This is a genomic window from Rahnella sp. PD12R (genome assembly GCF_019200965.1).
Lineage (GTDB): Bacteria > Pseudomonadota > Gammaproteobacteria > Enterobacterales > Enterobacteriaceae > Rahnella > Rahnella laticis.
Map to the genome: position 1 here is coordinate 1 of NZ_JAHTMS010000008.1, position 57,671 is coordinate 57,671.

General features: G+C 55.3%; 39 protein-coding genes and 1 pseudogene (1 of these 40 running past the window's edge). 33 read left to right on the forward strand and 7 right to left on the reverse strand.

From position 1 onward, the window contains the following. Positions 1 to 8 precede the first annotated feature (8 nt). The 4 genes and pseudogenes from KWG64_RS25905 to KWG64_RS16500 form a co-directional block, all read left to right on the forward strand. Positions 9 to 2,546 (forward strand): annotated as a pseudogene (locus tag KWG64_RS25905) (beta strand repeat-containing protein); the annotation flags it as partial. Next, the gene (locus KWG64_RS16490; protein ID WP_370628709.1) at positions 2,544 to 10,223 is read left to right on the forward strand and encodes an Ig-like domain-containing protein; all 7,680 of its coding nucleotides are present in this window, start codon (positions 2,544 to 2,546) and stop codon (positions 10,221 to 10,223) included. The pseudogene KWG64_RS25905 and the gene KWG64_RS16490, both read left to right, overlap by 3 nt. 107 nt (positions 10,224 to 10,330) lie before the next feature. Beyond that, entirely contained in the window at positions 10,331 to 12,508 is a 2,178-nt protein-coding gene (locus KWG64_RS16495) for a type I secretion system permease/ATPase (RefSeq protein WP_218522620.1), read from the forward strand. Then, a complete protein-coding gene (locus KWG64_RS16500) occupies positions 12,508 to 13,683 on the forward strand; it encodes an HlyD family type I secretion periplasmic adaptor subunit (RefSeq protein WP_195815355.1) in 1,176 nt (391 codons plus the stop codon). Before KWG64_RS16495 ends, KWG64_RS16500 begins: the two co-directional genes overlap by 1 nt. A 766-nt stretch (positions 13,684 to 14,449) precedes the next feature. Here the strand turns inward: KWG64_RS16500 and KWG64_RS16505 are convergent. Further along, complete coding sequence (locus tag KWG64_RS16505) at positions 14,450 to 15,562, reverse strand: efflux RND transporter periplasmic adaptor subunit (RefSeq protein ID WP_218522493.1); 1,113 nt, start codon at positions 15,560 to 15,562, stop codon at positions 14,450 to 14,452. A 466-nt stretch (positions 15,563 to 16,028) separates the two neighbouring features. Here KWG64_RS16505 and evgA point away from each other — a divergent pair, with 466 nt between their 5' ends. The 10 genes from evgA (at position 16,029) to KWG64_RS16555 (ending at position 28,400) form a co-directional block, all read left to right on the forward strand. Next, positions 16,029 to 16,661, forward strand: a complete 633-nt coding sequence (gene evgA, locus KWG64_RS16510; RefSeq protein WP_195815008.1) for an acid-sensing system DNA-binding response regulator EvgA — start codon at positions 16,029 to 16,031, stop codon at positions 16,659 to 16,661. Positions 16,662 to 16,665: 4 nt separating this feature from the next. Further along, positions 16,666 to 20,265: a transporter substrate-binding domain-containing protein gene (locus KWG64_RS16515; RefSeq protein WP_218522494.1), complete on the forward strand. Its 3,600-nt coding sequence runs from the start codon at positions 16,666 to 16,668 to the stop codon at positions 20,263 to 20,265. Positions 20,266 to 20,529: 264 nt separating this feature from the next. Next, positions 20,530 to 21,039, forward strand: coding sequence for a fimbrial protein (locus KWG64_RS16520; protein WP_218522495.1), 510 nt, complete (start codon positions 20,530 to 20,532; stop codon positions 21,037 to 21,039). Positions 21,040 to 21,144: 105 nt separating this feature from the next. Then, the gene (locus KWG64_RS16525; protein ID WP_218522496.1) at positions 21,145 to 21,861 is read left to right on the forward strand and encodes a molecular chaperone; all 717 of its coding nucleotides are present in this window, start codon (positions 21,145 to 21,147) and stop codon (positions 21,859 to 21,861) included. Beyond that, on the forward strand, positions 21,845 to 22,390 hold the full coding sequence (locus KWG64_RS25710; protein ID WP_255562208.1) for a fimbrial protein: 546 nt from the start codon (positions 21,845 to 21,847) through the stop codon (positions 22,388 to 22,390). The genes KWG64_RS16525 and KWG64_RS25710 overlap by 17 nt, the downstream gene beginning before the upstream one ends. Positions 22,391 to 22,411: 21 nt before the next feature. Then, positions 22,412 to 22,972, forward strand: coding sequence for a fimbrial protein (locus KWG64_RS16535; RefSeq protein ID WP_218522497.1), 561 nt, complete (start codon positions 22,412 to 22,414; stop codon positions 22,970 to 22,972). A gap of 10 nt (positions 22,973 to 22,982) precedes the next feature. Beyond that, positions 22,983 to 23,726, forward strand: a complete 744-nt coding sequence (locus tag KWG64_RS16540; RefSeq protein ID WP_218522498.1) for a molecular chaperone — start codon at positions 22,983 to 22,985, stop codon at positions 23,724 to 23,726. Next, entirely contained in the window at positions 23,723 to 24,478 is a 756-nt protein-coding gene (locus KWG64_RS16545) for a molecular chaperone (RefSeq protein ID WP_218522499.1), read from the forward strand. The genes KWG64_RS16540 and KWG64_RS16545 overlap by 4 nt, the downstream gene beginning before the upstream one ends. Positions 24,479 to 24,580: 102 nt before the next feature. Beyond that, positions 24,581 to 27,136, forward strand: coding sequence for a fimbria/pilus outer membrane usher protein (locus KWG64_RS16550; RefSeq protein WP_218522500.1), 2,556 nt, complete (start codon positions 24,581 to 24,583; stop codon positions 27,134 to 27,136). A gap of 70 nt (positions 27,137 to 27,206) precedes the next feature. After that, complete coding sequence (locus KWG64_RS16555; protein WP_218522501.1) at positions 27,207 to 28,400, forward strand: hypothetical protein; 1,194 nt, start codon at positions 27,207 to 27,209, stop codon at positions 28,398 to 28,400. Between the two features lie 53 nt (positions 28,401 to 28,453). On the opposite strand, the gene KWG64_RS16560 is transcribed toward KWG64_RS16555, so the two are convergent. Continuing rightward, a complete protein-coding gene (locus KWG64_RS16560) occupies positions 28,454 to 29,953 on the reverse strand; it encodes an EAL domain-containing protein (RefSeq protein ID WP_218522502.1) in 1,500 nt (499 codons plus the stop codon). Between the two features lie 274 nt (positions 29,954 to 30,227). On the opposite strand from KWG64_RS16560, the gene KWG64_RS16565 reads away from it, so the two are divergent. Next, on the forward strand, positions 30,228 to 30,713 hold the full coding sequence (locus tag KWG64_RS16565) for a helix-turn-helix transcriptional regulator (protein WP_195815016.1): 486 nt from the start codon (positions 30,228 to 30,230) through the stop codon (positions 30,711 to 30,713). Positions 30,714 to 30,718: 5 nt separating this feature from the next. On the opposite strand, the gene KWG64_RS16570 is transcribed toward KWG64_RS16565, so the two are convergent. Then, a complete protein-coding gene (locus KWG64_RS16570) occupies positions 30,719 to 31,084 on the reverse strand; it encodes a methionine-R-sulfoxide reductase (RefSeq protein ID WP_218522503.1) in 366 nt (121 codons plus the stop codon). Positions 31,085 to 31,315: 231 nt separating this feature from the next. Here KWG64_RS16570 and KWG64_RS16575 point away from each other — a divergent pair, with 231 nt between their 5' ends. The 5 genes from KWG64_RS16575 (at position 31,316) to KWG64_RS16595 (ending at position 37,698) form a co-directional block, all read left to right on the forward strand. Beyond that, positions 31,316 to 32,257 carry a LysR family transcriptional regulator gene (locus KWG64_RS16575; protein WP_218522504.1) on the forward strand — a complete coding sequence of 314 codons (942 nt, stop codon included), beginning with the start codon at positions 31,316 to 31,318 and terminating at the stop codon, positions 32,255 to 32,257. Between the two features lie 354 nt (positions 32,258 to 32,611). Then, entirely contained in the window at positions 32,612 to 33,175 is a 564-nt protein-coding gene (locus KWG64_RS16580) for a fimbrial protein (protein WP_218522505.1), read from the forward strand. A gap of 101 nt (positions 33,176 to 33,276) precedes the next feature. Beyond that, positions 33,277 to 35,781, forward strand: a complete 2,505-nt coding sequence (locus tag KWG64_RS16585; RefSeq protein WP_255562209.1) for a fimbria/pilus outer membrane usher protein — start codon at positions 33,277 to 33,279, stop codon at positions 35,779 to 35,781. A 12-nt stretch (positions 35,782 to 35,793) separates the two neighbouring features. Further along, complete coding sequence (locus KWG64_RS16590; protein ID WP_218522506.1) at positions 35,794 to 36,516, forward strand: molecular chaperone; 723 nt, start codon at positions 35,794 to 35,796, stop codon at positions 36,514 to 36,516. A gap of 12 nt (positions 36,517 to 36,528) precedes the next feature. Next, positions 36,529 to 37,698, forward strand: a complete 1,170-nt coding sequence (locus tag KWG64_RS16595; RefSeq protein ID WP_255562210.1) for a fimbrial protein — start codon at positions 36,529 to 36,531, stop codon at positions 37,696 to 37,698. Positions 37,699 to 37,801: 103 nt separating this feature from the next. On the opposite strand, the gene KWG64_RS16600 is transcribed toward KWG64_RS16595, so the two are convergent. Further along, the gene (locus tag KWG64_RS16600; protein ID WP_218522507.1) at positions 37,802 to 38,533 is read right to left on the reverse strand and encodes an SDR family NAD(P)-dependent oxidoreductase; all 732 of its coding nucleotides are present in this window, start codon (positions 38,531 to 38,533) and stop codon (positions 37,802 to 37,804) included. Positions 38,534 to 38,632: 99 nt separating this feature from the next. Here KWG64_RS16600 and KWG64_RS16605 point away from each other — a divergent pair, with 99 nt between their 5' ends. Next, positions 38,633 to 39,019 (forward strand): helix-turn-helix domain-containing protein, encoded by a 387-nt coding sequence (locus KWG64_RS16605; protein WP_218522508.1) that lies wholly within the window; start codon positions 38,633 to 38,635, stop codon positions 39,017 to 39,019. Here the strand turns inward: KWG64_RS16605 and KWG64_RS16610 are convergent. Then, positions 39,016 to 39,921, reverse strand: coding sequence for a LysR family transcriptional regulator (locus KWG64_RS16610; RefSeq protein ID WP_218522509.1), 906 nt, complete (start codon positions 39,919 to 39,921; stop codon positions 39,016 to 39,018). The genes KWG64_RS16605 and KWG64_RS16610 overlap by 4 nt on opposite strands. Before the next feature lie 107 nt (positions 39,922 to 40,028). On the opposite strand from KWG64_RS16610, the gene KWG64_RS16615 reads away from it, so the two are divergent. The 3 genes from KWG64_RS16615 to KWG64_RS16625 all read left to right on the forward strand — a co-directional run bounded on the left by KWG64_RS16615 (position 40,029) and on the right by KWG64_RS16625 (position 43,084). Further along, complete coding sequence (locus KWG64_RS16615; RefSeq protein WP_218522510.1) at positions 40,029 to 41,360, forward strand: serine hydrolase; 1,332 nt, start codon at positions 40,029 to 40,031, stop codon at positions 41,358 to 41,360. A 376-nt stretch (positions 41,361 to 41,736) separates the two neighbouring features. Further along, positions 41,737 to 42,609, forward strand: a complete 873-nt coding sequence (locus KWG64_RS16620; RefSeq protein ID WP_218522511.1) for a hypothetical protein — start codon at positions 41,737 to 41,739, stop codon at positions 42,607 to 42,609. 22 nt (positions 42,610 to 42,631) lie between these two features. Then, positions 42,632 to 43,084 (forward strand): hypothetical protein, encoded by a 453-nt coding sequence (locus KWG64_RS16625; RefSeq protein ID WP_218522512.1) that lies wholly within the window; start codon positions 42,632 to 42,634, stop codon positions 43,082 to 43,084. A gap of 179 nt (positions 43,085 to 43,263) precedes the next feature. Here the strand turns inward: KWG64_RS16625 and ychF are convergent, their stop codons facing one another. Continuing rightward, complete coding sequence (gene ychF / locus KWG64_RS16630; RefSeq protein WP_101079643.1) at positions 43,264 to 44,355, reverse strand: redox-regulated ATPase YchF; 1,092 nt, start codon at positions 44,353 to 44,355, stop codon at positions 43,264 to 43,266. A gap of 230 nt (positions 44,356 to 44,585) precedes the next feature. Here ychF and KWG64_RS16635 point away from each other — a divergent pair, with 230 nt between their 5' ends. The 9 genes from KWG64_RS16635 (at position 44,586) to KWG64_RS16675 (ending at position 57,196) form a co-directional block, all read left to right on the forward strand. Further along, positions 44,586 to 46,067, forward strand: coding sequence for a SulP family inorganic anion transporter (locus KWG64_RS16635; protein WP_218522513.1), 1,482 nt, complete (start codon positions 44,586 to 44,588; stop codon positions 46,065 to 46,067). A 267-nt stretch (positions 46,068 to 46,334) separates the two neighbouring features. Continuing rightward, the gene (locus KWG64_RS16640) at positions 46,335 to 47,858 is read left to right on the forward strand and encodes a sodium:solute symporter family protein (RefSeq protein WP_218522514.1); all 1,524 of its coding nucleotides are present in this window, start codon (positions 46,335 to 46,337) and stop codon (positions 47,856 to 47,858) included. A 35-nt stretch (positions 47,859 to 47,893) separates the two neighbouring features. After that, the gene (locus tag KWG64_RS16645) at positions 47,894 to 48,670 is read left to right on the forward strand and encodes a glucosamine-6-phosphate deaminase (protein ID WP_218522515.1); all 777 of its coding nucleotides are present in this window, start codon (positions 47,894 to 47,896) and stop codon (positions 48,668 to 48,670) included. Beyond that, entirely contained in the window at positions 48,663 to 49,820 is a 1,158-nt protein-coding gene (locus KWG64_RS16650) for an N-acetylglucosamine-6-phosphate deacetylase (protein WP_218522516.1), read from the forward strand. Before KWG64_RS16645 ends, KWG64_RS16650 begins: the two co-directional genes overlap by 8 nt. Before the next feature lie 53 nt (positions 49,821 to 49,873). Beyond that, positions 49,874 to 51,025 (forward strand): ROK family protein, encoded by a 1,152-nt coding sequence (locus tag KWG64_RS16655; RefSeq protein ID WP_370628699.1) that lies wholly within the window; start codon positions 49,874 to 49,876, stop codon positions 51,023 to 51,025. A 206-nt stretch (positions 51,026 to 51,231) separates the two neighbouring features. After that, a complete protein-coding gene (locus KWG64_RS16660) occupies positions 51,232 to 53,190 on the forward strand; it encodes an SPFH domain-containing protein (protein ID WP_218522517.1) in 1,959 nt (652 codons plus the stop codon). Beyond that, positions 53,187 to 54,230 (forward strand): protease modulator HflC, encoded by a 1,044-nt coding sequence (gene hflC / locus KWG64_RS16665; RefSeq protein WP_218522518.1) that lies wholly within the window; start codon positions 53,187 to 53,189, stop codon positions 54,228 to 54,230. The genes KWG64_RS16660 and hflC overlap by 4 nt, the downstream gene beginning before the upstream one ends. Continuing rightward, positions 54,227 to 55,270 carry a protease modulator HflK gene (hflK, locus tag KWG64_RS16670; RefSeq protein WP_218522519.1) on the forward strand — a complete coding sequence of 348 codons (1,044 nt, stop codon included), beginning with the start codon at positions 54,227 to 54,229 and terminating at the stop codon, positions 55,268 to 55,270. Before hflC ends, hflK begins: the two co-directional genes overlap by 4 nt. A 12-nt stretch (positions 55,271 to 55,282) precedes the next feature. Next, positions 55,283 to 57,196 (forward strand): cation-translocating P-type ATPase, encoded by a 1,914-nt coding sequence (locus KWG64_RS16675; RefSeq protein ID WP_218522520.1) that lies wholly within the window; start codon positions 55,283 to 55,285, stop codon positions 57,194 to 57,196. A gap of 72 nt (positions 57,197 to 57,268) precedes the next feature. On the opposite strand, the gene pth is transcribed toward KWG64_RS16675, so the two are convergent. Next, positions 57,269 to 57,671 carry the 3' portion of an aminoacyl-tRNA hydrolase gene (pth, locus tag KWG64_RS16680; RefSeq protein WP_192938081.1) on the reverse strand. 188 nt of this gene lie beyond the right edge of the window, so only the last 403 of its 591 coding nucleotides appear in the window; the start codon falls outside the window, past its right edge; its stop codon occupies positions 57,269 to 57,271.

Here is a 57,671-nt window from a genome sequence, read left to right on the forward strand (position 1 = left end):
GCTCGGATATTGCGGCAGGCAGCAGCGTGACCGTCACCGTTAACGGGATTGACTATCACGCAACGGTCGGCGCGAACGGCGCATGGTCTGCGGCCGTTCCGGCGGCGGATGTGGCGAACTGGCCAGCGGGTCAGTTAGCGATCAGCGTGACCGGCTCTGATGCATCGGGCAACAGCGTGACGATTTCCAATAACGTGACTGTCGATTTAAGCAGCGTGGCGATCTCCGTCGATACCATCGCGGCCGACGACATCATTAATGCAGCTGAAAAAGCGGCAGATCTGACGCTGACCGGCACCACGCAGAACGTGGAAGCAGGCCAGACCGTGACTGTTAACTTTGCGGGGCATAATTACACCGCGCAGGTGCAGGCAGACGGCAGCTGGAGCGTGACGGTTCCGGCGGGCGACATGACTTCCCTGAAAGACGGCGACGTCACTGCAACGGCGACGGTCACTAACGTGGCAGGCAACAGCGCGAGCGCGGCGAATACGGCGGAAGTCGATGCGTCTGCGCCGGTCGTGACGATCAACAGCATCAGCGCGGGCGATGTGCTGAGCGCGGTTAATGCCGGTACGGATGTTGTGCTGAGCGGTACATCAACGGCGCAGGCGGGTCAGACGGTGACCATCGTGATGGGCACCGAAATCTTCACCGCGACCGTTGCGGCGGACGGTACCTGGACCACCAGCGTCGCGAACACCGTGTTCTCCGGTCTGAACGACGGTGCTTACACCATGACCGCCAGCGTTACCGATATTGCAGGTAACCTGGCGACGGCGACTGGCACCGCGCAGGTTGATCAGACCGCACCGGTCGTCACGGTCAACGTGGTGGCGGGCGACAACGTCATTAACAGCACGGAGCACGGGCAGGCGCAGGTCATCAGCGGCACCGTGACCGGCGTGGACATCGGCACCGTCGTGACCGTGACCATTAATGGCGTGAATTATTCCGCTATCAGCGATGCCAGCGGCAAGTGGAGCATCGGCGTTCCGGCTGACGTGGTCAGCGGGCTGGCGGACGGCAGCTACACCGTTGCCGCCTCTGTTACCGACCTGGCCGGAAATACCGGTTCGGCGAGCCAGAATGTCGTGGTCAATACCACTGCGCCCGTCTTTGTTATCAATGACATGGCGGGCGGCGATAATGTGCTGAATGCCACCGAAGCCCTGACCACGCTGACCGTTACAGGTACGGTGACCGGGCTTGCGGATGGCGCGCAGGTGATTGTGACGCTGAACGGCCTGAACTATACGGGAACCGTGAACGGCGGCGTGTGGAGTGCCGATATTCCGGCCAGCGCGCTGACGAATCTGGGGCAGGCGCTTTATCAGGTCAGCGTCAGCGGCACCGACGTGAATGGCAATACCGGTTCTGTTTCCAAAGGGCTGCAAACGGCTTCTGATAATCCTTCCGTCACTATCAATACGGTAGCGGGCGATGACGTGATTAATGCGACCGAAGTGACGCAGGATCAGGTGATCAGCGGTTCCGTGACCCATGCAGAAGCAGGCCAGACGGTCACCGTGACCGTCGGCGGGAAAACCTATACGGCGCAAGTGCAGAGCGATTTCACCTGGAGCATTACCGTTCCTGCGGCCGATCTTGCCGCGATGGGCGACGGCAGCCTGAACATTTCCGCCAGCGTCACTAACGTCAGCGGTAATGAAGGTTCCGGCGATCGCAATATCGCTATTGATGCCGCGCTTCCGGGCCTGCGCATCGGCACGATTGCGGGCGACGATATCGTCAACAGCATCGAAATCCAGCAAAACCAGATCATCAGCGGCACCAGCAACGGGCTGGCGGCGGGCAGCAGCGTCACCGTGACAGTGAACGGAATTGATTATCAGGCCACCGTCGGCGTTAACGGCAACTGGTCTGCGCCGGTTCCGGCTGCGGACGTTGCAAACTGGCCTGCCGGTGAGCTGGCCGTTTCCGTCACCGGCGTCAGCCAGGCCGGAAACAGCGTGACAATCAGCAACACCATCACGGTGGATCTGAGCAGTGTCAGCATTGCTATCGACACGGTGTCTGCGGACAACATGCTGAATGCGGCTGAGAAAGCGGCGGACCTGACCCTGAGCGGCACCACGCAAAACGTGGAAGCCGGGCAGAATGTGACGGTGATTTTCGCCGGTCACAGCTACACCGCGCAGGTTCAGACTGACGGCTCCTGGAGCCTGACCGTTCCGGCTGCGGACATGAAAAATCTGAAAGACGGCGACACGTCCGTGAGCGTCAGCGTGACCAACACGGCGGGTAACAGCGCCAGCGCTGCGCAGGATGTGACAGTCGATACCCTCGCGCCGACGATCACGATGAACACCATTGCCGGTGACAACGTGCTGAATCTGGCGGAAGCGAGCGCCGACGTCATTATCAGCGGTACCACCACGGCGGAACCGGGCCAGATTGTCACCGTAGCCGGGTATACCTCGGTTGTGGCGGCGGACGGCACCTGGAGCGTGACGATCCCGGCGGCTGACGCGGGCATTCTCACTGACGGCACGTTCACCATCACCGCATCCGTCAGCGACGTGGCGGGCAACCGCGTCACGGTTGAGCATGATTTGCTGGTGGATATCACGCCGCCAACGCTGGCCATCAACACCATTTCCGGCGATGACGTGATCAACGCGCAGGAACTTCAGCAGAACCTGATGATCTCCGGCAGCAGCACCGGCGTTCCGGCGGGTGGCGTGGTGACGATTGAGATCAACGGCAAAACCTACACGGCGGCCGTGGATGCTCAGGGCAACTGGAGCACCGGCATTCCGGCATCTGCGGTCAGCGCAATGACCGACGGTAGTTACACTGTCACGGCAACCGTGAAAGACGCGGCGGGTAATGACGGCTCTGCAACGCATGCGGTTACCGTCGATACCGTTTCTCCGGTTCTGACGATTAACACCGTCGCCGCGGATGACGTCATTAACGCCACCGAAAAAGGCGAAGCGCTGACCGTCAGCGGCACCAGCGATGGTGCGGACGGCACAGTTGTTACCCTGAACTTCAATGGCCAGAACTACACCGCAACCGTCACGAACGGCGCGTGGACGCTGAACGTTCCGGCGTCAGATGTGGCAAAACTGGGTGAAGCAGATTACACCCTGACCGCCAGCAGCACTGACGCGGCGGGTAACACCGGTAACACCACGCACGTGGTGCTGGTCGACAGTTCACTGCCAACCGTGAACATCGGCGCATTCGCCACGGATAACATCGTTAACGCGACGGAAATCAATGCGGATCAGCTGGTGAGCGGCACCGTGACTAACGCGGCGGCAGGCGATATCGTCACCATTACACTTGGCGGCAAGTCTTACACGGCAACGGTTCAGGGCGATCTGAGCTGGAGCGTCAGCGTGCCTTCGGCTGACCTGAAAGGCTTCGGCGACGGTGACCTGACAATCAGCGCCAGCGTGACCAATCAGCACGGCAACACCAGCAGCAGCGATCGTGAGATCAGCATCGACGCCGGTCTGCCGGGTCTGCGCATGGATACGGTTGCAGGCGACGACATCGTCAACAGCATCGAGATCCAGCAAAACCAGATCATCAGCGGCACCAGCACCGATATCGCGGCGGGCAGCAGCGTGACGGTGACCGTTAACGGCATCGATTATCACGCAACGGTCGGCGCGAACGGCGCATGGTCTGCGGCCGTACCGGCGGCGGACGTGGCTAACTGGCCAGCGGGTCAGTTAGCGATCACCGTGACCGGCTCCGATACGTCCGGCAACAGCGTGACGATCTCCAATAACGTGACCGTTGATCTGAGCAGCGTGGCGATTTCGGTCGATACCATCGCAGCTGACGACATCATTAATGCAGCGGAGAAAGCGGCAGACCTCACCCTGACCGGCACCACGCAGAACGTGGAAGCAGGCCAGACCGTGACCGTGAATTTCGCGGGCCACAACTACACCGCGCAGGTGCAGGCTGACGGCAGCTGGAGCGTCAAAGTTCCGGCGGGCGACATGACCGGTCTGAAAGACGGTGACGTGACGGCAACCGCCAGTGTCACTAACGTGGCGGGCAACAGCGCGAGCGCGGCGAATACGGCGGAAGTCGATGCGACAGCGCCAGCGCTGACCATTAACGTGATCGCCGGTGACAACGTGCTTAACAGCTCGGAAGCGGCTGCAAACGTTGTGCTGAGCGGGACCTCGACTGCTGAAGCGGGTCAGATTGTGACGATTACGCTTAACGGCCAGAACTACACCGCGACCGTGGCGGCGGACGGCACCTGGAGCACCTCCGTTCCGGCTTCCGTAGCTTCGGCTCTGGCGGACGGCACTTACGCGATCAGTGCGGTTGTCAGCGATATTGCCGGTAACAGCGCCAGCGCCAGCGGTTCGCTGCTGGTGGATGTCACCGCGCCGGTCGTTACGGTTAACACCGTGGCGGGCGACGATGTGCTGAACACCGCAGAACACGGGCAGGCGCAGGTGATTACCGGCGGCAGCACCGGCACCGTGCCGGGCAACGTAGTGACGCTGGTAATAGACGGCCACACCTACAGCACCGTCGTGGATGCCAGCGGCAACTGGAGCATCGGCGTTCCGGCCAGCGTGATCCAGGGTCTGGCGTCCGGCGATACCACGTTTGCGGTCAGCATTACCGACAGCGCGGGCAATACCGGCAGCCGCGATCACGTGATCACCGTGAACACCAACGCGGTCAGCCTGAGCATCGATACGATTGCGCAGGACGACATCATCAATGCGGCGGAAAAAGGCACCAGCCTGACGATTTCCGGCGGCAGCGATATGCTGGTTTCCGGTACCGAAGTGACCGTGATGCTGAACGGAAAAAGCTACTCCGCGAGTGTGGATGCCACCGGCCACTGGACGCTGAGCGTTCCGGCAGCCGATATGGCGGCCATCACCGACGGCAATTACAGCGTCACGGCCAGCGCCAGCGATGCGACCGGGAATCCGGCCAATGCCACGCATAACGTGGTGGTCGATACCACGCCGCCAGCGCTGCTGATTAACCCGGTTACGGCCAGCGGAATGTTAAACGCGGTCGAGCTAGGTCAGCCGCTGACACTCAGCGGGACGTCCACGGCGCAGGCCGGTCAGACGGTCACCGTGACGTTCAACAATGAAACGTATACCACCACCGTGAATGGCAACGGCACCTGGTCGCTGAATATCCCTGCGGCGGACGTTGCTGCGCTGCCGGACGGTTCTCTGCCGGTCAGCGCCAGCGTCAGCGACGTGGCGGGGAATCCGGCGTCAGCCAGCACTTCTGTTCTGGTGGATACCGTGGCGCCAACGCTGACCATTAACACCATTGCCGGTGATGACGTTATCAACACCACCGAGCAACTGGCGGGTCAGACCATCAGCGGCACCACGTCGGCGGAAGCGGGCCAGATTGTTACCGTGACGTTCAACAATCGCGAATACCACGCGACCGTGACGTCCACCGGTACCTGGAGCGTGAACGTTCCTGCGGCTGACTTTAACGGCGCGGCAGACGGCAGTTACACCGTCAGCGCCAGCGTCAGTGATGTGGCGGGCAACCCGGCAACGGGCGGTTCATCGGTCACGCTGAACGGCGCAGTGCCGGAAATCACCATCAACACCTTCGCGGCGGACGATGTGGTTAACGCCGCAGAGCACGGCACGTCGCTGGCCGTGACCGGAACCTCGACGGCTCCGGCCGGTTCAACGGTGACGGTGACCCTGAACGGTCAGAGCTATACCGCGCAGGTTCAGAATGATCAGAGCTGGACGCTGAACCTGAGCGCCAATGCGGTGAGCGCGCTGGTGGATGGCGATAACTATGCCATCACGGCGTCGGTGACCAACAGCATCGGCAATACCGGCACGGCGACGCACGAAATTGCAGTCGATACCTCGGCACCGTCAATGACCATCACCATTGATTCGGTGAGCGATGACACCGGCCGCAGCAACAGTGATTTCGTGACCAGCGACACCACGATTACGCTCAAAGGCTCGCTTTCTGCGGCTCTGGGCAACGATGAGTCTGCGCAAATCAGCCTGGATGGCGGGTTGACCTGGGTCACACTGACCGTGACCGGCACCACCTGGAACTATGCGCAGGGAAGCGCGCTGACAGACGGCAGCTACAGCTACACCGTGCGGGTGATTGACGCCGCCGGTAACGTCGGGTCTTCCGCGTCGCAGACGGTGGTGATTGACACCGTGGCACCGGACGCCAGCCAGTCCATCAGTATCGATGCGATTTCGCAGGATACCGGCCTGAGCAGCACCGACTTTATTACCAGCGACACCACGCTCAACCTGCGCGGCACGCTTGGCGCGGCGCTGGGTGCGGATGAATATGCGCAAATCAGTCTCGACGGTGGCAATACCTGGGCTGACGTAAGCATCAGCGGCCTGACCTGGACGTACATCGACGGCCGCACGCTGACCGACGGTGATTACAACTACCAGCTGCGCGTTATCGATCTGGCCGGAAACGTCGGGGCGACGGCAAGTAAGGTAGTTACCGTGGATACCACGGCACCGGACAGCAGCAAAACCATCACTATTGATGCGATCAGCACCGATACCGGCCTGAGCAGCAGTGACTTTGTGACCAGCGACACCTCGCTGACCGTCACCGGTACGCTGGGCAAAACGCTGGCCGCCGATGAAGTGGTGCAGGTGAGCGTTGACGGCGGTCTGACGTGGGCGAATGCGACCACGATCGGCACCGGCTGGACGTTTGCCGATGGCCGCACGCTGACTGACGGGGATTACACCTATAACGTCCGCGTGGTGGATACCGCCGGAAACGTCGGCAATGTGACCTCGAAAGTGGTCACCGTAGATACCGTTGCGCCGGACAGCAGCAAAACCGTGACCATCGACAGCGTCAGCACCGATACCGGCATTTCTGCCAGCGATTTTGTGACCAGTGATACCTCGCTGACGGTCACCGGATCTATCGGCGCGGCGCTGGGCGCAGGCGAAGTGGTGCAGATCAGCGTCGATAACGGCGCGACCTGGACCACCGTCTCGCTGTCCGGCAGCACCTGGACATACACCGACGGTCGCACGCTGACCGACGGCCAGACGCTGTATCAGGTTCGCGTGGTGGATCAGGCCGGAAACGTCGGTCAGACCGCGCAGCAGGTGGTAACCATTGACACCACGGCGCCGACGCAAATCATCACCATCGGTGCGATCAGCAACGATACCGGTGATTCCGCCAGCGACTTCATCACCAGTGATAACACGCTGACGATGTCGGGCACACTGAACGCCACGCTGGCAACTGACGAAAGGGCGCAAATCAGCCTCAACGGCGGTCTGACCTGGACTGACGTGGTGGTTAACGGGCAGTCGTGGAGCTATGACGCAACCGGCACCGTTCTTGCTGACGGCAATTACAACGTGCAGGTTCGGGTTATCGATCAGGCCGGTAACACCGGCACGGTCAGCAGCCAGACCGTAGTGATTGATACGCTGAATCCGGAAGCGGTGGCGAGCATCGTTCAGTATTCCGATGACGAAGGTGACCGTAAAGGATCGTTCGGTTCCGGCACTTACACCGATGAAACCGCACCGACGCTGAGCGGCACGCTGAGCAAGGCGCTGGCCGATGGCGAAGTGCTGAAGATCTACCGTAACGGTGTGTTTGTAGGCGTCGCGACGGTGGTCGGTCTGGCCTGGACCTTCGCGGATTCCGCGCTGGCGGACGGCACTTACGTGTACGTCGCGAAAGCGCAGGATCTGGCGGGGAATACCACGCCATCGGGCGATTTCACCCTGACGGTGGATACCTCGATTCCGACCACGATTGCCACCGTGACGGCCGAATCCACGCAGGATACGACGCCGATCATCAGCGGTACGTTGTCCGAAGCGCTGGGCGAAGGCATGTATGTTCAAGTAGTGGTAAATGGCGTGACGTACACGTCCGAAACGGGCGGCGCAGTGGTGGTCGATCCGCTGAACAATACCTGGTACCTGCAGGTTCCGGGTGCGCTGGGGCTGGCAAGTTATAACGTCACGGCGCAGGTGCGCAGCAGTGCGGGCAACGGGAACGATGCAGGTATCGACACCAGCGCCATCATTGTTTATGCCGAAACCGCCGTGGACACCAGCTGGGCGACTACCGCGGGTTCGACGTCCACCAACGCCATGGCGTTCAGCCTGAACAGCAGCGGTTTGTGGAACATTGTCACCGGGATCTCGGATTACACCAGTTCCGGCCTGAACAGCTATTCCGGCACCACGTTAACTAACACCCGCGGCAACATCGTGGTGAGTTACACGCTGGCGGATACCGACCGTAACGGCACGTCCGATATTTATGCGACGGAAACCAACTACGGCGGCAGCATTCAGGGTAAATGGACCGCGAACGCAGACGGCACGTACACCTACGGCCAGCAGGCGATCGGCACCACCATCTGGTACGGCGGCGTGATTGCCTATGACAAAACCGGCGACGGTTGGGTGGATCTGGCGTACGGCGATGCCGGGGGTGACTCACGCAGTTATCTGGTGAACAACAAGGGCGTTCTGACCGCTGACGGCACCAACGGCGCGGCGGGTCTGGCGGGTGTCACGTACCGTGAAATCTCCGGCGTGGATATCAACAACGACGGTACGGTCGATATCGTGCAGCACACCAACCGTAATGGCGTCTACGCACTGACGGTGGTGAACAACAACGGCACCGGTACGCTGACGGAAACGCAAAGCATCGCTAACGTGTTTGTCCCGAACTCCGCAGACTCCACGACCGCAGTGTCGATGACCTGGGCGGACTTCAACGGCGATGGCCTGATGGACTTGTACATCTCGACGGGGAGAACCTCCGCCGGCGCGTACAACTACGGCGGCATGATTTACTACAACAATGGCGCGGGCGGGTTAAGCACCACACCAACGGCGGTAGAAACGGCAACGACCAGTTCGGCATCGGGCGGGTATCTGTCAGCGGCCGTGGACTGGGACGGTGACGGTGATATGGACATCATCAAGTTCAGCACCTATTCCACCAGCCAGAAAGCCACGCTGTACATGAACGACGGCACCGGCAACGGCTGGACCAGCAGTCAGCTTGCCTCCGCACTGGTCAACGTGACGGGGATTGCGACGCTCGACTACGACTGGAACGGGACGCAGGATCTGCTGGTTTCGCAGGCCAACGGCAAAGTGGTGTACATCGCCAACAACAACACCATTGCTGACGGCACGGCCATTCACCTGCGCATTCTCGACGGCGAAGGGATGAACGTGTTCTACGGCAATACCGTGCAGCTATACAACTCTGCCGGCCAACTGGTGGCGTCGCAGATCATCAACGCCCAGTCGGGTATCGGGATTAACGATGCCTCGGCGCTGGTGAACTTCTACGGGCTGGATCCGAATGAAACGTATTCGGCGGTGCTGGTGCGCAACATCAACGGCGTGTCGTCCAATGAAACCTGGAATGACCTGACCGCGGGTGACGGCACCACCAGCTACTCGTTAACGGCGGATGCAGCGACCGGCGGCACCAGCGGCACGATCACCGGTACCGGCTACAACGATACGTTTATCGCGGAAAACGGCACCTACGTGTACGACGGCTCCGGCGGCTGGAACACCTCGTCAGACCATGCGACATGGAGTGCCACCGGCGGTGAGGACATCGTCGATTTCCGCAATGCCACCAGCGGGATCACCGTGGATCTGAGCAGCAGTAACGCCCAGAACACCGGGTTCAACACGTCAACCTTCAGGAATATCGAAGGGATTGCCGGGTCGAACTACGACGATACGATCACCGGCAGCGCGGGCGATAACGTGTTCGAAGGCCGTGGCGGCAACGACACTTTCAACCTGGGCAACGGCGGGCACGACACGCTGTTGTACAAGCTGATTAACAGTGCCGATGCCACCGGCGGTAACGGTTCTGACACCATCAACGGCTTTACGGTCGGGACATGGGAAGGCACGGCGAACTCAGACCGTCTGGATCTGAGCGAACTGTTGCAGTCGGGCGGTTACACCGGCACCGGTTCAGCAAGCTACGTCAACGGCGTGGCCACGCTGAACGCCTCGGCGGGCAATATCACCGATTACCTGTCGGTGACGACCGAAGGCAACAACACCGTCATCAAGATTGATATGGATGGCAGCGGTTCAGCACAGTCGATGACCACCATCGCGACGCTGACCAACGTGCATACCGATCTGGCGACGTTGCTGGCGAACCATCAGCTGATTGTTGGCTAATCAGTAGCGGAAAGCGGAGCAGGGGAAACCCTCTGCTCCGCGGACCCGGATGGCCTGTTTATGCTCCGGAATGAGCGTGAAGAAAGACGATTTAGGGAAGAATGATGATGAAAAAAGACAACATGTTAGAGAAAGGCTACACCGCGTGGCTCAGCGCCATGCTCGATATCGCGAAACACTACCGGCTGGATTACTCAGAAGAACACGTGAAAGCCACGGTCGCCTGGGAGATGGGCGCACCGGCAGACGTGATTCTTGATGAGATGGCAAAAAAACTGGGGCTGGGCCGCGTGACGCGTGATTTCCACCCGAACGATCTCGACCCGATGAGCGTGCCGTTCATCCTGACGCTCGACAACGGGCGGCTGGGCGTGGTGACACATCTGGACGCCAGCGGCCAGTGCGCCGTGCAATTTACCGAAGATCAGGGGCTCGAAACCACCCTGACATCAGAACAGCTGGCGGAACGCGCGAAAAGCATCACGCTTCTGCGTCCGCTGCACAGCATTCCCGATGCGCGCGTTGATAACTACATCAAGCCGTACAAGAAAAACTGGTTCTGGGATCTGGCGCTGAAAGACTGGCGTCGTTACAGCGACATCATGCTGGCCTCAATGATTGCCAACGTGCTGGCGCTGGCGGGCATGTTGTTTTCCATGCAGGTTTACGACCGCGTGGTGCCGTCGCAGTCCGTCCCGACCTTATGGGTACTTTTCGGCGGCGTGATGCTGGCGATTACCTTTGAATTCGTGATGCGCATGGTGCGCGTCCATATTTCTGACGTGGTAGGGAAACGCGCCGATTTGCGCATTTCCGACCGCGTCTTTGGCCGTGCGCTGCGCATTAAAAACAGCGCGCGCTCGAAATCCACCGGTTCCTTTATTTCGCAAATCCGCGAACTGGAATCCGTGCGTGAGCTGATCACTTCGACCACGCTCAGCGCGCTGTCGGATCTGCCATTCTTCCTGCTGTTCACCGTGATTCTGTGGATGATCGGCGGCCCGCTGGTGTTTGTGGTGTTACTGGCGCTGCCTTTGCTGCTGATCCCCGGCATCCTGATTCAGAGACCGCTGGCGAAACTGGCCAACGAAGGGATGCGCGAATCGGCGGTGCGTAATGCCTCACTGGTGGAAGCGGTTGAATCGCTCGAAGACATCAAACTGATGCGCGCCGAGCAGCGCTTCCAGAACCAGTGGAACCACTGCAACGAAGTGTCCGCCGAAATCAGCATGCGTCAGCGTTTTCTGACCAGCCTGCTGATGACCTGGACGCAGGAAGTGCAGTCGATTGTCTACGCCGTCGTGCTGCTGGTGGGTTGCTATCTGGTGATGAAGGGCGACATGACCACCGGTGCGCTGGTCGGTACGACCATTCTGGCATCCCGCACCATTGCGCCGCTGGCGCAGATTTCCGGCGTGCTGTCGCGCTGGCAGCAGGCGAAGGTTGCGCGTAAAGGGCTGGATGAACTGATGCAACGCCCGATTGATCAGGAAAATGGCCAGAAAATGGTTCACAAGGCGCAGATCGCCGGTGAATACGCGCTCAGTGACGCGGTGTTTTATTACGACGAAGAAGCCAAAGCGGTGAATCTGGCGATTTCACGCCTGAATATCAAACCGGGCGAAAAGATTGCCATCCTCGGCAAAAACGGCGCAGGTAAATCGACGCTCCTGCAAGTGCTGGCGGGCATGCAACAGGTTCAGCAAGGGCAGGTGGTGCTCGATAACGTCAACATCAAACAGATCGACCCGGCAGATTTACGCCGCGACGTGGCGCTGCACAACCAGCACGCGCGTCTGTTCTTCGGCTCGGTGCATGAAAATATCACCATGGGACGCCCGCAGGCGACGGACGAAGAGATCCATGAAGCGCTGGTGATCAGCGGCGCGCTGGCGTTTGTTCAGCAAAAAGAGGACGGCCTGAACTTCCTCATTCACGAAGGCGGCGTCGGGCTTTCCGGCGGGCAACGTCAGGCGCTGTTGCTGGCGCGTAACATCATCACGCAGCCGCAGGTTTTGCTGCTCGATGAGCCCACCGCGTGGCTGGACGAGATTTCCGAATGGAACCTGATTTCCCAGTTATCTACCTGGGGCAAAGACAAAACGCTGATTATTGCCACGCACCGTCTGGCGCTGCTGCAACTGGTGGATCGCATTATCGTCATGGATAACGGGCGCATTTCGCTCGACGGTAATAAGGATGAGATCCTGAACAAACACTTCAGGCCGAAAGGACAGACCGCTGCCGCCACCGCAAAACCGGCGACAAGCAAGGAGGCATCATAATGAAAAAGCCTAAACTCACGACCCGTCAGCGGGCTGAAAAATCCCTGCCGCGCTCGACCATTCTGGTCTGGTCGGTATCGCTGATGCTTTTGTGTTTCTTCCTGTGGGCGAATTTTTACACGCTCGATGAAGTCACGACCGGCACCGGCAAAGTGATCCCGTCGTCGCACGAACAGATTGTTCAGTCGCTGGAAGGCGGCATCGTGCACACCATCGATGTGCAGGAAGGGCAAGTGGTGGAACGCGGGCAACGGCTGGCGCAGCTGGATCGCACCAAAACCGAATCCGGCGTACAGGAAAGCGTGGCGCGTTTGCATGCCGCGCTGGCGACGGCGGCGCGACTGACGGCGCAGATCAACAATACGCCGCTGACGTTCCCGGCAGAGCTGGATGACGAACCGGAGCTGGTGAAATCAGAAACCGAGCTGTACAACTCCAGCCGTAACAGCCTGGAGAAACAACTTTCCGGCCTGAAGCAGGGCGTATCGCTTATCCGCCGCGAGCTTTCAATGACCACGCCACTGGTCAAACAGGGCGCGGCCAGCGACGTGGAAGTGCTGCGTCTGCAACGTCAGATTAACGAAATGGAAAGCAAAGCGACTGACCTGGAAACGCAATACAACGTGCGTGCCGGTGAGGAACTCGCCAAGGCCAATGCGGAGATCGAGGCGCAGCGCTCAGTGATTCTGGGGCGTAAAGACTCACTGAACCGCCTGGAATTCTTCTCGCCGGTGAAAGGCATCGTCAAAAATATCGACGTCAACACCGTCGGCGGCGTGATTCCGCCCAATGGCAAACTGATGACGCTGGTGCCGATTGACGACCAGATGCTGGTGGAAGCGCAAATCTCCCCGCGCGACGTGGCGTTTATCCACCCCGGTCAGAAAGCCAAGGTGAAAATCACCGCCTATGATTATTCCATCTACGGCAGTTTTGACGGCGAAGTCACGACGATTTCCCCGGACACTATCCAGGATGAAGTCCGCCGCGATGTGTACTATTACCGCGTCAACATCAAAACGCACGCCAACTATCTGGAAAACAAACACAAAGAGAAGTTCTATATCTTCCCCGGCATGATCGCCACGGTGGATATCAAAACCGGCAATAAAAGCATCCTCGATTATCTGCTGAAACCGCTGAACAAAATGAACGAAGCGATGCGGGAACGTTAATAACGGCATTGTGATAAAAGGAAAAACCCACGTGTGAGCGTGGGTTTTTTTGTGAGATTTTCTGCGATAAACTGCTCAAGGTCAGAAGGTACTATTGGCAATATCTCAATATTATTTATCATTGGCGAATCGTATAATTTACCTAAACAGGTCGCTTCAGCTACATCACCGCCGTCAATTTTGGTCTTATCGAACACTTTTACGCAGACGTAATTCCTGAAAGAATAGAACAATGGCAACAGTCATGACAATTGCAAAAAAAATAATATTCGAGAAATCATAATTAAAAACAGTTGTGAATCTATCGTTGTTATACAGCTCGTTGTGTCTGTAGGAATATGTCGTATAAATGGTATCGAATACTTCGCAGAATGACCCGATAGCGATAAAAAAACAGGCCAGGACATAGTTTGCTGTGATCTGGTTTCTTTTACGTCTCTTGGTGAATATTATTAATCCAATAACGGCTGGGATAATAAAGGCAATTAAGTCTCTGAAAGAGAAATCTAATAAAGTATCCATCACTAAAAGTCCTTTTGTATTCATAAAAGGCTGGCTACTGCCGAGCCATCACGGAATATCCAGCATGAATGCTGACTTTTTCCATAACCTGTTTCGGGACCTATTATTATTCATAACAGACTCTTTTTCCTTCTTTTTATGACCAGAGGTGATCCTTTTGTCTGTATCAAAGCAAGGTGCGGTTTGCGATGCACCTTTGCGGCATAAGCCGATGTTATTCCGACGCATTTCCACCACATCACCCTCAGTCCACCCCATACCGCCTGAACGCCCGCAGCACATTTATTCCTTTTCTGACCATCGCAAACAACGCATTCCTGGAATGCCCGTCGAGCAGTTTCACTTTTGAAGAGATGCCGATCCGCAGCGGATACTGGCTCATTTGCATCGGGTTAATGGAAATGCGCACCGGGATTTTTTGTACGTCGGCAATCCACTTTCCGGCGCTGTTGAGGGCGGAAATCGCAGTGTCGGCGTCGTCATCCCATCCTTCGACCTGTCCCTCGAAAACCACGTTATTGCCGTACATTTCCGTCACAATTGCCGCTTTCTGTCCAACGATAACGCCGGAAAGCTGTGCGACGGTGAAGTTGGCGTTTATCCACATCTGATCGGCGGGCACGATAGTCAGCAGTGTTTGTCCGGGGATGACGGTTAAGCCGGAATGCACGTTTCTTTGCGCAACATAACCGGTGACCGGGCTGCGGATCGTCGTGCGATCCAGCGCTACACCGGCTTTCTGTACGGCATCTCTGGCCTGCAAAATCAGTTTTTGCCGGGCCATATCCGTCTCACGCAGCACCCGTAAATTCCGGCGGTATTGCACGATTGCCGCATCCAGCGACGCTTTGCTGTTGTTGACGTTTCTGAGGGCTTGCCGGAGGTCATCTCTGGAAATCGCCGCAGGGCCTTTTGACTGTAACCGGCGGTTGTAGTCAATCAGCGCCTGCTGATAGGTCATCTGGGCATTCAGGATATGAGCGTTATTCTGGCCGTCGGCGGTGTAGCGTTCCCGGGTTTCTTTTTCCGTTTCCAGCAGCGTTTCTTCGGCCTTTTTATAGCGGAGTATTTCGCCGGAACTCTCCATGTGCAGGAGAATATCGCCTTTGCGCACGCGGTCGCTGTTGGTTTGTATAACGACCGCCACCCGTCCGTTTATCTCTGAGGAAAGGGTGACCGGATTTCCTGTAATGTAAGCGTCGCTGGTGCCGGGCATTTTACGTAATGAAAAGTCCTGCCCGAGGCTGCAAATAAAATACGGAACGATAATAACAATGACGAAAAGCATTCGTTTTTTTATTTTGGGGTTCGGACGTTCCCTGCCGATATTAGCGACCATGCCGTGAAGTTCTTCCATAAGAAAGTTCATCCATTCTTTCTAAACAGGAGGTGTTAAGAATATTCAGTCAGATTAATCACCGGTGCGGATGAAATACAGGAGACACATCGGAAACTTTTGCAGGGAATATCCTACACGTGAAGTCCATGCGGCCGGTTGAAAAATTATTTCTCTTTAAAAACAATCAGTAAAATATTTCGTTTGAGAATTTTTAAACCTTTCCTGAACGAATTGAGTTCAGACGAACACGCTTTTGCATTGCGTGATACTATTAGTCTTAATGCTCATGGAAATAAAAATGTGCAGACAGTAGAATTAATCCTTCTGATTTCCCTTCAATACGGTGCATTATAATTAGCGCCGAAACACGTTCATTTTTCCGCAGCACGTTATAATTACGCCATCTGTCATTGGGATGCGCGTTGTTCTGTGCGCGAAAGCGGGTGGGCCGGGAACCTGAAAATGTCTTTAATAAGGAGCTAAGATGAGTAAAACCAATAAGTTAAATGCTGTCATCGTTGACGATCATCCGCTGGCTCGTATGGCTATTAAAAACTTGCTGGAAAATGAAGGGATCACTGTCGTCGCGGAAGCCGGTGACGGCGCGCAGGCGTTGCAGCTTGTCGGCGAACACAGCCCGGATCTGGTGATTGTCGATGTGGATATTCCGGTGATGAGCGGTATTGAAGTGGTGGAAAAGCTTCGCAAGCAGGCGTTCAGCCGGATTATTATTGTGGTCTCCGCCAAGAACGATCTGTTTTATGGCAAACGCAGCGCCGACGCGGGCGCAAATGCTTTTATCAGCAAGAAAGAGGGCATGACCAATATTATTGCGGCGGTACACGCGGCGCAAAATGGTTACAGCTATTTCCCGTTATCATTGCAGACGTTTATGGGCAGTCTTTCGTCTGAACAGGAAATGTTGCAGTCGCTCTCGAGCCAGGAAATTAAAGTGATGCGCTATATTCTGAACGGTGATGACAATATGAAAATCGCTTCGGAAATGTGCATCAGTAATAAAACCGTGAGCACCTATAAAAGCCGCTTAATGGAAAAGCTCAACTGCAAATCGCTGATGGAACTTTTCTCCTTTGCGCAACGTAATGCAATCGGGTAATACGATGATAACGCGGGCCATTGTGGCGCTGTTTCTGCTTTTTATCGCGAGTGTTCCGGCGCAATCCGCCAGCCCGGAACCCGCGACGCTTCAGCTCGCCAGTGATAATCAGGTGTTTACGCCTGCGCTGCCTTTGGGGCATTACGATTTGCTGTGGCTGGCGGCAAAACGTTCCCTGACGATTGCGGTATACGGGCAGGAAACGCCGCCGCTGAGCATGAATTCGACCACCGGGCGTTACCGGGGAATGAACGCAGATTATCTTTTGATGATGGAAAACTCGCTACAAATCAAAGTGGTGATTAAGCATTACGACGATCTCAGTACAGCGTTAACCGCGCTCAAAGCCGGTGAGGCGGATCTGATTCTGACATCGCCCGCCGGTGAAGCGGATCTGGACCCGGCGTTTGCCGCCTCACTGCCGCTGATCCGCGCGTATCCGACGCTGGTGACGCGCCAGGCGGATGTCATGAAGCCTCTTTCCAACGACAAGGACGACGTGTCGGTTGCGATCAAGCAGGGTTATCCGTCCGAACAGTTTATTAAGATGATTTTCCCCAAGGCGCACATTACGTCTTATGCGGATAATTATCTGGCGCTGGCGTCGGTGGCCAATAACGAAAACGACTATTTTTTTGGTAATAATCTGACGTCCAGTTTTATTCTGGTTCGCGATTTTTATCAGTCGCTGGAAATGGTGAAGTTCTGGCGTGAACCGCAGACCGGGAATCATTTCATCGTACCCGCCGGTCAGAAACAACTGCTCGGCATTCTCGATACCTTTATCAGTTCCCTGACGGAACAAACCCATAAACAAATTGCCCAGTCGTGGGTCGATACCGGCAATATTTCATTTTTAAATAAAGCGATGAAACTGACGCCACGGGAAGAGCGCTGGATTGCCAAACATCCGGTGCTGCGCGTGCTGATTAACCCGTATTACGCACCGCTGAGCATGGTGGACGAGCATCAGGAAATTCGCGGTTTGCTCGGCGATATTCTGAATCTGATCCAGCTGCAAACCGGTCTGGTTTTCCAGCCGGTGATCGCCAATTCGAATACGGATATGGTCGATATCATGCGTAAAGGCGGCTGGGACGTGTTGCCGACGGCAACGTTCAGCGCCGAACGTGAAGAGGAAATGTTGTTCACGCATCCGTTTATCGCCACGCCGTTTGTGCTGGTGACGCGGGCGTCGTCGGAGCAAGACGACTTGCTTTCGCCCGGCTCAAAAGTGGCGATCCCGGCCTATCATCCGCTGACCGACAAACTCAAAATGAAATATCCGGGTGTGGAATGGGTGATTGCTGAAAACACCAGTACCGCGCTCAGTAAGCTGATGCTCGGTGATGTGGATGCGGTGGTGTCTACGCAGCTCGCGTCGCGGTTTATCATCGATCACTATTATCCGGGCACGATGAAATACACGCGCATTCCGGATGAGCCTTCGGCGCAAATCGCCTTTGCGATCCCGCGGGAATCCTCTGAACTGCAAAGTATTCTGAATAAGGCGCTGGACGATATTCCGCCGAAAGAGATCCTGAATCTGGCCGGAAAATGGACCAAAGCGCCGGACGTGAAAATCGGCACCTGGAATCTGTACAACCGGCCTTTTTATCTGGTGATCGGGCTGGCGGTTTTACTGGTGATCACCAGCCTGCTGTGGGGCGTGTATTTGCTGCGCGCCATCGGGCGGGGCAAAGCCGCGCAGGCGGCGCTGAATTATCAGCTAATTTTCAGCCAGACGTTGTCCAATTCCATTCCCGTGCCGGTTTACGTCATCACGCTCGAAGGCGAACTGGAAAGTTATAACAGCGCGTTCAGCGATTTCTTTATTCCTGAGCTGCGCGGCTCGATGAATTATTCCCTGTTTGACCGGCGCAGTCCGCTGGCGGACGTTTTCCATGCCATTCAGCCGGACATTTTGCTCGGCCTGAAACCCGGTCATGTGCTCACGCATTCGCTGACGCTCAATAATGGCGGTGAAAATCGTCAGATCCTGCACTGGCTGACGCTGTGTCTGATGCCGGAAAACCGGCCTGCGATTCTGATTTGCGGCTGGCAGGACATCACGGAATCCCGCCAGCTGATGAAAGCGTTGCAGGTTGAGAAAGACAAAGCCATCGGTGCGAATCAGGCCAAAAGCCAGTTTCTGGCCAGCATGAGCCATGAAATCCGCACGCCGGTGAGCTCAATCATGGGCTTCCTGGAGCTGCTGACCACGCGCAAACAAAGCGCGGATGAAACCAAAGAAGCCATTCAGCTGGCGTACAGCACGGCACAAACCCTGATTGCGCTGATTGGCGACGTGCTGGATATGGAAAAAATTGAGTCAGGCAATTTCACGCTGACGCCGGAATGGGTCGATCTGGAACCGGTGATTAACGCGACCGTCGCCAATTTTGAAGGGCTGGCGCGGCAGAAAAACTTGCGGCTGACGGTCGATTGCCGCCTTGAAGACGGCAAAACGCTCTGGCTCGATCCGCAGGCGGTGAAGCAGGTGCTGTCGAATCTGCTGAGTAACGCCATCAAATTTACCGCCGAAGGCGGGGTGGACGTGATTGCCCACACGCAGGCGATGGGCGAAGAGCGGGTTTATCTCACGCTCAGCGTGCGCGACACCGGCGCGGGCATCAGTCATGACGAACAGCAGCAACTGTTTAAGCCGTTCAGCCAGACGGATGCGGGGAAACGCCAGATTGGATCTGGCCTCGGGCTGGTGATTTGCCGTGAAATGGTGGAGCGCATGGCAGGGCAGATCAGCATTACCAGCCAGCCAGGCATGGGAACCACCATGATGGTGACGCTGGTCACGCAGGCCTCGGACAACGCGCCCGCAGTGCCGCTGATTGCCGAACAGGAAGCGACGCGCCCGGCTGCGCTGCGCATTGTGATTGCCGAAGATAACCCGACCAACCGTCTGTTGCTGCGCCGTCAGCTGGATATGCTCGGGTATCACGTCGATGAGGCCGAAGACGGCCTGCATGCGCTGAACCTCATCAAAAATCAGGATTACGATCTGCTTATTACCGATCTGAACATGCCCAATATGGACGGCATCACGCTGACCCGGCGGGTGCGCGAGCTGAATCAGCACATGGTGATCTGGGGGCTGACCGCCAATGCGCAGACGGAAGAAAAAGAGCGCTGTCTGGTGGCGGGCATGAATTTATGCCTGTTCAAACCCATCGACCTGCAACAGCTCAAGGCCGCGCTCAGCGGCGTGAATATGCCGGCGGACGAGCCGCCGCTGGATGCGTTTATCGACATGCCCACGCTGGAAACGCACAGCCTTGGTGATAAAAAACTGATGTGTCAGATGCTGGAACAGTCACGGATTGAAAACGACAAAGACGTGGCGGCCGCCGTTCAGGCGCTGGCGCGTGAAGAGTGGGAACTGCTGCAACATCATCTGCACCGCATCAATGGCACAATGCAGCTTCTGGGCGCGACGGTTTTGTATGAACTTGCCGAAACGCTGGAAAATCAGCTGGCCGCCGGGCTGCATCCGCCTGCGCTGGAAAAAGGCGTGTTGCAGCTGGAGCAGCAAATTCAGTCCCTGAATGCGGCCATTGAGGCGTATTCCCGTTCCGTCCGTTATTAATGACGGAAATTCCGTAACGCGAAAATAAAGTCATCCCTTGTGATGGCTTTATTTTTATTTCACGCCGTGCTAGTTTTTGAATCAAAATATTTATCACGTTATAAATATTTCACGTCCTACGCCTGTAGTCGCCGACCTTCATTAAAATAATCTCCCTCTCATGGTGCGGCTATTTGTTCCTGCGTATTATCTTTCCCTCAGCCACGGCAGGCTGAGATAAATGTGTTTAATCGAAATAACTATCTTTTAATGAAGGATTGAGTAATGAAAAAAATTATCGCCCTTGCGCCCGTCGCTCTGATTTTGGGTTTTGCTGGTAATGCTCAGGCTGCAACTCAGGCTGATGTCACCCTGCAAGGGAATATTGTAGAAACCACTTGCGAAGTGACTGCAAATAACGGAGCTGCAACACTGAACGTGGGTTCTTTTGCTAAGACTGAATTTACAGCAGCTAAACAACAAGTCGGCGAAGAGCCACTGGTTGTTACCCTGAAAAACTGTGCAGCTGACGAAGAAGGCGCATTGCAGGTGAGCGGCGTTGTCGGTTCTGACAGCAACCTGTTCCTGAGCGACGTGACCCAGACTGCGGGCTTTATGCTGAAGCAGTCTGACAACACCACTCAGGTGACCAACGACACCAGCATCCCGGTTGTTGCTGATGAAGATGGCGCGCTGACCTATGCCTTCACCACCGGTATGGCGGTGATAGACACTGCAAACGTATTGCCAGGTGCTTACAACGCGCCAATCAAGATTTCTTACGTGAGCAACTAATAGCAACGACTCCGTCATTTCCGTGAATAACGGGGACGACGCGAAGAGTAAGAAAAGAGAGGCACTTTGCTGCCTCTCTTTTCCATTGAACGGACAGAGAATATTATGAAGTTTCATCACAAAGCAGGCGTTATTTTAAGCCTGAGTCTGTTTTTAATTCAGCCGGTATATGCAAGTATCAGTATTGGTGCATCGCGTATTATCTTTTCCGCAAACGACAGCAGCCAGAGTGTTGACATTAATAACCGGTCGGCGAATCAACCTTACCTTATTAATGTCGGTATTTCAGACAGTCTTTCGACGAAATCAACCGACAGCGCATTTATGCCCGCGCCTGCGTTATTTCGCATCGAATCTGATTCGACCAATAAAATTCGTATTCTGAAGAAAACGAATTCGCTGCCGCGTGACCGTGAATCGGTATTTTATCTGAATATTATGGCGATCCCGACCGGGAAGTCAGGCCAGAATAATACCGGCAATAGCGTCGGCGGTACGCTTCAGGTCGCGACAGGTAATACCGTAAAACTGTTTTATCGCCCGGATAATTTGCCGATGACGCAAAAAGAGGCGATGGGCAAATTGCAGATTTCCCGGACAGGCCAGGGCGTGAAGGTGATGAACCCGACGCCTTATTATATTTCCCTGAACAAGCTGATGATCGACGGCAAAAAAATCAAACTCGATGTCATCAAAGGCACCAGCATGGTGGCCCCGTTTGCGGCTAACAACTATGCGGTGAGCGTCGGACAGGGCAAAGCCGAATGGGCGGCAATCAATGATTTTGGTGGCGTGGAGGCGTTCCGTGGCACCGTCAATTAAGCCGGTTTTACTGGGTTTCACGGCAGGGCTTGCGCTGATTTTGTCCGGGGCAGCGGCCGGTGCCGCCACCACCGAAATTAAGGCCAATATCGTGGACGGCAGTTGTCAGGTTTCGCTCGATAACGCCAGCATCACCTTTGACCGCAAAGACACCACGCAATTTGCCACCGGCACGGCGCAAATTCTGCCGCTGGGCGTGAACCTGAACTGCGTGGAAATGCAGGGCAAAGCGCCGTCGCTGAGTGTGACCGGTGAATCGGCCGGGCTGACGGACACGCGCTTATTCCGTGCGGCCAGCTCAACGGCGAAATACGCCGGTTTTATGCTGAAAAAAGGCACGCTCACCAGCCTGACGGATTTCTATAACGCGGCGGATACCGTCGCGCCGGGCGACACCGTGCTGATAAGCCAGGACGACGGCAACTCAGTGCAGCCATTTTCCGTCGGCCTGGTGCGCAGCGCGGGCGACCCGATGCTGACGCAGGGCAACGTCAACGCCAGAATCACGTTCGCCTTCATTTTCCCTTAACGCTTTCAACAGACAAACCCGATGAAAAATCTCAACATTTTATCAGGGCATTTATTTGCCCTGAGGGCGTCCCTTTGCCTGTGTCTGCCGGGGATCGCGGCCAGCGCCACGGCAGCAGACGTGCAGTTCAGCGCGACTTTTCAGGCGCCGACCTGTCAGGTTTCGGCACCGGCGACGCTGGATTTCGGCGCGGTGCTTTCGTCTGACATCCGGCAGGGCGTCAGTCTGGCAAATCCGTTACCGCTGGAAGTCAGGTTGTCGCAGTGCGCCGGATTTATTGGCGCGGTGCAGCGCCCCGGCGTCACGGTGACGGGCACGGGCGACAGTGTAACTGGCGATTTTCTGTTCCGGCAGGCCACGTCTCAGGCGGTGAATTACGGCGTGCGCATTGTGACGGCGTCGGGCGCGGTCGTGGCCAACAACACGTTCCTTCCCGCGATGGTGGACGCCGCCAGTTTCAACGGCGGCTCCACCAGCATTCCGCTCAAAGTGGCGCTGTCGTGCGGCAATCAGTGTACCAACGCCGCCACGAAATCCGGGCGGCTAGACGCCAGCGTCACGTTTGATTTTGTTTATCAGTGAGGATCCCGCCATGAATTTACTGTGTTTACTCGCGCGCCGGACGGTGACCGTCGCCGCGCTTCTGGCGGCGCTGGTGCAGGGCGTTGCCGCTGAAGATGGCGGGATCAGCATCAGCCGGACGCGTGTGATTTTTCAGTCCACGGATAACGCGCAGACGGTGACCCTGCAAAACCACGGGACGTTGCCGTATCTGGTTCAGTCGGCAGTGGTCGCTACCCCGACCGGGCGCGAGCCTGCGCCGTTTCTGACCACGCCACCGTTGTTCCGGCTGGAAGGCAACACCAAGAACGCCGTGCGGATTTTGCGTAAAGGCGCTGCGGCGCTGCCCGACGATCGCGAGTCGGTGTTTTATTTCACCGCGATTGCCGTGCCGTCGATGGCGCAGCCGAAAGAGGCCGAAGACGCCTCGCTGGCCGCGCGTATTTCCGTGGGCATTCAGAACACCATCAAGCTGTTTTACCGCCCGGCCGGGCTGGCGATGTCGCAGGAAGAAGCCGCGGGGCGTTTAACGTTTCAGCATCACAGCGGGCAGGTGCAGGTGAATAACCCGACGCCGTATTACCTGACGTTCTCGCGGCTGGCGTTTGATGCCGCTGACGTGGACGTAAGCCGCGGGATCATGGTTGCGCCATTCACGCAGATCACCGTTCCGGCTTCAGGCGGCGTCCGTCAGGCGCAGTGGACCGTGATTAATGACTATGGCGGCAACAGCGCGCTGTTCAAAGCGGCCGTGCAGGGCGGAGGAAAATCATGAAACCGGCATTAAAACTCGTCCTGTTTATGGCAGCCCTGTTCACGGCTCAGCCGTCCTTTGCCTCGCCGGATAAACCGTCCGGTTTTTCGCTCAATGAGTTTCGGATTGTGTATCCGGCGGCGCAGAAAAAGGGCATCACCTGGTCGATGACCAACAACACCGGGCGCGCTTATCTGATGCAGTCGTGGATCCGTCCGGTGGATTTCGCCACCGGATTACCGGCGGCAGAAATTGACAACAAAGCGCCCGGCGACGCCATTCCGCTGATGGTCACGCCGCCGCTGCAACGCATCGACTCCGGCGAGCAGCTCCAGCTGCGTATCCGCCTGACCGGCATGACGCTGCCGCAGGACAGGGAATCGGTCTTTTATCTTTCCGTTAAAGGGATCCCGTCCGTGCCGGACAGAGCCAGCCAGACAGGCGGCCAGCTGGTGCTCGCGGTGGTGAACAACATGAAGCTGTTTTACCGGCCTGCGGGTTTGCCCGAAGCCGGCGTGAAAAGCGCGGCGAAACAGCTGCGTTTCAGCCTGCAAAACGAGGTGCTGGTGGTCGATAACCCGACGCCGTTTTACCTCAATTTCAGCCAGCTGACCGTTGGCGGGAAACCGCTGGCGGCCGGTGAACTGCGCAGGCTGGTGCCGCCAAAAGGGCAGCAGCATTACCCCGTTTCTGCGGGTATGCGCGGTGCGGTGGAATGGCAACTGGTGGACGAAGACAGCCAGGTGACGCCGTTGCAGCGCCAGACATTATAAGGTCCGGCATTTTTCAAGACGCCATAAGACCGGGAATAATTCATTACAAAGCAGGGAACGATCTTGAGTAAGAAATTGACATCCTGTTTCAGGACAAACGGCATGGTAGCCAGTACCCGCGCCTTCCCGCGCAATACACTTGCACTTTTAGTTTTGATGAGCTGCCACGGTGCGTGGGCAGAAGATTACTTTGACCCAGAGTTGCTTTCGCTGGGGACAGGCACTTCCGAGGTCGATTTGTCCGCATTCTCGCACGCGGGCGGTGTGGCCGAGGGTGATTATCTGGTGACGATTTTCGTGAACCAGCGCGAAGCCGAGTCCCGCGATCTGGTGTTCAAAAAGAATTCGCAGGGCAATGTCGCGCCGCTGCTGACGCCTGAATTGCTGAAAACGCTGGGCGTGAATGTGGATCAGCTGCCCGCGCTGAAAGAGTTACCGAAAGATCAGCCGGTGGACAACCTGACTGCGCTGATCCCGCAATCTACGGTGAAGTTTGATTTATCGCGCCTGCGGCTGGATGTCAGCATCCCGCAGGTCGCCATGCAGCCGGGCCGGGACAGCCAGAGCGATCCCGCGCAGTGGGACGACGGGATCCCGGCGATGCTGTTTAACTACAATCTCAGCGCCGGACGCAATGAGCAGACGGTGAACAACGATCAGCGCGCCACCAACAACGTTTTTGCCAATGTGCAGACCGGCGCGAATGCCGGTGCGTGGCGGCTACGCAGCACCATTACACACAGCCATTCCGATACAGACAGCGGCAACAACGCCGACAGCACGCGTTTTTCCAATACCTATCTGGCGCGGGATATCCGCGACTGGCGTTCGCGCCTGCTGATGGGCGAAGCCAGTACGGGAGGCGATGTGCTGGACGGCGTGCCGTTTCGCGGCGTGCAGCTGCGTTCCGCCGACCAGATGATGCCCGCCCGGTTGCGCGGATTTGCGCCGCAGATTAACGGCGTGGCGAACAGTAATGCCCGCGTCACGGTGCGTCAGAACGGCTACGTGGTGTACGAGACGTACGTCGCGCCCGGCCCGTTTGAAATTAAAGATCTGTATCAGGCAGGGATGTCCGGCGACCTGGACGTGGCGATCACCGAAGCTGACGGCAGCGTTCACAGCTTCGTGGTGCCGTATTCTTCATTGCCGGTGATGCTGCGGCCGGGCGCGGTGAAATATGAAGTCACCGCCGGACAATATGACGGCGGCACCACGCAGGGCTCGCGCCAGTCCGATTTTGTGCTCGCCACGCTGATTTACGGTTTGCCGAAAAACCTGACGCTCTACGGCGGCCTGCTGACGTCGCAAAAATACAGCGCGCTGAGCATGGGGAGCGGAGTTTCGCTCGGTGACTGGGGCGCAATGTCGGCTGACGGAACGTTTTCCAGCACGCAGTTTGAAGACAAAAACCGTCAGGGCGGTGCCTCGTGGCGCGTGCGTTATTCCAAAAGTATGCTCACCACCGGCACGTCAGTGGATCTGACGGCGCTGCGTTATTCGACGCGAAACTATTACAGCTTCTCCGAATACAACAGCCTGGGTTATGCGCAGAAGGAAGACGTGTCGCCGTGGATCATGAGCCGCCGTCGCAGCAGTTTCCAGACGCAGGTGACGCAGCAACTGGGCGATTTCGGCTCGGTCAGCCTGCGCGCCAACCGTGATGATTATTACGGCTCGACGAAAACGCTCACCAGCCTTTCTGCCGGGTATAACGGCAGTGTCAAAGGCATCAGCTACGGGATTTATTACACCGTGGACCGGATGAAAGGCAACGGCGACTGGCCGGAAAACCGTCAGGTGTCGTTCAACGTGAGCATTCCGTTCAGCATTTTCAGTTATTCGTCCGCGCTGCAAAACACCTACGCCAGCAGCCAGTTCACGCATGACAATCAGGGCCGCACGCAGGGCCAGGCCGGGATCGCGGGCAGCAACGCCGACGGCGCGTTTTCTTACAGCGTGATGCAGGGCTGGGGCAATCAGGATCAGGTCAGCAGCAGCACTGCCAATCTTGGCTATCAGGGGAGCAAAGGCAACATTTCAGCCGGTTACGGCTATTCGGCGGACATGCGCTCGATGAACGTCAACATGAGCGGCGGCGCGGTGGTGCATTCGGAAGGCGTGACATTGTCACGGCCGCTGGGCAGTTCCGTGGCGCTGATCAGCGCACCCGGCGCGGAAGGCGTCAGCCTGTCAAACAATGGCGGAAAGACCGACTCGCGCGGGTACGCCGTGGTGCCTTATCTCTCCGATTACACCCGCAACAACATCGGGCTGGACCCGAGCACGTTGCCGGATAACGTCGATTTGCCGCAAAACCAGCAGACCGTTTATCCGACCAACGGCGCTGTGGTGAAAGCCAACTTTGCCACCCGCATTGGCTATCAGGTGCTGATGACACTGACGCGTGCAGGCGGCGCGGGCGTAGTGCCGTTTGGGGCAACCGTCGCGCTGGTGCAAAGCGCCACCAGCGAAGAAAACACCGGGATCACCGGCGATAACGGTCAGGTCTATCTGACCGGCCTGCCGCAAAAAGGCGAGCTGTCCGTGATGTGGGGCAAAGGCCACGATAAACAGTGCCGCGTGAGCTACAACCTGCACGGCCTTGCGCCGACCGCCCAGATGCCGGTTATCCAGATGAAAGGCGAATGCCGCTAACCGTTAACCCTCAATGAATTCCGGCGCAGGGCGGTGAAAACCACGCCCTGCGCCGCAAATGGAGTCAGACATGACCGCTTTAACTTCTTATTCAAACGTACCTTCAGACCGCCCCTGGAAACGCCGGGCAAAATACCTTCTGGGCGCGGCCGCATTGCTCAGCGCGGCGAACAGTTCCGCACTGCAACTCAGCTCCGGCTATCAGGTAATCAGTGACGTGGTCAGTACCACATTGCCGTGGACCACGGGGGGCATCGTGCCCGGCAATAAACCCGGCTGGTATTTTTCGACAAACCTGGTGCCGTTTCTTGGATACGGACAGGTGGGGACGATTCTGGTTTCCGCCGCACCTCTGGCTACCGGTGAGTGTATTAACCAGTACCCGATGGCAACGTATGACGGTTATCGCGGCTATGAAATTGCCGCCGGAATACTGGTGATCCCTTTTGGCACGATGTCCGGCCCGATGGTGGTCACGCCGGGGTCGATGAACCCGAGCACTAACGGCGGCACGTTCACCCCGAACAGCAACGTCGGCCTGAACACCACGTCGTCCGCGTCATGGGATAAATTCGGCACCGGCACGGGAAATCTGAGCACCCGTACTGACTGTATCGGCGTGGGTACCACGTACACCGTCTCCACCGGCGTCGTCGAAATGAACACCGGCGGCGGCACGCAGGCGGCGATAGGTTACGGGGTTTACGTAAAACCGGGCGCGGCAAAAATGGCGACCAAAACCGTCTACGCGCAGGCTTCGCGCGGATATCGCTGGAACGCCACCACGTCAACATTTGAACAGCGGACGTTTTCCCTGACCTGGACCGGCGTCAGTTGCAACGTGAGCACGCCGTCCTCCATTTCCTTCGGCGACGTGACGCCGGCGGACGTCGGTAAACCCGGCGGAATTCCGGTGAGTTCCACGCTGGATGTGACCTGCGTGAACCCGACGGGAACCTCATTGCCGGTGTCTTATTCGGTGACGCCAAAATCACAGGCCGGCGACCAGAACAGCGTGCCGCTGATGTCAGCCAGTGGCGCGATCAATGGCGACGTGCGCGGGTTCCGCGGCACGACGGCGGCCACTGATGCGGGTTGTACCGACAAAAGCTCTTCGGTTCCGATGGACGGCACGAAAACCAATCTGCGCACCATCACCACGGAAACATCGTGGTCCGATCCGCTGGTCTGGGTGTTGTGCCCGCGGGCGAGCGCCGACCCCGGCCTGGCGACCGCAGCGGTGGCGATTGATCTGAACTGGTAAACGGCGGGTGACGTTGCGGTGAGAAAAGGCATTCCCTTCGGGGGATGCCTTTTTTATGGGAGGGGATCCAGTGTGTTGCGGAAGAAAGCGGCCATCTCAACCGGCCTGGAGAAGTAATATCCCTGAAAATGCGTCACGCCCATCGCGGCCAGTTTCTCTTTTTGCGACGCGGTTTCCACGCCTTCTGCAATGGTCATGCAGCGCATATCCTGCGCGATGGCAATGATGTTGCGCACAATGGCTTCTCTGCTGGCGTCGGTTTCAATGCCCGCCGTAAAGACTTTATCAATCTTGATATAGCGCGGACGGAACTGCATCAGGTAGCGGTAATTGGAATTCCCCGTACCAAAATCATCTATCGAAATCTGCACACCCAGCGCGTCGAGTTGTTCACACAACGCCTGGGCAAGTTGCGTATCTTCAACAGGTTCTCTTTCCGTAATTTCCAGCCCGGTCTGCCAGCCAGAAAGCGGCGTTTTTCGCCTGAATTCCCGGCACCAGTCTGCAATGTCATGATTCATAAAATCAGCGGCGGAGACGTTGAAAAATAACGTCATATCGCGGGCGGGAATAATGTCCGCAGAATTCAGTGCGTCCGCAACGTGACGTAATCCCGCCTGCGTTATCCGGGTGATCAGACCATTTTGTTCCGCCAGCGGAATAAACTGCTCAGGGGAAATATGACCCCGCTGCGGATGTTTCCAGCGCATCAGTACTTCGCCGCCGACGGTATTACCGCTTTGCGCTTCGACTATCGGCTGAATAAAAGGAATGAGTTCATTTTTATCCAGCGCTTTCTCAAGCATAAACAATAAAGTATTACGGCGGGAAAGTGTTTTAGTGGTTATTGTCGAGAGCAGGGCGGAGAGTAAAAACGTCAGGAAAACCCCTGACTTTTCATCCTGCCAGACCGTTTTCAGCAATAAATTCGGGCTGACCGGCGCAACCGGATTTGCGCTGATCTGGTACTGATACTCCGGGGAGAAATAGCGCGCAGACGCGGTATTGTCCCGGTGCGTAAGGACCTGACCCGCCGCGTTAAGCGTCAGGCCGTTCAGCGTCATCTGGTAATCCGTGCGTCTGTCGTGAGTCTTAAGTTTGTTTTGCAGGTAATAGCCGTCGATGCCCACCATCACGCTCTTACCGGTATGCACGGTGCGGTAGATGAGCAGCGAACGGTAAGGCGTAAGCGCATTGCCGTCCATCAGGGAGAGCCCGACCGGCGGCGTGCTTCGGGCATCCAGTATGAAGTTCTGAGCCCCGAAAACCGAGGAGCAATAAATCTCGTTGCCCCGGAGCAGGCTGACCGTGCGGATATCAGGGATGGTCGCGACGATTTTACGAATATCGGTTTGCGTGGCCGCATCACATTTAGCGGCCAGAAGATGCGCGGCGGCGTCACTGGCGATTCTGGCATGCGTGAGCACGCGATCAATTTCGTCGCGAATCATGAGCACGTTTTTTTCAGCTTCTTTTTTCTGGCTGAATTTCATATTTTCTATAACAATCCATGCGCCCGCAAGATTAATGCTGACAAATGTAATAAAAGTCACAGAGAGTCGGTTGCGAAGACGCATGTGTTACCAGTTCTAATATTCGGGCGACAGTTGTAAGCTATTTCGCCTAAATAATAAATAAACAAGCACCGGCTTTAACGTTATTTCAGATTGTGGCTACGCCTGTAAGAAAATTCCGACGTAATAATCATCTTACACTGATTTATTTACTTGAATTATTATGAAAAAATTAACTTAATCTGTAAATATAAAAACAGGTTATTGACTGACGATTGGGATCGTAAACGGACAGTATGAAAAAGGAATTACTATGGGCTCGCCATGCATTATTGTTTCGGAAGATAATTTTTTCAATGCCGGACTAAAAGCGCTGTTTTCATCCAATGCGTTTGGCGCCGGTTACGTCATTGTCGATGTGGAATCGACCCGCCGCTCGCAGGTAGAACAGTGCTTATCTCAGGGGAAAAAGGTTTTCGCTTTTATCGACAGCGACTTTGATTATTACGCGTTATGCCATCTGGAGAACGTGATTTTTATCGACCGGCGCAGCGGGGTCAGCGAAGTGCTTTCGTGCCTGTCGCTCAATCATGCGCATTTCAATTACCGCGTAAAAGCCAAACTTTCCGAACGTGAAGGCGAAGTGCTGTCCTGCCTTCAGGAAGGGTTAGATACCCGGCAGATCGGCGAACGTCTGGGCGTCAATATTAAAACCATCTACGCCAGCCGTTCGCGCCTGATTAACAAAATGCAGGCCGGGAACCGCATCTATCTTTACCGGAATATTGCGCGGCTGTGAGAGCGTTACTCTTCCCCGACGCTTTCAAAATTGAGGGACACGGAGTTCACGCAGTGTCTCAGGTTTTTCTCGGTTAAATACTCGCCTTCAAACACGTGGCCCAGATGCGCCTGACAGTTGGCACAGACGATTTCTGTTCTGCGCCCGTCGGCATCCGGCACGCGTTCTACCGCACCCGGAATTTCGTCATCAAAAGACGGCCAGCCGCAGTGGGATTCAAATTTGTGCTCTGAGGTGTAAAGCGGTGTTCCGCAGCGCTTGCACACATAGCGGCCCGGCGAAAAATGCTCATTGTAGACGCCCGTGTGAGGGCGTTCTGTCCCTTTGTCTTCAATAACAAAGCGTTCAAACTCGGTGAGGTCATTTTTCATGGAATTCATTCCTGTTAAATTGCGTAAAACAACTATCATTATATTTTACAACCGCAACACCTCAGTGACAATGCGGTTTACCCTGACAACGTAAAAGAGTGTTTTTTAACCGCCAGCGTCTAATCCTTTCAGATAATTTGTTTACCTAAGCCATTTAGCTTTTCCTTATGAACCCATCAATACTAAAATTACAGAAATTATAAAACTTAAGTCTGAAAATGAGGGAAAGCTGTGAAAGATACAAATGTTTTGGAAAACGTACAGAAACTCAAGGACTTCGACTTAAACTTATTGAAGGTTTTCGAAACGGTTTATATTTGCCGCAGCGGCATTCGCGCCTCGGAAATGCTGGGTGTCACCGCATCGGCCATCAGCCAGTCTTTGCACAAGCTGCGCATCTTTTTCGATGATCCGTTGTTTATTCGCGAAGGAAAGGGTGTTTCTCCCACCAGCATCGCCGACAATATCCATGAGAGCATCAGTGAAACGATCGGATTGCTGTTCGAGAACTTGCTGGTCTCTGAGCCTGCCTCACTTAATCAGATCACGATTTACTGCACGCCTTTTTCAGCACTCCGTGCCATGCCGGTGCTGGCATCCACGTTAAAAGAGGCAGGAATAAACTGCGGGATAAAACACATCAGTTCTGACGGCATGCTGGAAACCACCGAGGATATCCTGACCTACCGTAAGGCCGATCTGGTGTTTAACACCGCCCCGTATTACAGCTTTTCCACGGTGACGGAGGTTTTTGATTCCGCTCAGGCCGTTGCCGTTTGCCGTAAAGATCATCCGCGCATTGGCGAGGTTCTGACGCAGGAGAACATGAAAAATGAGGTGTCGACTTTTTTGCTCAACAATACGGATGATGTGAAAAATACACAGGTCCATATTGAGAATTTCTTTGTCAAACGGGAGTTTGCCTACAGCAGCAGCTCGCTGATTACTATTCTGAGCATGACTGAAGCCTCGGATTACGTCAGCTTTGTGCCTGACTGGTTTGCCGCCAAGTTTGCGGAGTGTTTTAACCTGAAGATTCTCAAATGTGACTTTGTATTACCGCCGGTGAGCATTTACATGACCTATCATAAAAATCTTATGAAGAATGCTGAACTTTATAATGTTGTGAAAAAAATGCGCGAACAGGGTGGTCAGGGCAGTAAATGCGAATAATTTTATTTAAAACATTGGCAGGGCGCTGTCTGGTCGATGTTTATCTCACCGGTGTCTCTATTTACACACTACTAATCCCATGCTCATTTCATGAACAACCCATTAGAAAACCAAAGCTTTATCCGATAGATTATGTATCATGTGAATAAAAATAATGAATTCCAGTTTCTGTTAAGTTCTTTAATTCTCTGTATATAACCATAAATTAATTTTCTGGTTAAGGGTTGCTGTATTTTGAATTCAGCATGGCTAAAGGCTATTATAATTAAGCTATATTAAGATGTCGCCGGTAATAACGGTGGCACATAGTTAACTGATGTGCTGAATCATTAATAATCAATATTGGATTCAAGAATGAAACGTTTTTTGATTAAAGCACTCCCTGCTGCTCTGCTTCTGTCAGTTGGCGCATATTCCACTCTTGCTGCTGCATCTGATGGTGATATCACGTTCAACGGTCAGGTCGTGGCTGCGGCATGTACCCTGAACGGCTTCAACGGCGGTAATTCTGCTAATGGCGCTGTAATGTCATTAGCATCAGTAACGCCGTCTTCGTTCAAATCTGCAGGCGGCTATGCGGGTATGAAGGATTTTACAATCGATCTGAAAGATTGCGATACAACGACTCTGAAAAATGCACAGGTTGCTTTCAGTGGTACACCCGATACTGTTGACAACGCAATACTGAAGAATAGCCAGACCAATGGTCCTGCATCAGGTGTTGGTATTGCTCTTTTGGAAAATGATGGTACATCATTAATCGACATTAACGGCGGCACGCCGTCAAAACCTCAGGCTCTGACTGAGGGCAATACCTCGCTCCTGTTCAAAGTGGCTTATAAAGCAAATACCTCTACGCCGGCCGTGACCGCGGGTAATGTCAGTGCGAAAACGTTCGTTGATATTACTTATCATTGATAGACGCACAAACAAGTTTTAATTGTCTTTGATCAATAAATAAAAGCGGGCAGATTTTAATGAATATTCATTTTATTTTCTTAATGATAATCATCATTATTATGCCTGCTTGTTTTTCACTGAATGTTTTTGCGGCTGAAATCCCACCTCAAAATAGTAATGAATCCTCCGCTTTCGATGCCGATTTTTTACGTAAAGATTCACAGGCCATTCCGCAACAGTTTTATCACCCGGATGAAACCAGCCCCGGCGTTAAAACTGCTGATGTTGTTCTCAATGGCAGAACGTTATTTAAAACAAAAATAGACTTTATTCCGGTCGTCGGTAAAGAGGGCGCTTCACCCTGTTTAACACAGGCATTGCTGCACCAGATGGGTGTCGATCATCATCTGAACGAAATGGCAAAAGCCGGTGATCAGGCGTGCTATGACCTGATCGCGAAATGGCCGGAAGCCAAGATTCATTACGACGAATCCATGCAGCAGCTGGTGATCACCGCGCCTCAGGCGGCCATGAACGTCTCTTCGCAAAGTGAAATGATCGACCCGACGTTGTGGGATCGCGGCGTTAATGCCCTGCGGTTAAGCTATTCCGGCTATGTTTATCATACGGAAAATCAGGGTGATAACGCCGAATCCGCGAGCAGTGACACGGCATACCTGAGCCTGAATTCCGGGGTGAATCTCGGGAACTGGCGCTTCTACAGTTTTGACACCTTTAATAAATCTGAACAGGGTTGGGAAAATAACCACGACCGTGCGTACGCCGAGCGGGATATCGCGGCGCTGGTTTCCCGTTTTACCGTCGGTGATGTTTATGCCAGCACGTCCAGCGACGTACTCGGTATTTTGCCGGTGCGTGGCATGACGCTTGAAACTAATGCGCAGATGTTGCCGTCCGATACGTTCAGCTATTCACCGGTTATTCGCGGCGTCGCCCGCAGTAACGCCCGCGTCGTTATCCGTCAGCGCGGTAACATTATTTACAGCAAAACTGTTTCACCCGGCAGTTTCGCCATTTCCGATTTAAATAACGGACAGATTGGCGCGGATTTAGACGTCACCGTCGAAGAAAGCGACGGCAGCCAGCAGCACTTTACGGTGCCTTATACGTCGCTGCCCAATATGTTGCGGCCCGGTTCCTGGCGCTACAGCCTCAGCGGCGGCCGCTATCGTGACAGCGGAATTTCCTATCAGCCGCTGGTGGCACAAGGCAGCCTGCAATACGGATGGGACAAATTAACGCTCAGCGATCTGATTGTCGCCGGGGAAGGTTATCAGTCCATGGCGCTCAGCGGAGCCTTCAATTTAGGCGTGATGGGCAGCGTTTCGCTCGACTGGGCACTGGAGCGTCATCAGTCCGCCAATGATAACGATCTCACGAACAGCGATGCGGCGCAGGCTGTGGGCGATCAGGGGCGGGCATTGCGCCTGCTCTATGCGCGCCGTTTCGACAGCTCGGACACTTCCCTGCAAATCATGGGGTATCGCTATCAGACGACGGACTTTATGGATTTCCCGGAATACGCCGGCTGGCGCTGGGGCGATGACGACACGCAGCATCACCGCAAAAATGAAATTCAGGCTACGGTTAATCAGGGCATGGGCGAGTTTGGCAGCGGTTATTTCACCTTGCAGGAGGACACTTATTACAACTCGAACGCGAAGGATACCTCTTTAACCCTGGGCTACAGCTTCAATATTAAAGCGGTCAATGTGAACGTCAGTTACAGCTATCAGGCCAATACCGGCAATGAGTATGACGACAATGACAGCCCGGATCGCCAGCTGTCGCTGAACTTCTCCGTGCCGCTGGATATGGGCGAAAAACGCAGCCGTAATCTGTCTTTCGGTACCAACAGCAGTAACCATTCCGGCGATTCGCAGATGGCGACGGTGTCCGGAACCGAACTTGACAGCGCGCTCAGTTATTCGCTGTCCGCACAGCACGACAGCAACGGTTATTCACCGGCGGGTTCGCTGGCTTACCGCAACAGCATGGCCAATATGAATGCCAGCGCGAGCGCCAGCCAGGGCAGCAAACAATATTCCGCCGGGATCTCCGGCGGCGTGGTGGCGTACGGGCAGGGCTTGGTACTTTCGCAGCAGCTGGGCGACACCATCGCCATTATTGAAACGCCGGGTGCCAAAAACATCAGCGTGGAAGGCCAGCCGGGCGTATCGACCAACCGCTGGGGACGCGCCGTGGTGCCGTCGATATCGGCTTACCGCGATAACGCGCTCTCGCTGGATACGCGTCACGCAGAAGATAACGTTGAATTAATCGACGGTGGCGAAAATGTCATTCCGACCCACGGCGCGGTGGTAGTTCGCCGCTTCCAGACGAAAGTCGGACGCCGGGCGATCGTGATGTTATCGCTGCCGGATGGCAAGCCCGTGCCTTTTGGTGCAACAGCCTGGCAAGGCAAGGAGCAGGTCGGCATGGTGGCCGATAACGGATTACTGTATCTCAATGGCGTTTTAGATGACGCAGAGGCAGTGCTGCATGTGGCCCTGGAAAACAATACACAGTGTCAGTTTGTTTTACCTGTCTCCAAAGGTCAGTCCGACCCTTGGTATCAACAAGTTAACGCGATTTGTCGCTAAACCGAGTGTTCTATGAAATTGACTAAAATTGTAGTGCCGGTACTGATGAGCCTTCTGTTATTAACGAATGCGGCATCGGCGGCAGTCCGTCCGGCGCTGACGCGCGTCATTGCGCTGGAAAGTGATAAAGAAACCTCCATCAAGCTGCTCAATGACGATAAATATAACGATTATCTGGTGCAGTCGTGGGTTGAAGATCTCAAAGGCAATGATAAAAACCTGCCGCTTCTGCTGACGCCGCCGTTATTCAAAATCGGTGCGGGCCGCGAGGGGAAATTACGTATGGTGATTTTGCCGGGCAAAGTGCCTCAGGATCGCGAATCCGTTTACTGGCTGTGGATCCAGGAGATCCCGCCGGTGAGCAAAGTGCAGGGCAATCAGTTGCAGGTCGCCATCCGCACGCGCGTCAAAGTGTTTATCCGTCCTACTACCCTGAAAGAAAAATCCGCCGATACGATCACTCAGTTGCAGTGGCAGATCGCTCAAGAGGGCGGAAAAAGCTGGCTTATCGCGAAAAATCCGACCGAATATTACGCCAGCTTCTCTGAGCTTTCCGTCACCGCCGGGGGTAAACCGGTTACTCTTGCCGATAAAACCACCATGGTTCCGGCCAAGGGGGAAACCCGCTACGCGCTGCCAGCAGGGGTTGCCGGTAAACCGGGCACGCTGAATTATTCTGCGATCAACGATTTTGGTGGCGAAACGCCGGTAATGCATCAGTCTTTAAAATTCTAGCAGGCAAAGAAAATGGGCAGAGGAAATCCGGGATTGAAAGTCACCGTCGCAGGCATCGCTTTGATGTTGTTCAGCCTGCTGCCGGTTACCGGTCAGGCAGCGGTTTTGCATTGTGATATCGATTCCGGTGGCGCTCTGCCATTCTCGCCTTACACGCGGGAAAACCCGATTGCCGCCGACCAGGATATCCCGGATTATTCCGTGGTGTTGTCGCTCGATTACGCGCAGTTTTTGCCGAATATGCGCCTGAGCTGTACGTCTGACGGGCAGGAATTTGAGGCGCCCGCGGCTTTTGATGGTGATATATCGCTGAGTCTCAGCGCCGTGAATGACACGGCGCTGGACTGGACCGGCGAGGCGCAGACCACCAACAATGGCATTAAGCTGCGGATGTACATCAAGGCCGTGGCGATTAATGAAGAGACGCTGCCGGACAGTTATCCGCCCGCAAGAATGGCTTCAGGCAAACGGCTTGGCGTGGAATACCCGGTTATCAATGGTAAAGATGACACCACGCTGGTGCAGTTCGGTGCGCAGTACAACGCTTCGAAAACGCTGTACAAATACGACAAGAAATACAATTTCGCCATCGAATCGATGCGCGCGGAGCTGATTAAATTTGGCTGGATGGAGTACGGTTCTGAGGCGGTGATCCCGCCGGGCGCACATCTCACATTCACCATCGACGGGCTTAATGGCATCGCGACGGTCGACGTACCGCTGGGCAGCGGCGTTTATATTGCCGCACCTTCCTGCACGCTGGACAACAAACATCAGGTGGTAGACATCGGCACCCTGCGTAAAAGCGGCAGCGGCACCTTCCCGCAGGAAGGGCCAATGACCCGTTTTGGCATGGATTTTACCTGCAGCAGTTACACCAGTAACGTCGAATTCACGTTCGATGATGCGAACTCAGCCCTGATTGGAAGTGACACACTGGTGGTACACGATGCCGCGACCAATAAAGCGCTGAACGGCATTGGCGTCGGCCTTTATGACAGCACCGGAAAAGCAGTCAGAACCGGCGTGAAGCAAAATCTGGGTGTAGGCCAGCAGGGCAAAAATACCGCCTCATTCCAGGCCGCAATTGTCCAGACCGCACCCGCAATTACGGATTCCGGCGGCAATAACTTCACCGGAAAAATTACTGCAAAAGCGAATGTGACCATTACGTATTATTGAGTATCGGAAAAAGAGTGAGTACGTGACTAGCCAGATTTTATCGCTCAATGAAAAACAGCTATCCGGAGATAGCTGTGAGGTCTAACTGTGCGGGTAAGTCTTGTCAAACCTGCGCTAATCCGCCATCCACGTAAATCTCGGCACCGGCGATATAGCTGCTTTCCTCACTTGCCAGGAACAGAGCGACGTTAGCGATTTCTTCAGGTTTCCCTAATCTGCCCAACGGGGTGGCGTCGGTCAGTCCACGGCGTAATTCCTCCGATGCGGCGGCCATCATTTCAGTATCAACAGGACCCGGCGCAACCACGTTTATACGGATGCCGCGTGGGGAAAGTTCGCGTGTCCAGGTTCGTGCAAAAGAACGTAACGCCGCTTTACTGGCGCTGTAAACGCCGTATCCCTGAGTGCCAATCACATCGGCAATCGACCCCACGAGCACGACGCTGGCACCGGGTTTCAGCAGCGGAAGTGCTGCCTGTAAAGCAAAAACAGGCGAGCGCACATTGAGGCCAAAAATTTGTTCAAAATGGGCTGCGCTGATGTCATCAATCGTGGCGTATTCGGACATTCCGGCGTTGATGACCAGTACATCGATCTGGCCAGATTCAGCCTGAATCGTCTGCATAATGCGGGTTAGCTCGCTTAACTGGCTCACATCTGCGCGCAACGGGATCCGGGTTCCTGAGATTTTACTGCCAGCCGCCTCAAGCTCTTCTTCACGCCGCGAGGTAAACCAGGTTGTTGCGCCTTCACGGGCAAACCGCTGGCTAATCGCCAGACCAATACCTTTCGCACCGCCCAGTACCACGGCCACTTTGTTGTCTAAATTGCCCATCTGTATTCTCCTGTTTGGTTGGAAAATAGATGATATAAAATTTATACTAGATAACAATTACGCACTTTATTTATATCAGGTATAGAGGAGTATATCGGCATGGGTGAAATCGAGGGTAACAGCTTGAGAGATGTAGGAAAAACGCGTCCGGTGTTAGAACACATCACCAATAAATGGTCGATTTTAATTCTCACCGTGCTCTGTACCAGACCTTCACGTTTCAACGAAATCCGCCGCCGGCTGGATGGCATTACGCATAAAGCGCTGGCGGACGCCTTAAAGCGGCTTGAGCGAAATGGCCTGGTGAATCGTGAAGTGTTGCCCACATCGCCGGTTGGTGTGGAATACCGCCTTACGCCGCTGGCGCAGACTTTGCAGCAGCCGTTTATCGCGCTGTATGACTGGGCGCTGGAATACGGCCCGGCTCTTGAGAGGGCGCAGGCGGACTATGACCTTGTGCATGCTGATGAGGTTCAGGAGGTTTAAGAAGCACGCGCCCCCATCGCTTTGCGCCATAACGAAGGAAGCTCGTCAATTAACGCCCCGGTGACGAGTTGTTTCGCTGCGCCGGGTGGCCAGATCGCCACGATCGTAATGTCCAGCCCCTGATTGCCCACTTCACATTCCATCGCCTGCACGTTTTTCCAGCCTGAAGCCTGAAAATGTGTCGGTAAAAATCCCCAGCCCTGACCGTTTTCCAGCAGATAGCGCAGGGTAGAACGCTCATTGACATATAACGTTTGCCCGGAGATTTGCAGGCTGCGGGTGATTTGCTCGTCGTGTGCTTTGTGCATGACGACCTGTGGGATCAGCGAGAGATTCAGCAACGTCAGCGGGCGTTGCTGGTGCTGAAACAACTGTGCGGATGCGTAGAAATCAAGCCCGATGTTACCCAGCGCGCGCCATTCCATTTCTGTCCCGAGTGCGCGGTTGTTGGCCTGACATACAGCAACCTGCGCTTTACCGCTTTTTAATGCAGCTTCGGCTTCTTCCCGGGAGGCGCTCCAGGCACTGAAGCACAGGCCTTTTTTAGCCATTTCAGCGATCACTGCTTCGATAAATGCCGGCGAAACGAAAGGGTCGTACACCATAACCAGCTCCTGCCGTTCCGCATCCGGTAAGGATTGGGCATAAGACTCAAAAGCCTGCGCCTGACGCAGCAGCAAATGCGCCTGACGGTGCAATTGCTGGCCTTGTCCGGTCAGGATTAATGTGCGGCCCTGACGCACAAAAAGCGTATAGCCCAGCGCGTCCTCAAGGTAATCCAGCAGATCGCGCACCGTGGTGCGATCCTTTCCCAGCAAAAGGGCGGCTTTGGATAAACTCCCCGATTCCGCAACGCAGGCGAAGGCCTCAATTTGCGAGAAGGAATAACGTAAGGCAGACATAAACTCTTCCAGTTCATCGATTTATAGGGGGATTTTCCCCCATAACGTGATTTCTTCAAGGGGTTTTTCCTTTCTATACTCCGGTTTTCTGACACAGGAGTCATTCAATGAAAAACAGACAAGCCTTTCTTCCGGCGGTAATGAAACCTCTGGTGCTGGCCGTGGCTTTGGGTTCCGCCTGGTCATTTGTGCCCTCCGCGCTGGCGGAATCCGCGCAAAATTGTGACGGGGTGATGCTCAGCAGTTGCCCGACGCCGCAGGACAAAACGCTGCCTGACCCGAAAGATATGCTGAACTGGGATCAGACCGCGCGCGTCATCGGATTTCGTAATGACTACCGCAACTACGCGGGCGATGTGTTTAAGCACGGTCAGTCCACGCCGTTTGTGCGTGCGGATAAGCAACTGAAAGAGGCCACGTACAGCGTTAAGGGGAAAACGTATACGTTGCAGGAGTACCTCAAACGCCAGAATGCCACCGGAATGCTGGTGCTGAAAAACGGCAAAGTAGCCTATAAATATCTGGGTGAAGGCAATACCGACCAGACATTGTGGACATCGCGTTCTGTGGGGAAATCCGTGGTTTCAACGCTGGTAGGGATTGCGATTAAAGAAGGGAAAATCAGTTCTCTGGATGACCTCGTCACGCGTTATGAGCCTGACCTGAAAGGCACGGCCTGGGATGGCGTGACGATAAAACAACTTATTCAGCATACTTCCGGCGTGGCGTGGAATGAGGACTACACGAACCCGCATTCCGATTTTGCCAATCTCACGCAATGTGAAGCCAGACCGGGAACCTATGACTGTGTGCGTAAAATTATCGTTGGCCTGAAACGTGCGCATCCGGCCGGGCAGTCATGGTCATACTCCTCCGGCGGCGCGTGGTTACTGGGCGATGTGCTGGAAAAAGCCACCGGAATGCCGCTGGCCGCTTACCTTCAACAGTCCATCTGGCAACCTTACGGCATGGCGCACGATGGCGTCTGGCACTCCTACGAACCGGGCAAACACGATGTGGGCGCACACGGTTTTAATGCCACACTGGAAGACTGGGGACGCTTTGGCGAGTTTGTGATGAGCGGCGGACGTCTGCCGGATGGCAGGAAAATCCTGCCTGAAAACTGGATTGAGCAGGCAGGCAACTGGACGACGGCGAAAAACTCCGTGTCGGCAGCCCACCCGAACGGCCTTTATGGTTTTGAATGGTGGAATAATGAAGTGCCCGCCAATGCTACAGAGGTTACCCCGACGCCTTCGGACTCACTGAAAGGATCGCTATGGGCGCTGGGGATTTATGGCCAGATCATCATGGTCAACCCGGCTGAAAATCTGGTGATTGTTCAGTGGTCGACATGGCCAAAAGCAGAGCCTGATTTTAGTGCCCAGCCTCTTGAGGCATCGCTTATGTTCAGCGCGATTGCACAAAAACTTCGCTGAGATTTGTTGTGCGAATGAGAATAAAAAAATCCACGCAGAGGCGTGGATTTTTTATTGTATTTAGTGGTGCTTATGAGATTGCGTGAAACCGGATAAGAAATACGGGTAAGTCATGAGTTTAAAAATTTTTACTAAGCAACTTTAAAAAGATGAAGAGGCTTTCAGCAATATTGGGAATCTCACCCATTAATAATTGGGATGTATTGATTGGTTTTCTATATTGATATATAGCATTTGTTTTGAATGATCTACTGAGTTATAACTTCTTTAGTTCAATGAAAAATAAAAGTTTAATATTGCGTAAGTACAAGATGTTTATCTTGTCGGTGTTGCATTACGGTAATTATAATCAAAGCAATTTGACCTCAGGAAATGTATGAGTAAACGGAAAGATATTAAAGATGGATTAAGATCTACAGGCGATAAAAGGGGGCTGATCTATACCAAGGTTTTAGGATGGATCGATTTAGGTCACGCATGTGGGGAAGATTCCAGAAGGCTCAAAACGCTCCTGCTTGAAGAGAAAGGGAGGAAATACTTCCCTGAGTTTAAAGACTGGTACTTTCCTGTCGATTATTTTCAAGAATTCGGATTTGACTATCTCCAGTTTGGAAAAGTTGTTGAAAGGAGAGTCGGCATTAATAGCCCCCTGATGGTTCGTTCTTGTCTGAGTTGGGAGGTTAAACGGCGCATTGCGCTGACAATAATGACGAAAACAGCCTTTAGGTTCGAGGCATTTCAGCAATCACTTGCTTTTTCATGGTATACCGACAGTGGTTTTAGTTGTGAAGACTTGATTTCAGATTTAGTTGGGTTTTACAGAGTTTTCGGTAATGGAACAGATCCTCTAGTATTGTCATACCCAACCACGCTGGGGTATGCATTGAAAATTTGGGATCATTACGGACCTGTTGGTAAGTTTAAAAATAAAGAATTGAGACCATTACTTTTCCCTGAACCTTCACCAATGAGGAAGTTTTTGCCACGAAAGGGACTTCTGCCTTCCTGGCTGGACTATATCAAGCCACTTAATAACCTCCGTGATAAGTATGTCTACAATAGATACGAATCTAAACCTGTGAAAAATTTACTTCATGACGCTAACAGAATGAATCATGAACTCTACACATCAATTAGATATGCAGGTTGGGATTTTGATAATGGACATAAAAACACCAATACGCCATCAATGCTGTATACATATCCACATGAGATAATTAAACCCGAGTATTTCGAATTTAGAAATTGAGATAAAGCGCGAAGGATGTGCTATGAAAAATATCTGTAATGTTTTGTTAACTTTAATTACGATAGCATTTGGTTTGTTTTTTCTCATTGCTACAATTTATATGATATTTGTGTGTTCCATGATGTTCTACACAATGGACGGAAAAGAATACACTGAAAAAAACGTATTTGATTATTATTTTTTAACGCCGAGTGTTTTAAAAAATGCACCGAAATTATCTGTGGAAGCTATTTATCTCTCTCAAGGAGATGATGATTACGGCTTTACAAGCGACAAAGTCACATGGACAAAAGTGAAAGACACCAAACTCGGCGAGGAAATATTAAAGGTATATTTAATTGATAATGGTATCGATATTGATACAAGTTATAAAACCGGGCAGGAGTATGCTATTGAGTCCGTCGGGGATCAGGTGAGTCTAGAAATTGTAAATTGCCAGTCATCATGTAATGAACATGATTTTTTATCTCGGTGAGTATTGATGAAAATAGATGTCTATAACGAACAAAGTTTATTTTTATGATTAAATTTAGAATGCTTAATCGTCTGTTTTATATGGGTAGTCCGCTGTTACTCAAGAAAAACCCACGCTTTAGCATGGGTTTTCTGTATTTCATCCGTCTCAGAATGTTATTCCGAGACATCAAAAACAAATCAGACGTTGAACAGGAAATTCATCACGTCGCCGTCTTTGACGATGTACTCTTTGCCTTCGGAACGCATTTTGCCAGCTTCTTTCGCGCCTTGCTCACCTTTGTAGGTGATGAAGTCTTCGAACGCGATAGTTTGTGCGCGGATGAAGCCTTTCTCGAAGTCGGTGTGGATTTTACCTGCGGCTTGTGGCGCGGTAGCACCGACAGGGATGGTCCATGCGCGGACTTCTTTCACGCCAGCGGTGAAGTAAGTTTGCAGGTTCAGCAGCTCGTAACCGGCGCGGATCACGCGGTTCAGGCCTGGCTCTTCAATGCCTAACTCGGCCATGAATTCTTCACGGTCAGCGTCGTCCAGCTCGGCGATGTCAGATTCAACAGCGGCGCAAACGGCAACCACAACTGAACCTTCGGCGTCGGCGATTTTACGCACAACGTCGAGGTACGGGTTGTTTTCAAAACCGTCTTCGTTAACGTTGGCGATGTACATGGTCGGTTTCAGCGTCAGGAAGCTCAGGTAGCGGATGGCCGCTTTGTCTTCTTCGGTCAGATCCAGCGCACGCAGCATGCCTGCATTTTCGAGCTGTGGCAGACATTTTTCCAGCGCAGCCAGCTCAGCTTTGGCATCTTTGTCGCCGCCTTTAGCACGTTTCTGCACGCGGTGAATGGCGCGTTCGCAGGTATCCAGGTCAGACAATGCCAGTTCGGTATTGATGACATCGATGTCGTCAGCCGGATCCACTTTGTTGTTAACGTGGATGATGTTGTCGTTTTCGAAACAACGGACAACGTGGCCGATTGCTTCGGTTTCACGGATGTTGGTCAGGAACTGGTTGCCCAGACCTTCACCTTTGGATGCGCCTTTTACCAGACCGGCGATGTCCACGAACTCCATGGTAGTCGGCAGGATACGCTGTGGTTTTACGATCTCGGCCAGCTGGTCAAGACGCGGATCGGGCATTGGCACGACGCCGGTGTTAGGTTCGATGGTGCAGAACGGGAAGTTTGCTGCTTCGATACCCGCTTTGGTCAGCGCATTGAACAGAGTGGATTTACCGACGTTCGGCAGGCCGACGATACCGCATTTGAATCCCATGTTTTTCTCACCTTAATATCTTAATTATCAAGCAATTAAACGTAATTGCGCGATGTAATGACCATAATTCCCCGCATTATACACGAGAACGGCATTTTTCTCGATCCGGTTGTGATCGCGATGAACAGCCGCTACCTCATTGACCGGATTGATTAAACCTTGCCTCGTTCCGGCCATTTTTAGATACTTGTCACAATTTTTTAACTGACTGGAAGTAAACCGGATGTCTTATGTTTAGCCCGCGTGGTCTGAAGTTGTCGGAAGTGAAGAACGAAACGCTGGCCGGATTTGTTGTGGCGGTATCGATGATCCCGGAGGCCGTCGGGTTTTCGCTGGTGGCGGGGCTGTCGCCGATCGTCGGTTTGCACACCGCTTTTATCATCGGGCTGGTGACCGCGCTGTTTGGCGGCAAACCGGGCATGGTGTCGGGCGCGGCGGGCTCCATCGTGGTGGTGCTGATGAGTCTGGCGGCGCAGCACGGCATGGGATATGTGCTGTGGGCGACGATTTTTGCAGGTGTGATTCAGATTCTGATTGGTGTGTTCCGGTTGGGTAAGTTTATCCGGCTGGTGCCGCTGCCAGCGGTACACGGATTTGTGAACGGGCTGGCGATTGTCATTATGCTGGCGCAGCTTCACATGATTGCCGGGCAGGGGCCGCTGATGTACGGGCTGGTGCTGCTGGCGATCCTGGTCGTCGTGCTGTTCCCGAAACTGACCAAAATCATTCCGTCTTCACTGGCGGCGCTGATTGTGGTTTCCGCCGTGGCGATTGGATTTAACCTTCACACGCTGCGGGTCGGGGATCTGGCGGATATCTCCGGTGCATTGCCGCACTTCAGCCTGCCGGTTGTGCCGTTCAGCCTGGAAATGCTGAAAGTGGTGCTGCCTTATGCGGTGGTGATTGCGCTGGTCGGGCTGATTGAATCGCTGCTGACCATGACGGTGCTCGATGAAATGGGCGGCCAGAAAGGGAACGGTAATCGCGAAAGCATCGCGCAGGGTGCGGGCAATACGATTTGCGGTCTGTTCGGCTGTTTCGCCGGTTGTGCGATGATCGGGCAATCAATCATTAACTTTACATCGGGTGGGCGCGGGCGGATTTCCGGCACGGTCGGCGCGATTTTGCTGATTCTGTTTGTGGTGAGTTTGTCCGGTTACATCGGGCTGCTGCCGGTTGCGGCGCTGGCCGGGATTATGCTGGTGGTCTGCTACAACACGTTCGAATGGAGTTCTCTACGCCGTCTGCGGCGGATGCCGAAAGCCGATGCGCTGGTGATGCTGATTGTCACCGTCATTACGATTTTCACCGATCTGGCGGTTGCGGTGATCAGCGGGGTGATTATCTCGGCGCTGGTTTTTGCCTGGCAACAGGCGCGGATCCGTATCCGCGAGAAGAAAACCAAGGACGCGCTGACGGTGTATAAGCTGGAAGGGCCGCTGTTCTTTGGCTCAGCGGCGTCGTTTTCAGAATTGTTTGAACCGCAGAATGATACGCAAAACGTGGTGCTGGATTTTGCCGGTACCCGGGTGATGGATTCGAGCGGCGTCGAGGCGATTGATAAGCTGACCACGCGGTATCTGGAGGCCGGAAAGACAATACGCCTTCGCCATCTGAGCAACGACTGCATAAGCCTGCTGAAAAAAGCGGGGCCGTTTTGCAGCCATGAACTGGATGACCCGCAGTATTATGTCGCGGAAGATAATCTTTGACATTCAACAGGTGCCGCTCAACACGGCACCTTTTTTATTTTGGTTCCGGCACGTCGTCCGGCTCAACGCGTTTTACCGATCTCTGTCTCATCCATAAGAAACTCCTATAAATCACTCATAAATATCGAAAAGAACCGTGATCTTGTTCACGTTTTGTTCGCATTTCATCATGCTAGGGTTTAATTAGTCCTTAATTAGGATTAATTAAAAAACCGGCAAGTTTTCCCGCCGGACTTCGACAACGCAAGATTGCCACCGGAGTTAACGATGAACGGGATAGACTATTTTGTCATGGCGCTGTACGCGCTCATGATTGTGATGACCACGCTGTGGGCCATGCGGCGCGTGGGTAACACCAGGGATTTTTTTGCGGCCGGGGGCAAAATGCCCTGGTGGCTTTCAGGGATTTCACACCATATGTCAGGGTACAGCGCGGCGGTTTTTGTCGCCTACGCCGCCGTGGCCTATAAGTACGGGCTGACCATCTATTTCTGGTGGGCGTTCCCGATTTCAATTGCGGTTTTCATCGGGTCAGTCATTTTTGCGCCACGCTGGGCACGACTGCGCATTCATATGAATATCGAATCGCCGATGGAATATCTCGCCACGCGATATAACGTGCCGACGCAGCAGATTCTGGCGTGGAGCGGGGTGTTTCTGAAAACCTTCGACGTGGGCGCTAAATGGGCGGCGATCGCCATTATCATCAATGTGTTTACCGGGCTGGATCCGCTGGTTGGGATCGCAATTTCCGGGGTGCTGTGTCTGTTTTACACCGTGCTGGGCGGCTTGTGGGCCGACGCCTGTAACGACTTCGGGCAGTTTATCGTTCAGTTTATTGCCGCCATTGTGATGGTGGTCGCCGTTGCCTTTCATCTGGGCGGATTCAGCAACCTGCTGACCATCTGGGACCGGCTGCCTGCAGGGCATACGGACATCGTGGCCGGGCCGTATTCAATGGGCTTTATTCTGGCGTATTTCGTGATTTATACCCTGAGCTACAACGGCGGCACCTGGAATTTAGCGCAGCGTTTTATCGCCTCACCGCGCGGAAAGGATGCCCGCAAAGCGGCGTTGCTGTCTTCCGCGCTGTATCTGGTCTGGCCGCTGATTTTGTTCTATCCGATGTGGGCCGCGCCGTTGTTATTCCCGGATATCGCCGATCCCTCTCAGTCTTATTCCATTATGGCGATGCAGTTGCTGCCCAACGGCCTGATCGGGCTGGTGCTGGTGGCGATGTTTACGCACACGTTGTCGATGACGTCTTCGGATTCCAACGCGATCACCGCCGTCGTCACCCGCGATATTTTGCCGGTATTGCTGCCGAAACGCTTTGGTCAGGGACAATCTTCCCTGCTGGTGGCGCGCGTTACGGTGGTGTTGTTTATCCTCACCACGTTGCTGATTGCCGTCAATGCCAGCCGTTTTGGCGGCGTGCTGTCGCTGCTGATTGTCTGGTTCGGCGGGCTGGTCGGGCCGATTTCTATCCCGATGCTGCTGGGGCTGTTGCCGTGGTTCCGTAAATGCGGATCGGCGGCAGCGATTACGTCATGGGCTGCCGGCGTTTCGGCCTTCTTCCTGGTCAAATTCGTCGTTCCGGACATGAGTACGGCTCAGGTCGTCGCCATTCCGGTGCTCTTATCGCTGGCGGTCTTTGTGATTGGCGGTTTACTTCGCCGCCGCCCGGTCAGCGCGGAGGTTGATGTGTTACTGAATGCGCTTAATCAGGATCAGGCAGAGGAGTTGCCTGCGTCGGAAGCCGCTTCCGCTTATCAGACCGAATCCCGGTAACCAGAATCACGTTAAATAACAAAGCAGGTTTTACTATGACATCACCACTGTACGTTACGCAGGCGGGACGCCTGAATGTTGAAGTCTTCACCCGTCGCGAAGACATGGGGCAAGCCGCTGCCCGCGATGCGGCGGAACACTTGCGCCAACGTCTTCAGCAGCAGGCGCGTGTGCGGATTATTTTTGCCGCCGCGCCGTCGCAGAATGAATTTCTGGCGCATCTGGCACAGGCTGCAGATATTGACTGGGCGCGGGTGGACGCGTTTCACATGGACGAATATGTCGGGTTGCCGGAAAATTCTCCGGCGTTGTTCAGCCATTATCTGACGGAGCATTTGTTCGATATCGTCAGGCCGGGCGCGGTTTACAAAATTCCGGGGGCGGGTGAACCGGTGCAAAACTGCGCGGAATATGCCCGCCTGCTGCAACAGGCTCCGGTGGATATGGTTTGTCTGGGAATCGGTGAGAACGGGCATTTAGCCTTTAACGATCCGCCGGTGGCGGATTTTGAAGATCCGCTGCCGATGAAAATCGTTGAGCTGGACGCCGTATGCCGTCAGCAACAGGTGAACGATGGCTGCTTTGCGTCGCGGAACGATGTGCCGATGCATGCGCTGACGCTGACAATCCCGACGCTGATGGCGGCGGCACGATTATTTTGTATGGTGCCCGGCCAGAATAAGCATCAGGCGATTAAACAGACGCTGACCGCGCCGCCGTCGGCGGCCTGTCCGGCGACCGTGCTGCGCACGCATCCGGCCTGCACGCTGTATTCCGATATCGCGGGTTTCGGGGAGTTGGCGGATGAGTGAAATCACGTTACGCGGCAGGGATTATCGTACACAACAGCCGGTTGAGATTGTGGCGCATGACGGCAATATCAGCCAGATTCGTCCGCTAACGGGCGGTGAAAATCTGCCGCTGATCGCACCGGGTCTGGTGGATTTACAGGTCAATGGTTACGGTGGCGCTGACTTTAACAGTTTTCCTTTCAGCGTCGGTTCCGTTAAGCAGGTGGCGCAGGCGCTGTGGCAGCAGGGCGTGACGACATTTATGCCGACGGTGATCACCAACGGCGCGGACGAAATCACGGAGATGGTCAGCACGCTGGCGGCGGCTTGCCGCGAGTTTCCGTCCGTCGGGGCATCGGTTGCCGGTATTCATCTGGAAGGCCCTTTTTTATCCGCGCAGGACGGCCCGCGGGGCGCACATAACCGGGTGCATATTCAGGCCCCTGATTATGCGTTGTTTCAGCGCTGGCAGACGGCGGCAGACGGGCGGATCCGCCTGATCACTCTGTCGCCGGAATGGCCAAATGCGGACGATTTTATCCGCCAGTGTGTCGCGGATAATGTGGTGGTTTCTATCGGCCATACTGCCGCCAGCGCAGAACAAATTGCCTCGGCGGTGAAAGCGGGCGCGCAGATGTCGACGCATCTGGGGAACGGCGCGCATCTGACGTTACCGCGGCATCCGAACTACATCTGGGAGCAACTGGCGCAGGATGATCTGTGGTGCGCGATGATTGCCGACGGTGAACACCTGCCGCTCTCCGTGCTGAAAACCTTTATACGGGCCAAAAACGGCAGGGCGCTGCTGGTCAGTGATGTCACCAGCCACGCCGGAATGCCGCCGGGTCATTATCATTCGCATATCGGCGGGGATGTGGTGCTGAGCCCCGAAGGGCGGCTGTCGATGGCGAACAATCCGGCGCTGCTGGCCGGTTCGGTTCAGGGGCTGTTATACGGCGTCAACATGCTGCTAAAAAATGGCATCGTTCCGCGCCCGGAAGCGGTTCAGATGGCGTCAGTCCGGCCCGCTTCCCGGCTGAATCTTCCGGTCGCTCAGGGGCTTATTCCCGGTGCGCCGCTGGATGCCATTCTTCTGCGCGAGGATGAAAATCACGCACTCCGGCTGCTGGCGACGTATAAAAACGGGGCGGAAGTCTGGCGGGGTGAATAGGTTGACGGGCGGATCCTCAGTCATGTAATAATGCGACGCTACGGTGTAACGCGATGGAAAGTCATGACATGAAAGACTCAGGCAAAGGACCCGCGCTGCTGCGCCAGTACAATGAAAAGCGTGTACTGGCTTATCTCCGCCAGCAGAAAATCAGCTCCCGTCTGGATATTTCCCGGGCGCTGGCGTTAAGCAAAAACACCATTTCCCTGATTGTTGATGACCTGCTGGCGCTGGGCTACGTGGAAGAACAGGGCGTGGCACAGACCAGCAGCATCGGACGTCCGAAAATTCACGTTGCGCTGAACCCGTCGTCAATTAAAGCCGCAGGCATCATGATTGAGCGCCAGCGTCTGCACTGGATGGTCTGTGATTATTTCTCGCAGATCATTGATGAAAAAACCTTTTCCCTCGATACCTCCCAGCCGCAGTCCGTTTTGGCGGAAATCATGCACCATTGCCAGCAGCTACAGCAGGCGTGGCCCGATCTGGTCGGCATTGGCGTCGGTTTTCCCGGCATTATCGACCATCAGCAGGGCATTTTGCATGTGTCCTCGCATCTGGGCTGGGGAGAAGTCAACCTGCAACCTTTACTGACCTGTGCAGATAACGTGCCGGTCAGCGTCTGGAATAACGTCAAAGCGGCGGCGCTGATTGCCCGCGAAGGCGAAAGCGCCAATGACAATGACGCCCGTTTTTATCTGCGAATTGGCGAAGGGATTGGCGGCGCGCTGTTAACCGAACATGGCGTGTATTCCGGCGGAAGCTGGACGGCGGGCGAGGTCGGCCATTTAGCGGTACTGCCTGACGGGCCGTTATGTTCATGCGGTCAGCGGGGCTGTCTGGAATCCCTGATCGGCCTTTCGGCCATTAACCGGCAACTGGAACAGCGTCAGCCGGGGTTGAGCTGGGATAACCGCCAGCAGTCGGCTGAAATTGTGAATGAGGTGATGGTGCAGGCCGGGCAACTTCTGGGTAAAGCGCTGAGCCAGATTATTCATTTAATGAATCCGAAAACGTTGCTGATTGATTGCCCCTATAACGTTCATCCTCTATTTGTTGAAAATACACTGGCCGCAGCGCAGCAATTTACGCTGACGTTTCCGTTCAGTCGCACGCAAATCACCTTTGTTACCGAACGGTTCAATCCCGCGCGTGGCCTGGCGCTGGCGATGTTCCGGCGTTTCGAATCCGTTTCCCTCACGTAATCCCTTCAGACACCAAACCGCCGACAGCAACTGCGCCTGGCTGCCGGCGCGCCGTAAGATAATCGCTTACATTTAGTGTCAAAAAAGCGGCCAAATTCATATCGCCGAAAATTCTGTAATGTTATACGGTTACGCTCGGTTGATCCGACACGAACTGGCGCCCGGCCAGCGTGACGGATTATTTTTTCTCCTCTGCCGGAGCGGACATGAGCATAAACAAAGCATCCGGAACGGACGATGCCAGCAAGCAGCTGCGCTTTCAGTCCGCCGCTTCCCACACGCGCTGGCTGAGCGGGCTGATCCACGCCGTGATGGTGATCAGCAGTGTGTTGTATCTGATATTGCTGATGTTGTATCTGGTCACGCCGGAGTCAGTCTGGCCGTGGGTGGTCGGGAATATCATGGCGGCGATGTGGGTTTGCGCTGCCTCGCTGCAATGCGCCCGGCGCATTACCCGCTGGCGCGGGCAACAGTTTGCCTCCCGTAACGGCCTGGTCGGGCCGCAAATTCCCCCCGGTTTTTCTCAGCGTCTGGCCTCCCGCGCGTGGATGCGCCCGCTATTACGTTATGTCGATGCGCACGTTTTCTTTCAGGCACTTCCCGCATTAGCCGCTTTGCTGCTCATCGCGCTGCTGTGGCAGTTGCCGTTACCGGTCAATGAAACCGGGAGTACGGGCTATTTCGCCGGTTCTGTCTTTATTCTTTGCGCCTTCGCCGTGCTGGTACTTGAGCGTCACTGGACGTTAAAAAATCCGCAGGAATGGCCGGAAGCGGCAAAACTGGCACTACTGATGCGCATGTTAATCGGCGTCTTTCTGCTGACGGCGCTGGCCCTGATGTTTGCGCGAGGAACTGCGGTATGGCCAGCACACCTGCTGGTGTTCACCGGATTGTTACCGGCGCTGGTGGCGCTGGAGCTTTTCCTGCGGGCGCTGATCGCGGTGTTTTCACCGCCGCGCGAGGACAAAGAGCCGGAGTTTATTGCGGGCAGCCTGCTGGCGGCGCAACTCTGCTGGCCGCCGCGTCCGCTGCAATTTGTGCAGAACGAACTGCATCAGCACTTTGGTATTGATCTCCGCCAGATTTGGGCGTTCCGTTTTATGCGTCGCGCGCTGTTGCCGCTCGGTGCAATCCTCCTGCTGACCGGCTGGCTGCTGACCGGCATCAGCGAAGTGCCGCTGACGCAGCGTGGGATCTATGAATCCTTCGGCAAACCGGTGGCCGTCCGGCAGCCCGGTTTACATGCCGGGCTGCCGTGGCCCTTTGGCCGCACGCTGATGGTGGATAACGGCGAAGTGCATGAACTCACCACGGGTTCTGAAGAACCGGTAAGCGCCACACCCGTTGCGGTGGCAGACACGGCAGAAGGCCCCGCGCCGGAGAGCGCAAACCGGTTATGGGATTCCGGCCACAGCAGCGACAAATCACAAATCATCGCCAGCGCGGCGAACGACCGGCAAAGTTTTCAAATCATGAATATGGACGTCCGTTTCGTGTACCGCATCGCCATGAATGATGACGCGGCCATGGCGAGCCTGTATCACACCGAAAATATGCCGGTGCTGATCCGCAGTATTGCCAATCAGGTGCTGGTACATGATTTCTCCTCGCGCACGCTCGACAGCCTGCTGGGCAGCGATCAGACCCGTCTGGCCGGAGATATCGGGCAGAAAGTGCAGGCGCAGCTTGATCATCTCAACAGCGGTGTGGAACTGCTGGCGACGGTGATTGAGTCGATCCATCCGCCTGCGGGCGCGGCGGACGCTTATCACGGCGTGCAGGCGGCACAAATTCTGGCGCAAAGTGCGATTGCCGGTGAGAAAGGTCAGGCCGCACAGCAACTGAATGCCGCGCAGCAATTTGCCGGGCTGGCGCGGGATGCGGCCACCGCACAAAGTCATGAAAATCTGGATCAGGCGCAGGTCATGGCGTTGTCCTTTAACGCCGAAAATCAGGCGTATCAGACCGGAGGACAGTCGTTCCTGACCGAACGCTATTTCAGCCGTCTGACGCTGGCGATGCAGCAACATCCGAAGGTGTTGATTGTCGATCATCGCATGGGGGGCGGGATGCCGCCGGTGCTGGACCTGAGAAATTTTACCCTGCCATTTACGCCCGGAGTGGATAAAGCGGCGCATTCTGTCAAAGCGGAGAGTACCCGGTGAGTGATTCCCAACAACCTGAAGGCCACGGACACGATCACGATGCGCACGGCGGGCATCATCACGGTGCCGGACATCATCATCACCATCATCATTGCGGCCCGGCGGCGCCTAAACTCTGGCGGCGGGTCACGATTGCCACCGCGCTGGTGGCGCTGATTGCCGCCACGGCCTGTCTGGTGCAGGTGCGTTCAGGCGAAGCCATGGTGATCACGCGCTTTGGAAATCCGGTGCGCGTGCTGTTGCAACCGGGGCTGGCGTGGCATCTGCCGGTTCCGCTGGAAACGGCGATCCCGGTGGATTTGCGTATCCGTACCACGTCCAGCGGTTTGCAGGATGTCGGCACGCGCGACGGGCTGCGGATCATCGTTCAGGCTTATACCGTCTGGCAGGTGAAAAACGATCCCCAGCACGTGCAGCGTTTTATCCGTGCGGTACAAAATCAGCCGGATATGGCGGCTGCGCAGATACGTACATTTATCGGCTCAGCGCTGGAAACAACCACCAGCGGTTTTGCGCTGGTTGACCTGGTGAACACTGACGCCAGCAAAATCCGGCTTTCCGGTTTTGAACAGCATCTGCATGACCAGATCGCCCGCCAGTTGCTCGACAGCTACGGCATCGAGCTGGTGCAGGTTGGCGTTGAGCGGCTGACGCTGCCGTCGGTGACCTTAGATGCCACCGTTGACCGCATGCGGGCTGAGCGGGAAACCATTGCTACCGAGCGCTCTGCTGAGGGTAAGCGTCAGGCGGCTGAAATCCGGTCTTCCGCTGAACGTGACGCCCGCGTGATTAAGGCGGATGCCTCAGTCAGCGCGGCCAATATCGAAGCGCAGGCGCAGGTGCTGAGTGCGGCGATTTACGCCAAAGCCCGCGCCGGTAATCCTGAACTCTACGATCTGCTGCGCTCGCTCGATACGCTGAGCAGTGTCATCACGCCGGGCACGCAACTGGTGCTGGGCACCGGTGCGGCACCGTTCCGCCAACTGGTCGAAGGCCCGCCGGCAATACCCGCTGCCCCGGCTAACGGAACGCGCCCATGAATCCGTTATCCCGTTTTCAGGGGAATGCGTGGTTTCAGGCGGGGCGTCTGGCGTATCTGGCGCTGTTCGCCATGACGCTGATTGCTGCGGCGAGCTGGCTGTTTTCCAACGTCCGGCAGATAGAGCCGGACAAGCGCGCGGTGGTGATGCGGTTTGGTGCCGTTTCGCGCACGGCGGGAGCAGGGCTGTTGCTGGCCTGGCCGGAACCGCTGGAACAGGTTGAAATCTTACCCGCAGCCGATCGGGTTATCGAACATCATGTTACCGCCTTGCTGAGAACCGACATTGTGCCCGCATGGAACAATACCGGTGGCGGGAAAAGTGATGCCGTCGCCGGTGCGGGATATTTACTGACCGGAGATTCCGGCGTGGTTCAGCTGGATGTACAGGTGTACTACGTGATAACCGATCCGGTGGCATTTGTGCTGCAAGGCGAACACGTGTTACCGGCGCTTGACCGTTTAACCGAGCATGCGGCGGTGGCAATTTGTGCCTCACGGGATCTGGACACCATTCTGGTCGCCCGGCCGGAAATAGCAGGCAACGGCAGCAATATCGCCGAACGCCGCGAACGGCTGCGCGGCGACTTGCGTCAGGGCATAAATCAGCAACTGGCGGCGCTGAGCGCGGGCGGGAGCAGTACCGGTATTGAAGTCCGCCGCGTTGACGTGCAGTCGTCCCTGCCTCCGTCGGCAGTGGATGCGTTCAATGCGGTGCTGACGGCCAGCCAGCAGGCTGATCAAAACATCGCCAGCGCCAGTAATGAGGCGGCGCGCGTTCATCAGGACGCCGTTCAGTCGGCAGACCGCGCTTTACAGGTTTCCCATGCTAAAGCCAGCGAGCAGATTGCCCGCGCGTCCACCGATACCGCGACTATCGTGCAGCTGGCGGACGACCATTCTCCGGAATTGCTGTGGCGTTTGTGGCGTGAACGGATGCCTGCGATCCTCGCGCATGCCGGCAGCGTCACTGCTGTTGATCCCCATGACGACGCGCATCTGATCCTGCCGGGGCCAGATCGTCCGACATCTCAACCCTGAGGTATTGCTTCCGTGACTTCTTTTTCCTCTGAAGAACCGCATACGTCGCCCGCAAAAAGCGTGCTGCTAACGCGCCATGAACAGCGAAATATGGCGGTGCAGCTGTTGCTGGCGATGGCCGCATTTGGTCTGTTGCTGTGCGGCTGGATCTGGCAGTGGCTGTATCCGCAGCAAAGCGACGTCGGGCAAATTCTGTTTGGCGTGGCGTCACTGCTGGTCGCGGTGCCGGTGCTGCGTTCGGCGATTTACAGCTTACGCAGCCCCAGTCTGCACGGCGTGACCGATCAGCTGATTGCCATCGCGATGCTGGGAGCGTGGGCAACCGGCGACCTGATGACCGCCGCACTGCTGCCGGGCATTATGATTTTTGGTCACATTCTGGAAGAGCGCAGCGTGATCGGTTCGCAGGAAGCCATTGACGCGCTGAGCCATCTGACGCGCAGCCGCGCCCGGCGGATTTTGCCTGACGGTGAAATTGAAGAAATCGATAACCACCAGCTGCGAACCGGCGACCGGGTTGAAGTCCGCGCCGGTGACCGGTTGCCCGCCGATGGCCGTGTGTTATCCGGCAGCGCCAGTCTGGATACCGCGCCGATCACCGGCGAATCCGTGCCACAGGAAGCCCGCGCAGGCGATGACGTTTTCGGCGGTGCCATTAATCTCGACGGATTGCTCTGCGTTGAAGTCACGCGCACCGGCGCGGATGCCACGCTGGGTAAGGTGATTGCGCTGATACAAAAAGCCGAACACGCCAAACCGCCGATTACCCGTTTGCTCGAACGCTATGCCGGACAATATCTGGTGCTTATTCTGCTGATTGCCGCCGCAACCTGGTTTATCACGCGTGATGCCCATGCCATGCTGGCGGTACTGGTGGCGGCCTGTCCGTGCGCGCTGGTGCTTTCCGCGCCCGCCACGGCCATTGCCGGGATCGCGGTGGCTGCGCGTCACGGGATCCTGATCCGCAGCTCCGCATTTCTGGAGGAACTGGCGGACCTGAACGCCATCGTAGTGGATAAAACCGGTACGCTGACGCACGGTGAACTGCATTTGCAGCGCACGGTGCTGGCCGCAGAGGCGTCTTCGGATGCGATGTTCCGGCTGGCGGCCAGCCTGGGCGCGGCGAGCAGCCATCCGGTCAGCCGTGCGCTGGCAAAATTACTGCCGCGGGAACAATATTTACCGCTGGAGGATGTGTCAGAACAGCAGGGCATGGGCGTGCGTGCGCGTACCGCACAGGGCGACGCGCTGTTAGGGCGTCCGGCATTTTTCAGCCAGAACCATATCCCGGTCAATGACGAACCTGAACACGACGGGCCGCTGGTCGGGCTGGCACTTAACGGGCGTTTTCTCGGCTGGCTGCTGCTGGCCGATTCGCTCAGGCCGGAGGCGCAAACGGCGCTGGCCGAACTGCGCCAGCTTGGGTTGCAACGGCAACTTTTGCTGACCGGCGACCGCACAAGCGTGGCCAACCGTATTGCCGGAGAACTGGGCATCAGTGAAGTCGTTGCGCAGGCGTTACCGGAAGATAAACTGCATCAGGTTTCAGCCGAAATCGCACAAGGGTTCCGGCCAATGGTGGTCGGCGACGGCATCAATGATTCTCTGGCGTTGAAAGCGGGCGTGGTGGGCATTGCGATGGGGGCGGGCGGCAGCGATATTGCGCTGGCTTCTGCCGACGTGGTGCTGATCGGCAGCGATCTGCGGCGTCTCGGGACCTGCGTTCGGCTGAGCCGTGCCTGCCGTAAGACGCTGAAAATCAATGTTTTCATCGGGCTGGGCTGGACGCTGGTCGTGATGGCGGCGGCGGCAATGGGATTACTCGGCGTGGGCGGTGTGCTGATTGCCGCTTTGTTGCACAACCTGAGCACCTTGCTGGTGCTGGGCAATGCCGGGCGCTTACTGCGGTTTGACGAGCCACTTTAAGCCCGTCAGTACAAATAAAAAGGGGCGCAAAAGTTGCGCCCGTCAGCAGGATTAGCGGTCAGCCTGCGCGGATTAAAGTTCGGCTTTAAACGTGTGCAGACGACGCATGGTTTTTTCCAAACCGTCTTTCATCAGCAATTCAGTGCAGCGCAGTGATTCATCAATCGCATCATCAATCAGCTTCTGTTCACTGGCTGGCGGCTTGCCCAGCACAAATCCCACAACTTTGCTTTTATCGCCCGGATGGCCGATGCCAATGCGCAGACGGTAGAAATTCGGATTACCGCCGAATTTGCTTTGGATATCTTTCAGGCCATTGTGGCCGCCATTGCCGCCGCCCAGTTTGATTTTCGCCATGCCCGGCGGGATATCCAGCTCATCGTGCGCGACCAGAATTTCGTCCGGCTCAATGCGGTAGAACTGCGCCATCGCCAGAACGGCTTTGCCGCTCAGGTTCATGAAGGTGGTCGGCACC

Bases quoted from the DNA above. Each gene is read 5' to 3' on its own strand.
- KWG64_RS16495 (WP_218522620.1), top strand. From the start codon at position 10,331: ATGAAAAAAGACAACATGTTAGAGAAAGGCTACACCGCGTGGCTCAGC.
- KWG64_RS16500 (WP_195815355.1), top strand. From the start codon at position 12,508: ATGAAAAAGCCTAAACTCACGACCCGTCAGCGGGCTGAAAAATCCCTG.
- KWG64_RS16505 (WP_218522493.1), bottom strand. From the start codon at position 15,562: ATGGAAGAACTTCACGGCATGGTCGCTAATATCGGCAGGGAACGTCCG.
- evgA (WP_195815008.1), top strand. From the start codon at position 16,029: ATGAGTAAAACCAATAAGTTAAATGCTGTCATCGTTGACGATCATCCG.
- KWG64_RS16515 (WP_218522494.1), top strand. From the start codon at position 16,666: ATGATAACGCGGGCCATTGTGGCGCTGTTTCTGCTTTTTATCGCGAGT.
- KWG64_RS16520 (WP_218522495.1), top strand. From the start codon at position 20,530: ATGAAAAAAATTATCGCCCTTGCGCCCGTCGCTCTGATTTTGGGTTTT.
- KWG64_RS16525 (WP_218522496.1), top strand. From the start codon at position 21,145: ATGAAGTTTCATCACAAAGCAGGCGTTATTTTAAGCCTGAGTCTGTTT.
- KWG64_RS16535 (WP_218522497.1), top strand. From the start codon at position 22,412: ATGAAAAATCTCAACATTTTATCAGGGCATTTATTTGCCCTGAGGGCG.
- KWG64_RS16540 (WP_218522498.1), top strand. From the start codon at position 22,983: ATGAATTTACTGTGTTTACTCGCGCGCCGGACGGTGACCGTCGCCGCG.
- KWG64_RS16545 (WP_218522499.1), top strand. From the start codon at position 23,723: ATGAAACCGGCATTAAAACTCGTCCTGTTTATGGCAGCCCTGTTCACG.
- KWG64_RS16550 (WP_218522500.1), top strand. From the start codon at position 24,581: ATGGTAGCCAGTACCCGCGCCTTCCCGCGCAATACACTTGCACTTTTA.
- KWG64_RS16555 (WP_218522501.1), top strand. From the start codon at position 27,207: ATGACCGCTTTAACTTCTTATTCAAACGTACCTTCAGACCGCCCCTGG.
- KWG64_RS16565 (WP_195815016.1), top strand. From the start codon at position 30,228: ATGGGCTCGCCATGCATTATTGTTTCGGAAGATAATTTTTTCAATGCC.
- KWG64_RS16570 (WP_218522503.1), bottom strand. From the start codon at position 31,084: ATGAAAAATGACCTCACCGAGTTTGAACGCTTTGTTATTGAAGACAAA.
- KWG64_RS16580 (WP_218522505.1), top strand. From the start codon at position 32,612: ATGAAACGTTTTTTGATTAAAGCACTCCCTGCTGCTCTGCTTCTGTCA.
- KWG64_RS16585 (WP_255562209.1), top strand. From the start codon at position 33,277: ATGCCTGCTTGTTTTTCACTGAATGTTTTTGCGGCTGAAATCCCACCT.
- KWG64_RS16590 (WP_218522506.1), top strand. From the start codon at position 35,794: ATGAAATTGACTAAAATTGTAGTGCCGGTACTGATGAGCCTTCTGTTA.
- KWG64_RS16595 (WP_255562210.1), top strand. From the start codon at position 36,529: ATGGGCAGAGGAAATCCGGGATTGAAAGTCACCGTCGCAGGCATCGCT.
- KWG64_RS16600 (WP_218522507.1), bottom strand. From the start codon at position 38,533: ATGGGCAATTTAGACAACAAAGTGGCCGTGGTACTGGGCGGTGCGAAA.
- KWG64_RS16605 (WP_218522508.1), top strand. From the start codon at position 38,633: ATGGGTGAAATCGAGGGTAACAGCTTGAGAGATGTAGGAAAAACGCGT.
- KWG64_RS16610 (WP_218522509.1), bottom strand. From the start codon at position 39,921: ATGTCTGCCTTACGTTATTCCTTCTCGCAAATTGAGGCCTTCGCCTGC.
- KWG64_RS16615 (WP_218522510.1), top strand. From the start codon at position 40,029: ATGAAAAACAGACAAGCCTTTCTTCCGGCGGTAATGAAACCTCTGGTG.
- KWG64_RS16620 (WP_218522511.1), top strand. From the start codon at position 41,737: ATGAGTAAACGGAAAGATATTAAAGATGGATTAAGATCTACAGGCGAT.
- KWG64_RS16625 (WP_218522512.1), top strand. From the start codon at position 42,632: ATGAAAAATATCTGTAATGTTTTGTTAACTTTAATTACGATAGCATTT.
- ychF (WP_101079643.1), bottom strand. From the start codon at position 44,355: ATGGGATTCAAATGCGGTATCGTCGGCCTGCCGAACGTCGGTAAATCC.
- KWG64_RS16635 (WP_218522513.1), top strand. From the start codon at position 44,586: ATGTTTAGCCCGCGTGGTCTGAAGTTGTCGGAAGTGAAGAACGAAACG.
- KWG64_RS16640 (WP_218522514.1), top strand. From the start codon at position 46,335: ATGAACGGGATAGACTATTTTGTCATGGCGCTGTACGCGCTCATGATT.
- KWG64_RS16645 (WP_218522515.1), top strand. From the start codon at position 47,894: ATGACATCACCACTGTACGTTACGCAGGCGGGACGCCTGAATGTTGAA.
- KWG64_RS16650 (WP_218522516.1), top strand. From the start codon at position 48,663: ATGAGTGAAATCACGTTACGCGGCAGGGATTATCGTACACAACAGCCG.
- KWG64_RS16655 (WP_370628699.1), top strand. From the start codon at position 49,874: ATGGAAAGTCATGACATGAAAGACTCAGGCAAAGGACCCGCGCTGCTG.
- KWG64_RS16660 (WP_218522517.1), top strand. From the start codon at position 51,232: ATGAGCATAAACAAAGCATCCGGAACGGACGATGCCAGCAAGCAGCTG.
- hflK (WP_218522519.1), top strand. From the start codon at position 54,227: ATGAATCCGTTATCCCGTTTTCAGGGGAATGCGTGGTTTCAGGCGGGG.